The following is a 56928-nucleotide window of genomic DNA, read 5'->3' as shown; positions in this document are numbered from 1 at the left end:
CAGCACGCCGACGACCGTGAGCTGGGGATCGTACGTCCACAGCAGGACCGCGTAGAGGATCACTACGATCCCGTCCACACCGAATGCGGTGAGGTCCCGGGCCAGTGTCTCGGCCACCGCGTCGTTGGACTGCAGCCGCTGGACGAGGTCGGCCGGGCTGCGCTGGGCGAAAAAGGTCACGGGGAGCCGCAGCAGGTGCCTGAAGAACCGGGCACTGCTCAGCGTCGACGAGATGATGCGGCCGCGCAGCAGGTTCGCCTGCTGCAGCCCGGTCAGCACGGCTGTCAGCGCGACCATGGCGGCCATCGACGCGAAGAGGACGCCCAGCAGGGAGGTCTGACGGCCCACCAGGAACATGTCGATGTACGTACGGCTCAGCGCGGGCAGCGCCGCGCCCACCGCGACGAGCAGCAGGCTGGCGAGCAGTGCGGCGAGCATCGTGCCGGTCGTGCCGCGCAGCCTGGCCGGGACGGAGCGCAGAACTCCGGGACGACGGCCGCCCTTGCGGAACCCGGCGCCGGGTTCGAGGACGAGGACCACACCCGTGAAGCTCGTGTCGAAGTCCTCCGTCGAGACGAAGCGGCGGCCCTTGTCGGGGTCGTTGATGTGCACGCCCCGGCGGCCGAAGCGGCGCCCCATGCCGTCGTAGACGACGTAGTGGTTGAACTCCCAGAAGAGGATGGCCGGCGCCTGCACTCCGGCGAGCGCGGCCGGCTCCATCTGCATGCCCTTGGCCTGCAGACCGTAGCTGCGGGCGGCCTTGAGGATGTTGCTGGCACGGGAGCCGTCGCGGGACACGCCGCAGGCGATGCGCAGCTCCTCGAGGGGCACGTGCCTGCCGTAGTGGCCGAGCACCATGGCGAGCGTGGCGGCGCCGCACTCCACCGCCTCCATCTGGAGCACGGTGGGCGTGCGGACGGCCTTCTGCTTCGCGGGCTTCTGCGGCTTCGGCGCGCGCCTCGGATTCGCGTGCGGCGCGCGGGTGCGGCGCCGGGTGGGGGAAGGGGCGCTCACGGCAGCAGCCAATCGATCGGACGCTGGTCGGCGAGGTGGACGGCACCGGTGGCCAGGGTCATGGAGCCGAGCGCGTACGGCGGCCCCTCCGCCGACGACCACGCGTAACCCGACTTCGTACGGGACGAACGCTCCAGCTGCACCAGAACCGGCACCGGCCGGCCCTGCTTCGAGAACTGGTCGGCGAGCTGACTGTCACCGAGGAACCCGGTGATCTGCCGGCGCGTCTGCGAGGTCCGGCCGACGGCCTTGACCCGGCCCCGCAGCACTCCGTACTGCTGTGCCGGCACGGACTGCACGGTGAGATCGACGCGGGCGCCGACGGGGACCGTCGAGCCGTTCTCGGCCGGGAGGTACAGCATCACCATCAGGGGAGCGTCGGCGTCGTCGGCCCGCTCGACGACCGCCACATCGGAACCGGTGGTGACGACGGCGCCGATGGTGGCGACGAGAGAGGTCAGGCGTCCCGCGGCGATGGTACGGACGATGGTGTCGCCCTCGTCGTCGCCCTCTCCCTGCGCCGTCTGCTCTGCCTGTCCGGTCTGCTCTGTCTGCTGGGTCCGGGTACGGACCTTCAGCAGCGGCGCACCGGCCGGCAGGCTTTTGCCCTCCTCGGCGAGTACTTCGGTGACCTGGCCCGCGACCGGACTCTGCAGGACATAACTGCCCTGCCCGTGCGTAAGAATGCCGGGCGCCCTGAGAGTGGACGAAACGGAACCGGCTACGGCCCAGAAACACGCGACCGCCATCGCGACAACGGTGACGGCCAGCACGAGCCGGCCCTGCGGCCGGGCGAAACGCACCGGCAAATCTATTTCTTCGGGAGATTGCAGCTTGGAAAGGGCCTTTTGGCGGAACTGCACGTAACTCTTCCCTCGACTGCATATGTCCGTGTCAGGGTATGATGACGCGGTGAGCCCCGGAACCTTGACCGTTCCGGGGCTCACTCATGCCGTCTCAGAGGCTGGTGGCGTAGCCCGTGAGAGCGGCCGAGTTGAGGCCGGCGAACGACTCGACGGCGCTGAGGGCGCCACCCGCGACCTGGGAGACCGGGGCGACAGAGTCGAGGGTGCCGGTGACGTTGCCGACCACAGCGCTGGCAGCGGCGCTGTGCAGACCGCCGGAGACGTTGTCGAGGTCGGCGTCGGAGATCTCAGCGGTCTCGACCTGGGGGGTGAAGTTCATGATGAAGCTTCCCTTCATGTGGATATTTCTCAAAGGCGACGGCCGGTCCCGCCGGAAAACGATCCGGCCGCGTGAGCGGGCGTGCGGACACCCAATGGACGGGCACCCTCGGTGCAACTCCCGCGGTGCGCAGGATCAAAGCACGCCGACGCGCTGCTCAGCCAATCGGACAGCCCCCCGTCAGGGCCTGATCGGTCATGGAATTAAGTTCACGTGCAGGCGCGTCCACGCCTCCGCGTCGACTTCTTCACAAGCTTCACGGGCCGAATTCCCTTTGGGTGGATCCGTGATGCGGCGTCGAATCGGACACTCCCGCCCCAATGGCCTGCCATGCCGCCAAGCCGACCGAGCGGGATGAGGGACGGTCAGCTGCCGTGCATCGGTTGAGTGTTCGGTGTGCAGGTTTGCGGAAGATAGCGTTCCAGCACTGCGCGGGACGAGGTGGCGGCGCCGCGACCCGGGGCCCCGGTCGGCCCCGCGCGCGGCGCGCCTCGGCGGTGGGGGAGCGGACCCGTGAAGGATCGGTTCCGTGAGAGACCGAGGATGGATCCGCTGTGTGGGAGGCACTCCATGACGACCCGACCCGACCCTTCGGAGCTGGAACGCGTCTGGGAGCTCCACACCAGTGGTGAGTTCAGCACGCTCGACGTCGACGCGACGATGGCCACGATGACGGACGCACCTGTGGTCCTCCATGTGCCGACGGCCATGGGCGCCCGCGGCCGGGAAGCCGTGCGCGACTTCTACAGGCGCTGGTTCATCGGACACAACCCCCCGGACTTCACCATCACACCGCTGACCCGCACCACTGGTCCCGGGCGCATCGTCGACGAAATGCTCGTCTCCTTCACCCATGACGTCGAGGTGCCCTGGATCCTGCCGACGGTCCCTCCGACCGGGCGGACCGTCAGCGTCGCCGTGATCGCGGTCGTGTCCTTCGACGGCTCCCTGATCTCGAGCGAACACATCTACTGGGACCAGGCATCGGTCCTTGCCCAGACCGGACTCATCGACCCAGGGACCCTCTCGCGGCTGCCCGTGGTCACCGACCAGCGCGCCACCCTCACCGACGGCGCACTGAACCGGCTGATGGGCGACGGCAACGCGTAGCTCGCCCCCTGGCCCTGGTCAGGGCTCCCCTCGCCGCCGCCTTCGTCAGAGGGCCGTCCCGAACGCCTGCGTCCACCACGGTCCGCCCGACGCGTCGTGGATGCCCACGCCGAGCTCCTTGAAGGAGCAGTTGAGGATGTTGGCGCGGTGGCCGGGGCTGTTCATCCAGGAGTCCATCACCGAGGCCGGAGTCTGCTGGCCCCTCGCGATGTTCTCGCCGTACGTGCTCCAGCGGTAGCCGGCCGCGGTGATGCGGTCGCCGGGGTCCTGGCCGTCCGGGTTGGTGTGGTCGAAGAAGTCGCGGGCCGCCATGTCGGCGGAGTGGTTGCCGGCCGCCGTGGCGAGCTTGTCGTCGGAGCTGACCGGGCCGCAGCCGGCCTTGGCGCGCTCGGCGTTGACCAGGGCGAGCACCTGCTGGGCGGCGCTGCTCGGCGTGGCCGGCGCCGGGTCCGGAGCCTTCGGGGTGGGCTTGGGCTTCGGCTTGGCCCTGGTCGGGCTCGGGGACGGCTTGGCCGTCGTCCTGCTGGGCGTGGGCGAGGGGGAGGGCGATGCGGAGAGCGTCGGGGAGGGGGACGGGCTCTGCGAGGCCGACGGGAGCACGGGGGAGGCCGGAGCGGCTGCCGTGGAGGGTGCCTCCTCGTCCGTGTCGGGACCGGTGAGGAGATGGACCGCACCGCCGCCGGTCACCAGCACGGCCACCGCGGCGGCCACGGCCGCGGTACGGCGGCGGCGCCGGGCCCGCTCCTGGCGGGCCTGGGTCCGGGCGGCGGGGTGAGCGGACGCGGGGGAGTGGGCGGGGATGTCGGCGGGGTCGTGGGCGGAGGCGGAAGAACGGGCGGGGTCGTGGGCGAAGGCCGTGGCCACCATGTCCGGCGCCGAGGTGAACACACCGAGCGACGCCGCCACCGGTACGAGCGCGAGACCCACCAGCAGCCCTTCGGCCGGGACCAGCCCGGACCAGTGGCCCGAGCAGACCGTGCAGTCGCGGGCGTGGCGGGCGATGCGCTTGCGCCAGAGGGCGGAGGGTATGCCGTCCCAGCCCGCGGCTATCGGCTCCAGGAGCACACAGCGCGGGTCGGCGGCCAGGGCGCGGACCACGACGCGGGCCGTCTCCAGCTGCGCCTTCATGCGTTGCACCCGTACGGCGGCGTGCTGCGGCGTCAGCTCCAGCGCGGTGGCGACCTCGGCCCGGGAGAGCTCCCCCGCGGCCTCCAGCCACCACAGGGACAGCAGCGCCCTGTCGTCCTCGTCCAGCCAGCGGGTGGCCTCGGCGGTCTCGCGGCGCTGGCCGGAGAGGCCGAGGCGGGTGATCGTCAGATCGACGAAGTCCGCGCCGGGGTCGACGACTTCGTACACGTCCTCCAGATCGCCGCCGACGGATATCGCCCCCGAGCGGCGCTCCCGCCAGTGGCCGCGTATCTGGTTCATGGTGATCGCGACCAGCCAGCTGCGGAAGCTGTCCGGGCTGCGCAGCCCGGACAGGTTGCCGAGGACGCGGAGCATCGTCTCCTGCACCACGTCGTCCACGTCCGCGTGGCCGTTCAAGGCCCGGCCGACGATGTTGTAGACCAGCGGAAGGTACGTGGCGACGAGACGGTCCTGCGCGTGCTGGTCGCCGGCCTGCGCGGCCATGATCATCCCGGCTTCGCGTTCACTGATCACGCTCTGTCCACTCTCTCTCGGTGCTGAGGCTGTCTCCTCCGACACTGGGGAGACGCTCGGCCCGCGCACCGATAACAGAAACCGGATGAGAAATCGGATAACTGTGCGCCGGAGCCTCAGGCAGCGGCAGTTCGGGCCGCCAGGCGCGCAGCACCGCCGCGGACGGGAAGAACAGCTCGGCGGGCAGTTCGTCCGTCAGGTGCCAGGCCCAGCGCACGATCTTGTCCGGCTCGGTGACGTCGGGCTCGCCCTCCACGCCCATGACCAGGCCCGCGGCCGAGATCCGTGGCATGCCCCGCTCGCTGTCCAGCACCACGGCAACGACACGTACGTCGTCGGCCGCGACCTGCAGCCCCGTCTCCTCGGCCAGCTCACGCGCCCCCGCCTGCTCGAAGCTCTCACCGGGGTCCACCTTGCCGCCGGGGAGCTCCCAGCGGCCGGAGTGGGCGAGGCCGAGGAGGATCCGGCCGCCCGGGTCGACGACGATCATGCCGATACCGGTCATCCCGTTGGGCGTGGGGAACGCCCGCGCGGGGTGTTCGCCCGGGGTGTGGCTCAGCGTGTGGCTCGGGGAGTGGGTCACCGTCGGCCTTCCGTGCGGTCGCGCCGCACCCGGCCGGGCGCGGCGGGCCCGATCGTACGGCGGTTGTACGGGTGGCCGCTGTGATGCACCCGGCATAGCGTGCTGTCGGGGACCCGACCGCGGAGGTACGACCATGAAGACGTCCCAGCCCGTCATCGGCGGACCCTGCTGGGCCGAGCTCGGCACCGGCGACATGGCGGCAGCCCAGGTCTTCTACGAGACGGTTTTCGGCTGGCGCATGGTGACCGACCCGCGGGCCGAGGCCGGCGGCTACACCATGGCGCGCCTCGGCGACGCGGCCGTCGCCGCGCTCACCCCCCTCTACCAGCCCGAGCAACCCACGGCCTGGACCATCTCCTTCGCCACGAAGGACACGGACGCCACCGCGACGGCGGTCACCGACGCGGGCGGCACGCTGCTCACCGGGCCGATGGACGTCTTCGAAGAAGGCCGGTTCGCCGTGGTCGCGGACCCCGAGGGCGCGGTCTTCTCGCTCTGGCAGGGCCGCAACTTCGCCGGTGCCGAACTGCTCAACGCGCCGGGTGCGCTGGGCTGGGTCGAACTGCTGACGCGTGATCCGGCCGAGGCGAAACGGTTCTACCGGGCGGTGTTCGGCTGGACCGTGAACGTGTCGGAGCACTACACGCAGTGGGGCGTCGACGGCAACGACTTCGGCGGCCTGCTGAAGATGGCCGACGAGCGCTTCCCGCCCGAAGTGCCCGCCCACTGGCTGCCGTACTTCCAGGTGACGGACGTCGACGCGGCCGCGCACACGGCGACCTCTGCGGGCGGCGGCGTACTGCTGGAGCCGGTCGAGATGGAGGACGGGCTGCGGTTCGCGGTGCTGCACGATCCGCAGGGCGCGCCGTTCGGGGTGCACAGGCTGCCGCAGACCGCGAAGGGCTGACCCGGCGGGCTGAACAGGGCGGGGCCGTCCGGGAGAGCCGACCCGGCGGCGGGCGCGGTCAGCGGAGCACGGTCGTGGGCCGGGCCGGCCCACCATCCCGGGGCCGCCATTCGCGGGGGTAGCCCACGGACACCTCGTGGAACGGCACCCCGTCGTGCCGGGTCGTCCGGGGAATGTGCAGATGCCCGTACACCATCGCCCGCGCCCGGTACCGGATGTGCCAGTCCGCGGTGTGCTCCGTTCCGCACCACAGCGCGAACTCCGGATACCGCAGCACGCGCGTCGGCTCGCGCACCAGCGGATAGTGGTTGACCAGCACCGTCGACAGCTCCGCCGGCACGGCGGCCAGCCGCGACTCCGTCAGCTCCAGCCGCGCCCGGCACCAGGCGTCGAGGCTCGGATACGGGTCGGGGTGCAGCAGGTGCTCGTCGGTGCAGACAACATGCGCGCGATGCGCCTGTGCCAGGGCCTCCTCCCGGGTGGCGGTGCCCTCCGGGCGGAAGGTGTAGTCGTACAGCAGGAACAGCGGCGCGACCGCGACTGATCGCCCGTCCTCGCCGGTCCAGACCGGATACGGATCCTCGGGCGTCACCACGCCGAGCTGCCTGCACAGCTGCACGAGCAGCTCGTAGCGCTCCACGCCGCGCGCCTGGACCTGGTCGGCGGAGACGGTCCACAGCTCGTGGTTCCCCGGCGCCCAGACGACCGTGGCGAACCGGTCGCGCAGCAGCCTCAGCGCCCATTCCACGTCCTGCACGAGGTCGCCGACATCTCCGGCGACCAGCAGCCAGTCGTCGTCGGAGCCGGGGCGCAGGGAGTCGACGTGCTTGCGGTTCTCGGGGTGGTTGACGTGCAGATCGCTGATGGCGAGCAGAGACATCGAACCCCCGTGAGTGGACAGCCTGCCGGACTCCTTCCACCGATCATCCCATCGCGGGGCTGCAACTGTCCGGCTCCGCCACCCCGTTGACCGGTCCGGCCTGTGCCGGGTGCCGCGTGCCGGGCGGAGCTGACGCCTGCGGCGAGCCTTTCCCCACCCCGCCCCTTCCCGACGGGGGTTCCGCCCCGGACCCCGTTCCGGGGCTCCGCCCCGTACCCCTCCTCCTACGCCCTGCGGGCGTGGGGACAGGCGGCTGGGTTTCGGGGCTGCGTCTCGGGTGCTTGCCCCTGTGCCCTGCAGGGCACCGTGAGGCCGGGATTCGGGGCTGTGCCCCGGGCTCCGGCCCCTGCGCCCTTCGAGCGGGGGGCGCCGGGACCGCTGCACGGACACGGTTCTGCCGCAGTCGCCGGATCGGCTCCAATGAAGCCCGTCCGGCGACTGAGGACGGACACGCCGGCCCACCGGACGGAAACCGGGGGCTCGGGGGCAAGGCCCCCGCTCACGCTCCCTGCGCGCTCCGGAGGTCGTAACTGGCCCACGCCGGCGCCGTTCCCGTGATCTGGCAGACCATCAGGTAGAGCGGGATCGGCGGGGTGTACGGGCTGGCGTCGTCGGGCCAGTGGATCAGGCGTGGCGCCGCGGTCGGCACGTATGCCCCGCGGGAGTAGTAGGCGGGAAGCGGCCAGGTCAGCTCGACGTCGGAGCCGGACGGCACGATCCACCACCACCAGTCCGTGTCCGCGTAGACACAGCCCGTGTGCGGCAGGCGCATCAGCATCCGCCGCCCGTGCCGTGCGGGCACCCCCACCGCGTCGTAACCCAGCGTGGCCGACAGGCCGGGCGGCACGTCCAGCCGCAGTGGCCCACCGCCCTGGTCCCGCCTGCGGGAGAGCAGGCCGGCCATCGTCCTCAGCACGAACGCCCCGCGTCGAGCGCCAGCTCGGCCCAGACGATACGGCCGGGACCCGGCCGGGCGTCGTGTGCTCCCCAGGCGCTGCTCACCGCGTCCACGATCAGCAGCCCGCGGCCGCGCTCGTCCTCGGAGATCCGGCACAGGCGCGGCTCGCCGGGCGGACAGCCCTGGTCCTGCACCGCTATGCGCAACTGGTCCTCCGCGTCGCGCAGTTCGCACAGGACGCGTTCGCTCGCGGTGTGCACGACGGCGTTCGTGAACAGTTCGGACGCGACCAGCGCGACCGTGTCGAGGGGGTCCCCGCCGATGCCCCATCGCTGCATCCGCTCCCGTATCAGCCGCCGGGCCCGTGCCACGGAGTCGGTGCGGCCTGGCAGCTCGAAGCCGAAGCGGCGAATCGCCGGAACCGCGGACACCGGAGCGTACGGATCGACGAGCTGGGGGCTGAGCGCGTTACCAGGAGCCACGACCAATCCTTCACGGTGGGGAAGCAGTGCCGAACATGCCTCTCCCCGGGCAGAGCGCGGCAGCCTCGTGAACTGGTTCACCGAGTCACTCTCCACCCGACGGCAACACTTGGCAAGAGGCACTCTGAAAATTGCAGAGTGTCGAGTTCTGGGGGAGAGTGGCATGGCACACTCGTCGTGACATCGAGAACAGCGCGCTGGGGAGGTCTGTAGTGAGCGAGCCGCGGTCCGCCCCCACAGTGGGACAGGTGGTTCTCGGCAAGCGACTGCAGGATCTGCGGGAGCGCGCCGGCCTCAAGCGCGAGGAGGCCGCCAAGGTTCTCCGAGTCGCCCCCGCCACCATCCGCCGGATGGAAATGGCCGAGGTAGCGCTGAAGATCCCCTACGTGCAGCTGCTGCTCAGGGCGTACGGCATCCCCGACGACGAGGCCGACGGCTTCGTGCAGCTCGCCGAGGAAGCCAACAGGCCGGGCTGGTGGCAGCGCTTCCATGACGTCCTGCCCGGCTGGTTCAGCATGTACGTCAGCCTGGAGGGTGCCGCCAGCCTCATCCGGGCCTACGAGCCCCACTTCGTCCCCGGACTGCTGCAGACCGAGGACTACGCGCGCGCCGTCATGCGCAGCGGTGCCCTCGGCGGCACGAGCGCCGATGACATCGAGCGGCACGTTGCCCTCCGCATGGAGAGACAGGCCCTGCTCACCAGAGCCGAGGCCCCCAGATTCTGGGTGATCGTCGACGAGACGGTGCTCCGCCGGCCGGCGGGCGGCCCGCAGGTGATGCGAGCACAGATCGACCGCCTGCTCGAAGCCACCGCGCTGCCGAACGTCACCCTTCAGGTCGCGGAGTTCGCGACAGGGCCGCACCCCGGCACGTACGGGCCGTTCGTCCTCTTCCGGTTCGCGGTGCCCGAGCTGCCCGACATGGTCTACAGCGAGTACCTGACCGGCGCGGTCTATCTCGACGCGCGTCCCGAGGTGGCCTCGCATCTGGAGGTCATGGACCGCATGGCGGCCCAGGCCGCCACCGCACAACGCACGAAGGACATCCTCCGGGGCGTCCGCAAGGAGCTGTGAATGGATCGCATATACAACGGCATGCCTGCCCGGGAGCTCGGCTCGGAGGGATGGCACAAGCCGTGGAGCGGCGGCAACGGCGGCAACTGCATCGAGGCCATGAAGCTGGCCGACGGCAGGGTCGCGGTGCGCCAGTCCGCCGACCCTGAAGGCCCCGCCCTCATCTACACCCACGGCGAGATCGCCGCTTTCATCCAAGGAGCCAAGGCCGGTCAGGCAGACTTCCTTCTGACGTGACCTGACCTGACCCGGGCTCAACATCCCGTGCAGTACGTGCTGTTCCGTTCGTCCTCTTGTCGCACCCACCCGTCGCAGACCCTTGGAGACGCCAGATGACCGGGCAAGACCCCGCCGCCGTACGGATCGACACCAGCAAGCCGCACCCGGCCCGGATGTACGACTGGTTCCTCGGCGGCAAGGACAACTACCCGGTCGACGAGGAGTTGGCCCAGCAACTCCTTGCCCTCGAACCACGCGGGCGCGACATGGCCAGGGTCAACCGGGCCTACATGCACCGTGCCACGCGCTGGCTCGGCAGGAACGGCGTGCGCCAGTACCTCGACATCGGCACCGGCATCCCCACCGAGCCCAATCTCCACCAGATAGCCCAGCAGGCCGCTCCCGAGTCCCGCGTCGTCTACTGCGACAACGACCCGATCGTGCTCGCCCACGCCGAGGCGTTGCTGCGCAGCACCCCCGAAGGCGCCACCGAGTACATCCAGGCCGACGCCCGCGAGCCCGAGGCGATCCTGGAGGCGGCCGGCAAGGTCCTCGACTTCTCGCAGCCCATCGCCCTGTCGATGCTCGCGCTGCTGCACTTCGTCGACGACGAGCACGGGGCGTACGAGCTGGTGGACCGGCTGGTCCAGCAGCTCGCACCCGGCAGCTACCTCGTGCTGTCCCACACGACGGGCGACTTCGACCCCGAGAAGGCGGCGCAGGCCCGTGCGATGTACAAGGCCCGCGGGCTGACCCTGCGCACCCGCTCCCGCGAGGAGTTCACGCGCTTCTTCGACGGTCTCGAGCTCGTCGAGCCCGGTGTCTCGCTGACCGCCGACTGGCACCCGGAGCTCGGTGAGGTCGTCGACGTCATGGGCGACGACCCCATTCCGGGCTACGCGGGCGTCGCGCACGTCAGCTGACGCCCCCTCCGGCAGGCAGCAGGGTGACGAGGAAGCTCGTCGCCCTGCTGATGTTTCCGGCCGCGTCGATCGTCCGGTGCTCGACCGTGTGGGTGCCGTGGTCGGGCGTGGCGTCGTCCCACGGCACGGCGCGCGGGGTGCCGAGCTTGCCGTAGACGAGATCGTCGATGACGGTGCCGCTCGGGGTGAAACGGAACGGTGCGTCCGCGTCGGTCGGCCAGCCGTAGTACGTGTACCAGCCGTCACCGTCCACCCGGAACTGCGAGACGACCGTGCCGGGTCGGTCGTCGCGCGCGGTCAGCCGCATCGTGAACGGCCCGTCGTAGACATACTCGGGCGGCCGGCCGGGCCGGTGCACCGTCCGCAGCGGCTCGGACAGCTCGTACGATCCGGCCGCCGGGGTCGCGTCCACGGTCCAGAGCAGCTCGGCGGGCGACCCGGCGATCCTGGCCGTGAGCCTGTGCGCCCCCGGGCCCAACCTCAGCGCGCCGAGGTCCAGATCGCGGTCGTTGCCGGGGTTCGCGACCGGCCGGCCGTCGAGGGACCAGCGGACGGCGTACGTCCGGTCACCGGGATGCGTCGTGTCGGCGTACACGACGGACGTGGACCCGACAGGTGTGCCGGTGGCCGTGCGGCCGGTGAACGCGGGCGGGACCGGGGTGTGGGTGGTCCGTACGGACGTGTCGACCGTCCAGCTCACGGTGCGCGTCAGCGCGTCCGATGCGCGGATCGCGGGGTCGCGGACGAACGGGGTCGGGTCGCTGACCGTCGCGGTGAGGGTGTGCGTGCCCCGGCCGATGCCGAAGCGGCGCAGATCGAGCGTACGGGCGCCGTCGGCGTGCCGCAGCGGGCGGCCGTCGAGCCGCCAGACGACATCGAGTTCGCCGCCGACCGGGTGCAGGGTGTCCACCCACACCGTCCGGTCGGCACCGATCGGGGCGTTGGCCGGGGTGTGCTCCTGGACCAGGTTCACCTTCGCCGAGATCGCGCGGACCATCACCTCCCGCTCCACCTGGTCGAAGCCATAGCCCAGGGTCTTCATGATCGAGTGCTTGCTGGGGCGCCAGACACCCTTGGTGCTGTACATCCCGCCCTCGTGGCGGCCGATGACCCCGCCGGACTCGCTCTTCTCGCCCAGCCAGCGCCACCACTTCGCCCGCTGGTCGCGCATCTCCTGCTCGGTGAGGAGGGTGTGGTGCACGGAGGCGGGCTCGCCCCCGGTGTAAGCACCGCCAGGGACGCCGCGGCCGTAGTAGTCGTACTCGTCCTGGAGCTTGCCGAGTGAGTGGCCTATCTCGTGCGGGGTGATGAGGGAGGAGAGGGCGTTGCCGCCGGACGCGGTGGCGTACGTACCGCCCGCGCCGCCGTAGGTGTCGCTGTTCGCGAGCGCCACGATCTGGCGGTTGGCGCTCGTCGTACCGGTGACCAGATCCGCGAGCGCGGTCGCGGCGCCGCTGTCGACGGTGAGCAGGCGCTGCACACTGGCCGGATTGCAACCGCCCCAGAAGCCCATGTTCAGCGGGGTGTCCCGGCGAGGCGCGTCCAGCGACGGATCACAGTCGACGCCCGATTCGGGGGACGGCACCTCGACCGCCCAGACGTTGATGTACGAGCGGTACGAGGCGAACGGCTCGGTGCTCCACAGCACATTGAGGTGCTTGTCGACGTCCGAGCGGAACTCGTCCATGCCGGCGGCGGTGTAGCCGTCGCCGAGGACGACGAGATTGAAGCGCTTGTCGGCCGGGCCCGTGGTCTGAACGGGGACGACGGTGGCGCTCTCGGTCACCGGCTCGGCGGCCGACGCCGATGCGGAGGGCGGCGCGCCGACGCCGAGGAGACCGGAGAGGAGCAGGGCGCCCGCGGTGGCGAGCGCCACGGCTCTGGGAAAGCGTATGCCGGAGGTGTCCATGGGGCGCGAGCGTAGGACCGCGTTCAACGGGCCGTAAAGACAGCAGAGTTGGCCATGAGTCCGGTCGGCAGCCCCTCAACGCCGCGAAACGGCGGTGCCGTTCAGGTCGTCCGGCGCGGGGCGCGGACCGGCCAGGACAGTTTTCTGGGCCACGGATCCGCGCGGATGGTCGCCCAGGGCGAGACTGAGCGCCGCGTCGAGGCCCAGCTGTGCCCCCTCGTTGAACGCGGTCTCGTAGGCGCGGTCGCCGATGAGTCCTCTGGCCCGCTGCTCGCACAGGTCGCGTGCTGCCCGCAGTTCGGGGGAACCGAACTGCGACGGTCCGGATACCTGCCAGATCTGGCGGCTGACCGCCAGGAGCCGGGCGGCGTGGTCCGCGCTGCCGGCCGCCAGTGCCGCCTGTGCGAGCGTGTCGATGCACATCGCCATGCCCAGCGTGTCACCCAGCTGGTGCTTCACCGTGAGGGAGGCCCTGGCATGGGCGATTGCCGACTCGACATCGCCGCGGGCGAGATCGACCGAGCTGCGGATGCTGTCGCCCCAGGCCCGGGTCCACACCTCGCCGTGGGCTTCGCTCAGCGTCCGCTGCTCCTCCAGGGCGGCGACGGCCGCCTCGAGTTCGCCGCGCAGCAGCAGGACGAAGCCGTGGCCGATCAGGGACATCGCCAGGCCACTGTCACCGTGTGCCACGTCCCGCTGTCGGCGCACCCCGTCGGCAGTGTGGAAGGCCGCTCGGTCGAGGTCACCGCGCAGGGCCGCGGCCGTACCGAGCAGTTGCCCCGCGAAGGCCAGGGCGACCGGGTTGTCCTCCTGCGCGGCAAGCACTTGGCACTCGGTGGCCAGACGGGCGACGGTGTCGACGTCGCCCTGCCCCATCGCGACGTGACCGCAGGCCCAGAGGGCCTTGAGCCGGACCGGGCCCGGTTCACGGCACAGCCCGAGCATGCGGTCGAGGTAGTGCCGCCCCTCCACGAGGAACCCGCAGGCCGTCCAGAACCACCACAGCGTCGCGGCCAGCTCCAGTCCAGTGCGGTGCTCCCCGGGCCGGGCGAGGCAGAACTCCAGCGCCGAGCGGATGTTGGCGATCCTCCACACGGTGCGCCAGATCGGCACAGTGGTCCCGGTGGCGCACCCGCAGGCGCTCCTGCTCGCCGCGCCGCTCCAGGCATTCGGCACCGTACTCGCGCATGGTGTCCAGAAGCCGCAGACGCACGCCGCAGGAATCCTCCTCACGCAGCAGAATCGATTTGTCCACGAGGTTCCAGAGCAGCTCCGCGACGGCATCCCGAGGGACCTCCTGGTCGCAGCAGACGGACTCCACCGCTTCGAGGTCGAAGCTGCCCGAGAACACCGACAGACGCGCCCACAGCAGGCGTTCCTGGGGGGAGCACAGCTGGTGGCTCCACTCCACGGCGGTGCGCAGAGTCTGGTGCCGGGGCAGTGCCGTGCGCCGACCGCGGGTGAGCAGTGCGAAACGATCGTCGAGGCGCTCCAGGATCTGCTCCACGGACATCGCTCTCAGCCGTACGGCCGCCAGTTCGAGCGCCAGCGGTATGCCGTCGAGGAGGGCACAGAGCCGGGTGACCACCTCGCGGTTGTTCGGGCCGACGGTGAATCTCTGGTCCACCGCGCGGGCCCGCTCGACGAAGAGATCGACCCCGTCGTACGGTGCGTCGGCCGGTGCGGGAGGACCGGGCCGCGGTACTGAAAGGGGCGGCAGCACGTAGATCTGCTCCCCCGCGACGCCGAGCGACTCCCTGCTCGTGGCAAGCACACGTACCCGTGGCGCACTGCGCAGAAGCGCCTCGGCGAGCAGGGCACAGGTATCGATCACATGCTCGCAGGTGTCCAGTACCAGCAGGAACCGCTTCGCGACGAGGTGTTCGCACAGGAGTTGCGTGGGAGAGCACAGGCTCTGGTCGTGCAGGTCCAAAGCCTGTGCCACCGCGTGGGCCACCATGTCCGGATCGTGCACCGAGGACAGCTCGACCAGTTGGACGCCATCGGGAAACTCGGCCTGGACCTCGCCCGCCAGGCGCACTGCCAGCCGGGTCTTGCCGACACCGCCCACTCCGGTCACGGTCACCAACCGGGACGCCCTGAGCAGCCGGGCGGCTTCGGCAAGCTCGTTGTGCCGTCCGACGAAACTGGTGACCTCGGCCGGTACTCCGCCCGACCGCCATCGCGCGGGCGCCGAGGCGCCGCGGTCCGCTTCTCGGCCGGATGGCCGCGCCTGCCCGTCCGCGGCGGGGGCGCTCCCCTGCTCCCGCCGTACGAGACCGGTCACCTCGCCGGTCCGCTCGCGGGTCGGTTCTGCCTTGGCCGAGTCCACCGCCCCTACGAGCGCCAACGGCCCTGCCGCACGAGGCCCGGTCGCCGGCAGCAGGTCTCGGACGGGTCCGGTTGTCAGCACCAGCCCGTCGTCCTCGCGCAGCATCGCCTCGTGCAGGCTCCTGAGCGCCTCGCCGGGCTCGATGCCGAGCTGATCCCGCAGCAGTGCAGCGGTCTCCCGGAACACTTCCAGGGCCTCGGCGCGGCGTTCACTGCCGTACAGCGCGCGCATGAGCTGGCCACGGAGCCCCTCCCGATACGGGTGCGACCGCACCAGGACCGCCAGCTCCGTGGCCAACTCCCCGTATCTGCACAGTTTCAGCTCGACCTCGGCGCACTCCTCGTACGCCTGGACGCGCCGCCCATCGAGATGGTCGGCCTCGGCGGCGACCGGCGCGCCATCCCGGACGCCGTCGAAGGCAGGCCCGCGCCACAGCGAGAGCGCTCGCCGGAACAGTCCGCTCGCCCGTTCCAGGTCGTCGGACCAGCAGGCGAGCCGAGCCTGCTCGGCCAGGTCGGTGAAGCGCAGCGCGTCCAGCTCTCCGCTGTGGGCGGTGAGCGTGTAACCGAGCGCGTTGTGTACCAACCGCTTCTCGTCACCGAGTTCACGCCGCAGCCGGTGCACGTACACCTGCATCGTCTTGCGCGCGCTGCGGGGCGGCCGACCGTCCCACAGCGCATCCACGATGTCCGGGACCGGCACGGGCCTGCCGGCCCGGCTCAGCAGCACGGCCAGCAGCCGGCGCAGCATGGGTGCCGCCAAGGCCAGCTCTCGGCCGTTGCGATGGACGGTCAGCGGCCCGAGGACAGCGAACTCGATCAAGTATCCCCCCGTCTCGTTCACGCAGCCTCTCCCCCCAAGAGCCCCGGAGACGGCTCGCGCAGCGTGCCCGAGCTGTGATGTACCGGTCAAGAGTTCGCGGCGATTCGGTGCAACCGTCGTGCGCAACCACGGCGCTACCGCCGTGCAGTCGGCCTGGCCGAAGGTGATGGCACGGCCGGGTGGGCGGACAGCGCCTGCCCATTCGACAACTCAAGTGGGGGACCCATGAACCGATCCGTCATCGCCGGCGCACTCGCGCTCGCCTCCGCCGCGACCTGTCTGGTGCTCGCTCCCGCGGCGTCCGCCGCCACGCAGGCCTGCGTGACCACGACCCTGACCACCGGGCTTCTCAAGGAAGGCACCACCGCCCTCAAGTCGGCCACCAGCTCGTGCGGCGACCTCAACCTCACCTACTCGGACGACAAGTCGTCAGCAGGCTGGGACTTCTACGCCGGCCGCCTCCGCCGCTCCGACGGCAGCTGGTTCACGTGCGCGCGGGGATACGCGAATGAGGATCCCTACATCCCCGTCTACGACGGATCCCACAGCATCAACGACTCCAAGTACTGGCTGTGCACCGATGTCAACGACAACACCCGGTTCGGGGTGGCGAGCTATTGGGACGGCGGCGACGTCGTCAAGATCACCCACTGACACCGGCCCTGCACTCGCCGGGGGTGCCGTCGCGGGTTGGCGGCACCCCCGCCACCTCGAGGACAGGAGTGACCCGATGATCCGTCCGGCGAGCCCGCGCCGGCTCGTGGCGCGCACCGCCGCGGCGGCGGCCACCTTTCTGCTCGCCGTCGCCTGCTCGACCGGTCCAGGCCCGTCGGGCAGCACGTCGCCCGCGCCCGACACCCCCGCCCGCGTCACCTACGCCCCGCCGGACGACCCCGTACGCATGCTCTTCCCCACGACAGGTGCCGAAACCCGCTGGACCCAGGGACTGGACGTCTTCGGGCAACAGGTGGCCCGCACCGTCGCGGCCTCCTGCGCGCGCGACAGCGGCATCGGCCTGCCCGACCAGGCCCCGCCCGCGTTCATCCCCTTCTCCGGTGTTCCCGACCTGGAGTTCCTTGCCCAGCACGGTTTCGGCTACAGTGCCGAGGTCCCCGACCCCGCGTCGAGCCCTGCCCCGAGCCGTTCCGGCAGTCCCGCAGAAGTACGCCGTTGCCTGGACGAAGGCGCCTCGGCCGCCCGCCTGACGCGCGATGCCTACGCCCCATTCCAGAGACTGTGGTTCCGGGAACTCGCCTCGCTGCGCCGCGATCCCGCCACGATCCGTGCCTTCGGCGCCCTGCCCGGCTGTCTCGCCGAACACGGTTTCCAAGTCCGTGACGAGGACAGTTTCCTCGGCCTCGTCGACTCCCGCCTGCTTTCTGCTGATTCCGCCGACTTCTCGCACGTCAACCGCGAACTCGGCCGTGCTTACGCGTCCTGCATGCGCCCGGTCGAGGCCGTTCGTGAACCGGCTCGCCTGCGCCTGCGCACGCGCTTCCTCACCGACCATGCCGACCAGGTCCGCGAGCTGCGAAAGAATCTGTTCCCGTCACTCCACCGTGCCGAGCAACGGTACGGCGTCCGCCTCATCTTCCCCGCGCCCTGACCGTGCGGACGGAGAAGGGTCCGATCCCCACTACTGACCACACGCGATACCCGGCTACTGACCACACGCGTACCCGGCCGCGGCGGTGGGCCCCGGGCGGGCCCGGGGCCTGGGAGCACCTGGCGGCGGTGTACAGCTGCAGCCGCCGCTCCTCCTGGCCGGTCGGTCCGCGACCGGCGCGATCGGCCCCGACACGGACCGCTACGAACGGACCGACTGTGCGGGGCCGGTGCCGACCTGCTCGTCGAGACGGCCCGCCGCAGGGCTGCGCGCACGCAGGGCGCAGCCGGCGAGCACCATGCCCGCCGCGACCCCGTAGGCCGTGGCGCTGACGGTGAACGGGTCGGCGCCCGCATGGATGGTGAGGTACTTCGCGGCTCCCGCCACGGCCACCCCCAGCCACTCCCAGCGGCCGTCCAGGGCCACGAGCGCGATCAGCAGCAGCGCGTACCACGAGTAGGGAGGCGTCAGCAGCAGGAACGCGGTACCGGTCACGAGCAGCGCGCCGCTCCAGGGCTGCTCGGGATCCCCGCGCAGCAGGACGTACCCGACGACGCACAGCACTCCGGCGGCCATCGCCCAGGGCGCCCAGTCGTCGGGCAGCATCAGCCGCAACAGGGCGTACCGGCTGCGCGATGCGGCATCGCCGTACCCCTCCTCCTCGACATAGCCCGTCAGATAGCCGAACACCGAACGCTCGGAGGCCAGCGCGTACGGGACATACGTCAGCACCACCACGGTGGCGGCCGGAAGCAGCACCGCGGCCGCGTCGCGGAATCTGCGGACGCCGGACAGCGCGCCCGGGAGCAGGATCGCGGGCAGCAGTTTGGTCGCCGTGGCGGCGCCGAGCAGGGCACCGCCCGCCGCCTTGTGGCGCACGACGACGGCGAGACCGGCCACTCCCAGCAGCACGCCGAGGACATCGGCGTGGGCGTTGTTCACCGCCTCCAGCGGGACCGCCGGGCACCACGCCCAGTAGGCGGCCTTCCGGGGATCGTGACCGCGGCGGCGCAGCACCAGCAGCAGCGCGCCGGTCACCCCCACCGACAGCAGCGCGCCGCCGGTCTGGAGCGGCTTGTGCCGGGCGCCGTCCGGGGAGAGCGCGTCCACCAGCAGGAAGTAGCCCTCCGAGACCGGTGGGTAGATGGTGGGGACGGTGGGCCGGTTCAGCCGGGTGCAGTGCGCCTCGGCCCCGGGGCCGGGGATGGTCGCCCGGTCCCGGCCCGCGCATTCCGCGCCCGTGGGGAAGAGCCAGCGGTCGCGCAGCGGCGCGAGCGCGGGATCGGCGGGCACATGGTCGTACGGCGAGACACCTGCGGCCTGCACCCGCCCGTCCCAGGCGTACCGGTACATGTCGGTGCTGGTGCGCGGGGGAGCGAGGAGCCCCGTTGCCGCGACGACGACGGAGCCGCCGATCACCAGACCCACGGCGTGGCGGACCGGCACCTTCCGCAGGCTCCACACCGCCGCCGCGAACAGCAGCCAGCACGCCCCGGACCACCCGCTCAGGCCGAGCGGGGCCGAGAAGTAGCTGTCCTGCCGGACGGTCCCGACGAGCACGGTGGTGAGGGCGGCGAGCAGGAGGCCGGTGGCGCAGGTGCGCGGAGTGATCACGTGCTCAGCCTGGCAGCCGAGGCGCCCGCCGGACCTGCACCGCCGGGGGATGTCAGAGATCCGTAAGGTGCCGAAAGCGCGCCGGGGAGTGCTTCCGGGGGTGTGATGGAGGCATGAGGTTTCGACCACCGACACGGCGTCCGTCGGCACTGAGGTGGCCCGCACGGATGCGGTCCGCACTGAAACGGCCGCCCCTGCCGTCGTTCAAGGGCCGGCTGCACGACCCGCGTACGGCGACCGCCGTCGGCCGCTGGCTCGGCGTCGCGATCGCCGTGTGCTTCCTCACCGGGCTGATCAGCCACTTCCTGCAGCGGCCGCCGGACTGGCTGCAGCCGCTGCTGCCGCCCCGCCCTGTCTGGGGCTACCGGCTGACGCAGGGCCTGCACGTGGCGAGCGGAATCGCCGCGATCCCGCTGCTGCTGGCGAAGCTGTGGACCGTGTACCCGCGGCTGTTCATGTGGCCGCCCGCCCGGTCCGTACGGCACGCACTGGAGCGGCTGTCTGTGGCGGTGCTGGTGGCAGCAGGTGTGTTCCAGCTGTTCAGCGGCCTGCTGAACATCGTGCAGTGGTATCCGTGGCCCTTCTCCTTCGTACCGGTGCACTACGCCGTGGCCTGGGTGCTCGTGGGCGCGCTGCTCCTGCACCTCGCGGTCAAGGCCCCCGAGATCAAGGCGCACTGGAGCCGTCGCTCGCCCGGCACGCTGGAGCTGCCGGCCGAGGACCAGCCGGACCGGCGCTCGTTCCTGACGGGCGTCGCGGCGGCCGTCGGCGCGGTCACGGTCGTCACCGTCGGCCAGTCCTTCACTCCGCTCAAGCGTCTCGACCTGCTGGCGCCGCGCAACCCCGACTACGGACCACAGGGCCTGCCGGTCAACCGCACCGCGGCGGCCGCCGGGCTCGCCGCCGGAGTCCCGGCGGCCGACTGGCGGCTGTCGGTGGCCGGGCCGCGCCCGTACCAACTGAGCCTCGACGAGCTACGGGCCATGCCCCAGCACACCGTGACCCTGCCGATCGCCTGCGTCGAGGGCTGGAGCAAGTCGGCCCAGTGGACGGGCGTCCGGATCCGCGACCTCCTGGACCTGGCCGGGGCGCCGCCCGGAGCGTTGCTGCGCGTGGTGTCGCTGGAGCGGCGCGGGGCGTACCGGATCATGGAGATGGGCCGGGGTTACGCACGCGACCCGCTGACGCTCCTCGCGCTGCGGCTCAACGGCGAGATCCTCTCGCTCGACCACGGCTTCCCCGCCCGCATCATCGCCCCGAACCGGCCCGGCGTCCTCCAGACCAAATGGGTCACACGGCTGGAGGTGCTGTGATGCTCCGCTTCGTGGCCGGCGCGGTGGGCGTCGGGCTCATGGGCTTCGGCGCGTGGCTGCTGTTCGGTGCGGGCGCCGTGCGCGACCCGTGGGACGTCGTGGTCTGGCTCGCCGGGGCGGTCGTCCTGCACGACGGCATCATCGCGCCGCTCGTCATCGCGGTGGGCTTCCTGCTGGCGGCCCTGCCCGCGCGCGGCACACTCCGGGCGGGCCTCATCGTCTGCGGCGCCCTGACCCTGATCGCCCTGCCGCCCCTGCTGCGCCCGGGCGCTCCGACGAACCCGTCCGCGCTGCCGCTGGACTACCTGCGCAACTGGCTGCTGACGCTCGGCGTCGTGGCCGCACTGACCGCCGGGGCGCTGCTGCTGCCGCGGGCGGCGCGCACGGTGTCGGGGTGGCCGGAGCGCAGGCGGGCACGCCGTGAGGAGAAGGCCCGCGCAGCGGAGGCGGAGAAGGCCGACGCCGAGAAGACTTAGCTTGTCGGTCAACGTTCGGCCCGCTGAAGGGCCCCATCGCCTGCCCTCGTCCGGCGCCGAGAGTCATCCCCGGGCCGCATCCACATGGCGCGCGCAGGCGTCGTGCGGGGCGGGCCCGAAGCGGGCGCTCCAACCCGGCGGTACGGCGCACCAGGCGGGCCACAGGGACAGCTGCCCGTGGGCGTTCTCCAGCACGAGGTGGGTGTTCTTGCCGTCGGGGCCCGGATCGAACGGACCGGCTTCACAGCTCATGCGTCGAGCTCCTTCAGGCGCGCTGCCAGGATGGCGGCGATGTCGTCGAGGTGGCGGTCCTGCAACAGCTGCGGATGGGTGCAGTCCAGGTCGTGGTTGACGATCGGACCGCTGACGTGCGGGTGCCATGCCTTCCATGTGAGCCAGTCCTCCGCCCGCGGCGAGGCTGCCGTGAAGAAGAGCAGGTCGCCCTCGTAGCGGCGGTGCTGGTGCTCACGCACCATGCGCGCGTGGGCGGGCACGATTTCGAAGATCCTTGACAGGGTCCGGTCGGCGAGCCCGGCGAGCGGGCTGCCCGCCCGGCGCAGCGTGGCCAGCACGTCGTCGCGGGTGCGCTCGTCGGTGCGGTCGAAGCCGGCCATGCGCAGCACCGCGGTGAGTGCGTCGCCTTCCTCGGGGGCGGGCCGCTCCCGCCATTGCTCGGCCGGGAACGCGTCGAACAGAGCGAGCAGTTCGACCTTCTCCCCAGCCTCCTGGAGCATGCAGGCCACGGTGTGGGCGACGATACCGCCGAGAGACCAGCCGAGCAGCCGGTACGGACCACGAGCCCGCACCGTGCGGAGGCGCTCGACGTAGTCGGCCGCCAGCCCCCGCAGAGTGCGTAGCAGCGGCTCGTCGCGGACCAGGCCGCGCGCCTGGATGCCGTACAGGGGCTGGTCCGGACCGAGGCGGGCGGACAGGCCCGCGTAGCACCAGGAGATGCCACCGCTGGGGTGGAACGCGAACAGAGGGGGCCGCTCGCCGTCGGTGCGCAGCGGAAGGAGGACGCCGAGGGCGTCCTCGGCCGTGCTCCCTCTGCCTCCGGCGCCGCGTGGCGGCCCCGCGGCCTCGAGACGGGCGGCGAGAGCTGCGGGGGTCGGCGCCTCGAACAGCGAGCCGATGGTCAGCTCGGTGCTGAACTCCTCCCGCATCCGCGCCACCAGCCGCACCGCGGACAGAGACGTCCCGCCCAGGTCGAAGAACGCGTCGTCGGGACCGGCCCGTCCGACCCCGAGCACCTCCGCGAACAGCCGCGTCAACGCATCCTCGAGCGGGCCGGACGGACGTCTGGCGCCCTCACCGCCGGTGAAGACAGGGGCGGGCAGTGCGCGGCGGTCCAGCTTGCCGTTGGGGCTCAATGGGAACGCGTCGAGGCCGACGATCGACGCCGGGACCATGTGTTCCGGCAGCAACCGCGCCAGCTGGGCCCGTACGGCCGCAGGATCGGCGCCACCGGTCACGTACCCGACGAGCCGGTCCTCCCGCACCACGGCGCACGCGCTGTCCACGCCGGGCTGCCCCATCAGCGCGGCCTCGATCTCGCCCAGCTCGATGCGCTGCCCGCGCAGCTTCACCTGGTGGTCGGTGCGGCCGAGGTACTCGACCTCGCCCTGATCCGTCCAGCGCGCCAGGTCGCCCGTGCGGTACATCCGGCCGCCCGGCGGCCCGAAGGGATCGGCGACGAACCGGGACGCCGTCAGCACAGGGCGGTTCAGATAGCTGTCGGCCAACTGCCGACCCACCAGGTACAGCTCACCCGGGACGCCCGGCGGGCACGGCTGGAGCGCCGCGTCCAGCACGTACAGGCGGGTGTTCCACACCGGGCCGCCGATCGGCACCGGGCCGCTGCCGTCCGGGGCGCACACGTGGTACGTGACATCGACGGCGGCCTCCGCCGGCCCGTACAGGTTGTGCAGTTCGACATCGGGCAGCGCCCGTACGAAGGCGTTCACCGTCTCGGGGGGCAACGCCTCACCGCCGCAGAAGACCCGGCGCAGCCCCGAGCAGGCGGCCGTGTCGGCCTCGGCCAGGAAGACCTGGAGCATTGACGGCACGAAGTGGCAGATGGTGACGGACTGTTCGCGGATCAGGCGGGCGAGTTCGACCGGGTCCTTGTGGACCCCCGGCTCGGCGACGACGAGCGCCGCGCCCTCGCGCAGCGGCCAGAAGAACTCCCATACGGACACGTCGAACGACGACGGAGTCTTCTGGAGCACCCGGTCGTCGGTGGTCAGCGGGTAGGTGTGCTGCATCCAGCGCAGCCGGTTGTCGATCGCCCCGTGCGAGACGACGACGCCCTTGGGGCGGCCCGTGGAGCCGGAGGTGTAGATGACGTACGCGGGGTGGGCGGGCGTGAGCGGACGTGCCGGGCCGGCCGGTGGGTAGGGGGAGATGTCGATTTCGTCGAGGACGACCATTGGGGCCCCGGCGTCCTCGGGAAGGCGTCCCGCACGGTCGACCACGGCGCACACCGGCGCCGCGTCCTGGATCATGGACGCCAGTCGCTGCGCCGGATAGTCCGGGTCGAGCGGCAGATACGCGGCACCCGACTTGAGCGCGGCGAGCACGGTGGCGACCAGCTCCACCGAGCGGGGCATCGAGACCGCGACCACCGCTCCCGGCCGGGCGCCGAGGGTCTGCAGGTGCCGGGCCAGCCGGTTGGCGTGGGCGTTCAGCTCCGCGTACGTCAAGGAGCTGTCCCCGTACACCAGCGCGGTCGCGTCCGGGGTGCGCATGGCGCGCGCCTCGATGGGGCCGATGAGCGTGGTCGCGGGCAGCGCGCGTTCGGTCTGGTTGAACTCGTGCAGGACAAGGGTGTGTTCGGCGGGCGTCGCGATGGTGTGAACGGCGAGCGGCTGCTGCGGGTCGGTGCCGGTGAGACGGTCCAGCAGGTGCAGGAAGCGCTCCTGGTGGGCGGTGAGTTCGGCGTCCTCGTACAGGGAGGGGTTGCCGTCGTGGTCGATGCGCAGGCCGCGGCCGTCGGCGCGGTCGTAGACGTTGACCCTCAGGTCGTCGACAGGGCCTGCGGCGAGGTTGTGCGCCCGCGCGGGCGCACCCGCGAAGTCGACCCCGTAGTCGAAGGGCATGATGTTGACGACCGGGCCGATCAGGGCGCGGTTCTCGCCGAGCACTCCCAGGTCGCGGCGGATGTCCTCGTAGCGGTAGCGCTGGTGGCGTCGCACGTCGCGGATGCCGAGCACGACCTGGTGCACCAGTTCGGCGAAGGTCGCGTCGGGGGAGACGGCCAGCCTGAGCGGGAGCACGTTCATCACCATGCCCGGCACGCGCAGCGCGGCCGACCCCATGCGGCCCATCATGGGAAGGCCGAGCACGACGTCCGACCTCGCGGTGGCGCGGGAAGTGTAGAGGGCGTGCGCGGCGATCAGGACGTCCGGCCATGTCGCGCGGAGCGTGGCGCCCAGTTCGCGCAGACGCTCGCTGGCCTCGGGAGGCAGATGAGCCGTGCGGCGACGGAACGTGCGCGAGGGCAGCGCGCCGCGGCCCGCGAGCCGGGGCGCCTCGGGCCGGTCGGCGAACGCCTGCGTCCAATGGGCGCGGTCGGCCGCGAAAGCGTCGGACGAGCGGTAGGCGGCATCCTCGGCGACGAGGTCGGCGAGGATGCCGAAAGTGCGCGGGGCGGGTTCCTCGCCGCGGGCGAGCGCCGTGTAGACCTCGGCCGTGCGCCGTACGAGGAGCGAGTAGCCGAAGCCGTCGATGACGAGGTGGTGGATACGTTGGTACCACAGCCATCGCTGCGCGCCGACCCGGAACAAGGCGTGCCTGAAGAGTGGTCCGGTCGCCAGATCGCAGGGCTTGGCGAGGTCGGCGCGCATCCACCTCTCGGCCTTCCGCTCGGCGCCGTCGTCGCCGTGCAGATCGAGCACGGTCAGCGGCAGCTCGACGGTGGCGCATATGTGCTGGCGCGGACCGTCCCGGCCGTTCTCGACGCGTACCCGCAGGGCGTCGGCCTCGGCGGTGACGCGACGCAGGGCCGCGGCGAAGAGGTCCGGGTCGAGCGGCCCGTCGATGTCCAGGCACTCCGCGGTGTTCTGTGCGGGGCTGAGCGGATCGAGGGCCTGCGCGTACCACATGCCCGACTGGGCCGCCGTCAGCGGCAGCACGGTGGCCGGGGCGCTGGTGCCGATGGTCGTGGAGGCGGTCATGATGCCCCCAGCAGCGGTGCCCAGGCCTTGATGGCCGGCTGCTCGGCGAGGTCTGTGAAGCCCGCTTCGACGCCGTGCTCGCGACGCCATCGTTCGAGCAGGGCCATGATGCGGACCGAGTCGAGTCCGTAGTCCACGAGGTTCTCGTCGAAGGGGATGTCCGCCGGGTCCTCGCCGAGACAGTCGGCGATATCGCTGCGGAGCTGCTCCAGAGTGAGGGCCACGGTGCTCAGAACTCCTTGAAGAGCGCGTCGGTGGTGGTCACCAACGCGCATCGGCCGGCGGCCCAGCGCAGGGCCATGTCGTGGTCGTCGCGGGAGAAGTCGGCGACGGCATCGGCGACGACGAACGCCTGAATGTCGCGCATCCACGCATCGCAGGCGGTCACCAGCACGCCGATGTGCGCGTACACACCGATGACGACCAGCTGGTCGCGGCACGTCTCACGGAGCAGCTGCGCCAGCCGGGTGCGCACGAACGCGCTGTACTTCCACTTGGTCAGGACCCTGTCGCCGGGCTGTGGAGCGACCTCGTCCGGCACGGCGAGCGCATCGGCGTCGTCGGCAACACCGGGGCCCCAGAAGTCGAGCTGGAGCCCGCGCTGCTGGGGCGTCTGGCCGCCGCGCTGCGTCGAGTACACGACCGGTACGCCGAGGCTGCGGGCGCGCTCCAGCAGCCGGCCCGTATTGCCCAGCATCCCCGTCAGCGGCTGCTCGCCGGACGGGAACGCACCGAGGAAGTGGTTCTGCAGGTCGTGGACGAGCAGCACGGCGCGCGCGGGGTCCGCGGTCCAGGCGACGCGGTTCTCCGGCAGCTCGTCCGCTGCCGGCAGCGGATAGGAGGCGATGGCGGGAAGTGCCATGGGACAGAGCCCTTCAGTGCTGCTCGGTGGCGGCCGCGGCGGACCGCAGCCCCTTCTTGCTGACCTTGCCGACCCCCGTCTGCGGGAAGGCGTCGACGAACTCGACGAGATCGGGGACCTTGTAGTCGGCGATGCCGCGGTCACGGACGAACCGCTTGATGGCGGCCGGCTTCAGCCACTCCGCACCCTCGCGGAGGATGACGTAGGCGAGGGAACGTTCCCCGAGGTACGCGTCGGGCACCGCAACGACGGAGACGTCGTGCACGGACGGATGGGCGAGGATGATGTTCTCGACCTCCTCCGGGGCGACCTTCTCACCGCCCCGGTTGATCTGGTCCTTGGCCCTGCCTTCGACGACGAGGTGGCCCGTCGGGGTGCGGCGCACGATGTCGCCGGTGCGGTAGAAGCCGTCCGGTGTGAAGGCGCTCGCGTTGTGGCCGGGGGCGCGCCAGTAGCCGCGGATCGTGTAGGGGCCGCGGGTCAGCAGGTGCCCGAACGCGCCATCGGGCACGTCGTGCCCGGTGTCGTCGACGATGCGGATCTCGTCGTCCGGGGAGATCGGGCGGCCCTGCGTGGTGACCACGGTCTCGAAGTCGTCGTCCAGCCGTGTGTAGTTGACGAGCCCCTCGGCCATGCCGAAGACCTGCATCAGTCGGCAGCCGAGGGCGGGTTCCAGACGGCGCGCCGCCTCCGCGCTGTACTTGGCGCCGCCGACGAGCACCAGGTCCAGACTCGCCAGGTCGTGATCCGCCTTCGGACCGGCCTCGGTCCACAGGAGGGCGAGCGGCGGCACAAGCCCCGTCATCGTGATCCGCTCCTGCTCGATGAGCGGCAGGGCCGTCGCCGGGTCGGGGCCGGGGGACAGCACGACGGTGCCCCCGGCGTACAGCGCGCCCAACCAACCCGGCGAACTCATCGGGAAGTTGTGTGCGGCCGGCAGGACGACGAGGAAGCGGGTGTCCGCGTCGACGCCGCAGATCTCATTGGAGCCCCACAGCGAGTAGATGTAGTCGTCGTGGGTGCGGGGGATGAGTTTCGGCACTCCCGTCGTACCGCCCGACAGCTGGAGGAACGCCAGCTCGTGCGGCTCCGGCCCGGCGGGCATGACGACCGGCTCGCAGGGCACGTCGGACAGTGCGGTGTGCTCGCCCGGATCGCCGACGACGAAGACATGCCGCAGGCTCGGCGTGCGCTCCATGACCCGCGTCGCGAGCTCACGGTGGTCGAAGCCCGCGTGACGGTCGGGGACCACGTAGGCGACGGCCTCGGCGAAGGAGCAGAAGTGGCCGATCTCCGTCTCCCGGTGCGCGGGCAGCGCGTACACGGGCAGCGCACCGATGCGGAACAGCGCGAAGACGACTTCGATGAACTCACCGATGTTGGGGAGGTGCAGGACGACCCGGTCGCCCTTGCCGATCCCGCGTGCCGCGAATCCGGCGGCGAGCCGGTCGGCCCGCTCGTCCAGTTCCCGGTAGGTCCAGGTGCGGCGCTCGGGCGCCGGGTCGACGAGGGCGATCCGGTCGGGGTGGGCGGCGGCTCGCTCGCGCAGTACGCCCCCGAAGGTCTCGCCGCGCCAGTAGCCCGCCGCACGGTAGCGCTCGGCGAATTCCGGGGGCCAGGTGGGCGCGTCGATCCCCGGGGTGGTGGCGGACACGGTCACAGCGAGGCCCCCACAGCGTCGAGAAACGTACGGAACTTGGCGCCGGTCTCCGCGGTCTCGGCCTCCGGCGACGAGGCGGCCACCACCCCGGCGCCCGCGAACAGCCGCAGCGAGCGCCCTTCGGCCTCGGCGCAGCGGATCGTCACGACCCACTCGCCGTCCCCGTCCGCGTCCTGCCAGCCGACCATGCCCGTGTAGGGGCCGCGGTCGAAGGGCTCCGACTCGGCGATGACGGCGCGGGCCACGTCGGTCGGGGTGCCGCACACCGCCGGCGTGGGGTGCAGGGCAGAGGCCAGCTCCAGGGCGGTGACGCCCGGGTCGGTGAGCTCGCCCGTGACCGTGGTCGACAGATGCCACATCGCCGCCGTACGCGCCAGTGTGGGCCGCTCGGGCACCTCCAGGCGGGTGCAGAACGGCGCGAGCGCCTCGCGTACGGCGTCGACGACGACTGCGTGCTCGTGCAGGTCCTTGGGCGACTCCAGGAGCGCCGCCGCGCGTCGGACGTCCTCGGCCAGGTCGGTGCTGCGCGGCGCGGACCCGCCCAGGGGGTTCCCGGTCAGGCGGCCGCCCCTGCGGGCGACGAGCAGTTCGGGGCTGGCTCCGATGAGCGTGCGGCCGGGGCCGCTGGGGACGGCGAAGGTGTACCCGGCAGGGTCGCGGCGCGCCAGGCGGCTCAGCATGGCCGGCAGATCCGGCTCCTCGGGCGAGGTCAGCTCCAGCGTGCGGGCAAGGACGACCTTGGTGAACTCCCCGGACCGCATCCGCTTCACCGCGTCGGCGACGGCCTGCCCGTACTGCTCGGGCGCCGGAACCTCCCGCACCTGCCAGACGGTGCCCCCCTCCGGTAGCAGCGCGGGCAGGACGATGAGCGGGTCCTCACGCAACGGCGGCGCCCACCGGACGGACTGGGGGGAGACCAGCGAGTGCGGCGCGTCCGGGGCGAAGGGCACGGAGCCCACGACGACCGGTGCCTGGGCACCCGCACGCCGACGTGCGTTCAGTACGTTGCGTACCCGCCATGTCAACGGCCGCGTGTCGTGGGGTATGTCGGCGGCGGTTCCCCTCCCCAGCAGGGTGCGGTGGGGCGAGGCGAGGAACCGGTCGGTGCCCGGGCGGTAGGCGTCGAGCAGGGCGGTTGCCGCGCCGGGCGATACCAGAGGCGTGGCTGCGGGTTCGCGCAGAGAGGCAGACATGGATGTCTCCAGCGGGGGAGGGCACGATACGTGGTCGGCGGAGCCGCTGTGGGGCGGGCGGGTTCAGGCCCGCAGGGTGGCGCCGCCGTCGACGTACAGGTCGTGCATGGTGATGTGACGGGCGCGGTCGGACACGAGGAAGGCGACCGCTTCGGCGACGTCGGAGGGGTCGGCGATCCGGCCGAGCGGGATGCCGGTGCGGTGCGTCGCGAGGTCTCCCTCGACGACGCGGCGCGCGGCGGCTGCCGGGTCCTGGTCGTCGAAGGCGGTCCACATGGCGCGCTGCATGTCGGTCAGAGTCGAGCCGGGCGAGACCGTGTTGCAGCGGACGCCCCGTGAAGCCACCTCCAGGCCCAGGCATTTGGTGAACATCACAGCGGCGGCCTTGGAGGCGGCGTAGGCGGACAGGCCCGCCCGGGGAATGCCGGCCGCGTTCGAGGCGACGGTGACGATGCTGCCGCGGCCGCGCTCGGCCATGCGGCGGGCGGCTGACCGCGAGACATGGAAAACGCCGCTGGTGTTGACGGCGAACGTGGCCGCCCAGTCCTCGTCCGTCAGGTCCACGACCTGGGAACCCCGCAGGATTCCGGCGACGTTGACCGCGATGTCCATCGCACCGAGTGCGCGCTCGGCCTCGGCCTCGGCCACGAGTGCCTCGACGGCCGCGGCGTCCGTGACATCGAGCGGGCGGGCGGTGACCTGGTCGCCGTACTTTCCGGCGAGCGCCTCCACGCCCCTGGGGTCCAGGTCGGTGGCGAGTACGCGGGCGCCGCGCTCGACGAGCGCCGTCACCACCGCCTTGCCGATGCCCCGGCCCGCGCCCGTCACGAGGGCGAGCCGTTCGGAGAGTTCACGGTCGGCACTCACTTGACCATCGCCTTCCGGATGTCGTCGAGCACCGAGACCGCCGTCTCCACACCGCCCAGGCTCGTCCACTTGGAGCCGTCCATCACGGTCGCGGGCTTGTCCCGTACGGCGTTTCAGCTGCTGGCAGGCGCGTTCTCGGCCGGCTCTGTCGAGGAGTGCGGCGTCCGAGCCGGTCGAAGACAGGGTGCCGACGAACAGCCGGTCGGCTCGATCTCCTCGATGTTCTCCTCGCTGATCGGCGTCGAGTGGCCGTCGCCCCTCTCGGTCTGGATGCCGGGCCGCTCGGAACCGATGCCCTTCAGAATATCGCTGATGAACACGCCCTGCCGCATGACGGCCGTGCCGTTCGCCGAGTAGCGGGCCACGGACACGCTCGCGCGGCCTGGGAGCCGAGGTCCTTCTTCACTGGCACACGCTGATCGACGCGAACCTGACCGGCATGTGGCTCACGTCGAGGCGCGTCGGCCCTGTCATGCGGGAACGAGGAGCCGGGGCTATCGTGAACGTGTCGTCGACAGCGTGTCCGTGGCACCTCGCACACGCCACCCACCGCGCGCCCAGCGCATCCGGGTCAACGCCTTGATCGTCGGTGCGATCGATACGCCCCGCACGTCCTCGCGGCGATCACCGACGACGTCTCGTCCATCACCGCGCCCTGCTGCCCGTCGACGGGGGCAGACGATCCACACCAGGGGCGGCGCGCTCGCAACCGGCGCTCGCAACCGGCGAGAGACGAAGGATCGCACCGATGACGACGATTGTCCGAGCAGACCTCACGAACCTCGACCACTTCGCCAACGGGTTCCCGCACGACCTGTTCGCCCGGCTCCGCCGCGAAGCACCGGTCGGCTGGCACGAGCCCACCGAGCACACCCCGAGGGGAAGCGGGTTCTGGTCGGTGCACACCTACGCCGAATCGCGGACGATCCTGCTCGACCCCGCCGTGTTCTCGAGCGCCCAGGGGACAGTCCTTTTCGATCACCCGTGGGCCGGCTACATGATGAACATGATGGACGATCCGCGCCATGCCCGGCTGCGCCGCCTTGTCTCCGGCGGCTTCACGCCAAGGATGGTGAACCGGCTCGAGGACGAACTCCGGCGGCGGACCAAGACGTTGATCGACACCGCCGTCGAGATGGGGCAATGCGACCTCGTCGAGTCGGTCACCTGCGAGCTCCCCTTGCAGGCGATCTGCATGCTCATGGGGATCCCGCAGCAGGATCGCCACATCCTCTCCGAGTGGGTCCACCACGTGTTCGACGTCAAGGCCGACTCGGCTGTCGACGGATCGGCTGCTGCGGCGACGGAGAGCCTCCTGCAGTACGGCCGAGAGATCGTCGCCGAGCGGCGGCGCAACCCGCAGGACGACCTGCTCTCGGTCATCACCCACGCCCACCTCCCCGACGAGGATCCGGCGCACCTCATGGAGCCGGAGATCGACGCGTTCTTCCAGCTCCTGTTCGGCGCCGGGGCGGATGCGACGCGCAGCGCGGCATCGTGGGCGCTCGTCGCGATGTCCGCCGACCCGACGATCCCGGATGCGGTCGCCGACAATCCGAGTGTGCTCACCACACTGCCCGACGAAGCCGTCCGCATGATGAGCCCCGTCGCCCACAACGTCCGCACCGCCACGCAGGATTACGAACTGGCGGGACACCGGATCTCCGCCGGGGACCGGGTCGTGTACTGGCTCGCCTCGGCAAACCGTGACGAGGCGATGTTCTGCGACCCGCAGCGTCTCGATGTTCGTCGCGAGCCCAATCCGCACCTCGGGTTCGCACAGGGGCCGCACTTCTGCCTCGGCGCCGGCCTCGCCCGTCTCGAGCTCCGGGTGATCCTCGGCGAGTTCGCCGCCCGCGTCGAGCGGGTCGAGCTCACCGGTGACGTCGAATGGACGCGCAGCAACAAGTACAACGGCATCAACAGGATCCCGGCAGCGCTCGCGCCGCGGCGAACGCGGCCCGCTCCGCGAGGTGGCCGCTCCACGGGCGTCCGGGGTGTGGGTCGTGCCGGAGGCTGTCCCGCACGTGATCGCCCGCAGTAGCGTCCGGAACGACATCACGAGTTCAGCCGTACCCGGCCTCCTCGGCCATCGTCCAGCCGTTCTTCCGCTTCAGCGGAGCGATCAGCCCGCGCAGATACGCCGGCGCGGACCCACGCGGTTCGCGACGGGCGAACCGGTGCACGAACCGCCATGCAGGCCGGCCGGACCAGCGACTCACCGAGCCGCATCAACATCCCCACCCGTACCCGGCCCAGCGAACAGCCCGCCACAACTCACACCCAACGCAGCTGCAGTATCAGGTGGGCGAGAACCTGAGCGCGGCCTCCGCCCTGGCCAGCGTCTCCGCGTGGCCGAAGAGGCCGGGCAGGCCGCCCGAGTGCAGGAGGACCGTGCGCTCTCCGGGCATGATGTCTCCGTCCTCGACCGCCCGGGTCAGGCCGGCCATCGCGCGCCCGGTATAGATCGGGTCGAGCACGATGCCTTCGGTACGGGCCGCCAGCGTCAGGGCGGCCATGACCGGCTCGGTCAACGCGGCGTAACCGTCGCCGACCTGGTCGAGCCTCAGCCTCAAGAGCTCCGGCGGGCAGGACGTGCCGGAGGGGCCGGAGGTCAGTGCGGACACGGTACGGGCGGGATCGCCGACGGCTCCGCAGTGGACGCCGAGTACGCGCGCGGGACCCAGCACGTCGACGAGGCCGGCCATGGTGCCGCCCGAGCCGAGCGCGACGACGACCGTGGCCAGGTCCGGGGCCTGGGCAAGCAGTTCGCGGCCGCACTCGACGTAGCCACGGGCGCCGAGTGCGCTCGAACCACCGAAGGGGAGCAGCGCGGGTACGGCGCCCTCATACCGCAGCCGCTGGGTCACCTGCTCGGCCACGGAGGCGAGGGCCTCACCGCGGGCGTCACCCGCCCATACGACCCTGGCGCCGAAGAGACCGTCGAGCGCGAGGTTGCCGGAGGCCGACGATCCGGGTGTGCCGGCGAGCACCAGCACGACGTCCAGCCCCAGCCGGGCTCCGGCGGCCGCGGTCAGCCGCGCGTGATTGCTCTGCGGTGCGCCCGTGGTCACCAGGACCGTGGCGCCGTCGGCCAGCGCAGCGCCGCAGAGCCACTCAAGCTTGCGGATCTTGTTCCCTCCGCCGCCCAGGCCGGTGAGGTCGTCGCGTTTGAGCCACAGGTCGTCCGGGCCGAGGCCGAGCGCACGGGACAGTCGCGGCATGGGCTCGAGCGGGGTCGGCCAGGTGCCGAGCGTGGCCCGGCGCGGGGTTCGGCTGTCGTCGGTCACGGTGTCAGCGCTGCTTTCCTGAACGAAGGCGAATTGGTTGCTCGTTTGCCGCCCCTGCCTGGCGGCAGCCTCGACGGCGCGCCCTCAGCGGCGTTCGAGCGAGCCCCGGACGAAGGCGGCCTGTCCGGCGTGCTGGAGATCGTCGGAGATGACGCTCACGAGCCGGACGCCCAGCGTCACGGGCGGCGACCACGAGTCGTCCACGACGCGGTTCAGCGCCGTGCCCTTCAGGCCTCGGACGAACGCGACGGTCTCCTCATGGACGGCGTCGAAGTAGCCGAGCAGCAGCTCGGAGGAGTCGACCCGGACCGCCGCGACCTGCTTGCGCGAGTGACCGTAGCCGGTCGCTCCCTCGGCGAACGGAAGCCCGAAGCGGCCCACCCAGTCCTGCGAGACCCAGACCTGCTCCCGCCCGGCCGCGTCGGCCACGTGGTCGTCCTGGATACGCGTCAAGTGCCACACCAGCCAGGCGATGGAGTTCGCACCGGGGTCGAGCCGGACGTGGAGATCGTCCACCGAGAGCCCCTCGACCGCCTCGTGCACCACCTCCTGGATACGTCCGAATGCGTCGGCAAGCACATCTGCGGCGTTCATAGGGCGAGTGAACCGCGCACGTCCGCCGCGCGGGGGTCCGACACGGCGAGGACTCGCTTCCCCGAGCCCGGACGGTCCCCCGGTTGCGCCGTCGATCAGCTACGCCGTGGACGCCAGATGCTTCACAAAGCCCAGCAGGCTCGTCATGCCCGGAACGTGACAGCCGCCCCCGACAACGGCGCCGGGTCGCGCGACAGGCACACGAACGTGCGCCCGTCGGCCGTCCACGGCAGGGCGCTCGGCCAGCCCGTCGCCGCCGCGTGGTCGACCAGGGCGGGCAGGCCCACCCGGGCCCACGGGAAGGGGGAGCCCAGGGTTCCGTTGCCGTCGACCACCCGGACGTCCACGCGTTCGTCGACGTCGACCGGAGCCGCTTCGGCGATCAGCAGGCCGTCCGGGGCGACGAGTTCGGTGACCCGCGACAGCAGGGCGCGCGGGTCGCCGCCGATGCCGATGTTGCCGTCGATCAGCAGGGCCGTACCCCAACTGCCCTCCCTCGGCAGCGGATCGAACACCGAGCGGCACAGCGCGCTTCCGCCGGAGCGCACCGCGCGGGCGACCGCCGCCGGGCTGACGTCGACGCCGAGGGTCGGCCGGCCCAGCTCCGCCAGCCCGGCCACCAGCCGGCCCGGGCCGCACCCGATGTCCAGGACCGGCCCCCGGCAGCGGTCCAGCACGGTGAGGTCGGCCGCGTCAGGGGCCGCGCACCAGCGCTCGACCTCCAGCGGCAGCAGCCAGCCGTCGGGGCGGCGCAGGAACAGCGGGCCGCGCCCGGTGCGCAGGGCGTCGGTGTACGGATCGGCCTCGGCCCGCCACGCGGCGGTGGTCGCTCCCGCTCCCGCCGGTACCGTCGTCGTCATCGCGCCCCCGCCCGCGCCAGCCGCGCCACCTCCGCCGCGAACCGGCTGCCCGGCGTGGTGGCCGCGACCAGCCGGGCGTCGTCCGGCGTGTCGACGTCCCGGAGCCGTGGCAGGTCACGCACCGTCAGCCCCGCCTCGACCAGCCGCCGCCGCTGCACCGCGCCGGTCTCGGGCACGGACATGGGCACCCCCTGCAGCAGTGCCGGATCGGGCTCCGCCAGCCCCAGGGCCCAGAAGCCCCCGTCTGCGGCGGGCCCGAAGGCGGCCCCGCCCGCGGCGAGTTCCAGCCCGCGCGCGAGGAGCGTCGGCGTCACCTGGGGGGTGTCCATCCCGATCAGCAGAGCCGGCCCCGCGCACGCCGCGAACGCAGCGGCCAGCCTTTCGTCGAGACCGCCCGCCGCCTGCGGCACGACCTCGATCCCGGGCGGCAACCAGCCCCCGGCCACCCCCTCCAACACCAGCACCCGCCGCGCCGCCGCCGTGCGCCGAACGGCCTCCAGCGTGTCGACCAGAGCCGCCTCGGCCAGCGCGGCGGCCTCCTCGGCCGTGTACCAGGGGGTCAGCCGGGTCTTGACCCGCCCCGGCACGGGTTCCTTCGCGATGACGAGCAGGGTGGTCATGGAGCCTTCCCTCGGCGTGTGCGTGTGCTGTTCCGGCCGGGTGGGGTGCGTGGGGCCGGAGTGGGCGCCCCCAGGCCGCTGCGATCAGGCCGCCGCGATGTGGCCGGTACCGCCTGGTGGGGCCGGGTGTCCGTCCTCGATCGCCGGGCGGGCTCCCATGGATGCGCGCTCACTCACGCAGCACCGCCCGCATGTCGTGCACCGCCTGCCATGTGCCCCGCCAAGTGCCGGTCACCTTGGACTTGCCGGATCGCGGGAGATACGGCACGTCCACCTCCGTGACGCTCCAGCCCGCGTCCGCCGCGCGCACCACCATCTGGAGGGGGTAGCCGCTGCGGCGGTCGGTGAGGTCGAGGCCGAGGAGGTCCTTGCGGCGGGCCGCGCGCAAGGGGCCCAGGTCATGGAGGCGGAGCCCGGTGCGCCGGCGCAGCATCCCGGCCAGGGCCAGATTGCCGGCGCGGGCGTGCAGCGGCCAGGCACCGCGCGCCCTCGGGCGCCGTCGGCCGAGGACCAGGTCCGCCTCGCCGTCCGCGATCCGGCGCACGAAGTCCGGCAGCAGCCCGGGATCGAGGGATGCGTCGCAGTCGCAGAAGCACACGTACTCCGCATCGGCGGCCAGCAGCCCCGCATGGCACGCCGCGCCGAAGCCGCGGCGCGGCTCGTGTACGACCGTCGCACCGAGCGAGCGCGCGAGTTCGGCGGATTCGTCCGTCGAGCCGTTGTCGACGACCACCGCACGCCAGCCCGCGGGGACGCGCGCGAGCACCCACGGCAGCGCCTCCGCCTCGTCCAGGCAGGGCAGCACCACATCCACGGGAACGCTCACGCGACCGCACCCCGCAGCCCCGCCGAGGCGAACTCCCTCATGCCATCCGCGAAGCCGACCACCGGCTCCCACCCCAGCTCGGCCCTCAGCCGACCCGAGTCGGCGGTGATGTGGCGGACGTCGCCGAGACGGAACTCCCCGGTCACCACCGGCGCAGGACCGCCGTGCGCGGCGGCCAGCTCCGTCGCCATCTCGCCGACGGTGTGCGGGGTGCCGCTGCCGGTGTTGTACGCCGTGAAGGAGCCCGGTTCCCGGCCGGGCACCGCCTCCAGGGCCACCACGTTGGCGCTCGCCACGTCCCGTACGTGGACGAAGTCCCGCCGCTGGCGGCCGTCCTCGAAGACCCGGGGCGCCTCGCCGCGCGCCAGCGCCGAGCGGAAGAAGGACGCCACCCCCGCGTACGGCGTGTCGCGCGGCATCCCGGGCCCGTACACGTTGTGGTAGCGCAGCGCCACGGTCCGGCCGCCCGTCGACCGCGCCCACGCCGCCGCCAGATGCTCCTGGGCGAGTTTGGTCGTGGCGTACACGTTGCGCGGGTCGACGGGGGCGTCCTCGTCCACCAGCCCGGGCGTCAGTTCGCGGCCGCAGACGGGACACCCGGGCTCGAACCGGCCCGCCTCCAGCGCCGCGACCGGACGCGGGCCGGGGCGGACCCGTCCGTGCACCGGGCAGTCGTAGCGGCCCTCGCCGTACACGACCATCGACCCGGCCAGCACCAGATCGCGCACCCCGGCCCGCGCCATCGCCGTGAGCAGCACCGCCGTGCCGAGGTCGTTCACGGCGACGTACTCCGGCGCGTCGGCGAAGTCCTTGCCGAGGCCGACCATCGCCGCCTGGTGGCAGACCGCGTCGACGCGGTGGAGCGCCCGCGCCACCACCGCGGGGTCCCTGACATCTCCGTGCATCGATCCGGCATCGCCCGATCCGGTGCCGGAGGGGCGCCGGACGTCGAGGACGACCGGTTCGTGGCCGCGCGCGGCGAGGGCGGCGACGACCTGCGTCCCGATGAAGCCCGCGCCTCCAGTGACGAGTACTCGCATGTCACCGACGCTACGCGGAGGATCACGTTCCACCCGTGTTGCGTGCCGCGCCGTCACAGGTCCGTAAGGACTACCCGCGGGTCAGCCGCACCGTCACGATCTGGAACGGACGCAGCGTCAGCGCAACGCTGTCGCGCTCCACAACGAGCGGCGGCCCGTCCGGCAGGGGGCGCTCCAGCAGATCGGTCAGCACTGCTCCGACCGTGTGGAATCCCGTGCGCAGAGTCGTCGTCGCCCGGCCGCCCAGCGACTCGTAGAGTCGTACGACCACGTCGCCGGAACCGTCGTCCGCGAGCTTCACCGCCTCGACGAGCACCGCCGAAGACCCGTCCGTCGACACCACGGGCGGCACCTCCGCACCCGCGGGCCCGACCCGCAGCGGCAGATTCAGCGCGTACCCCTCCGCCACCGCGTCCTCGATCGTCGCGCCCGGCAGCAGGGAGTAGGTGAAGCGGTGCAGCCCCTGGTCGGCCTCCGGGTCGGGCACCCGGGGCGCGCGCACCAGGCTGAGCCGCACCGTCGTGGTCGTGCCGCCGTCCTCCTCGCGCGTGGTGCGCGAGACGTCGTGGCCGTACGTCGAGTCGTTGATCACCGCGACGCCGTAACCGGGCTCGCCGACATGCACCCAGCGGTGGCCGTACACCTCGAACCGGGCCGCCTCCCAGCTGGTGTTGGTGTGCGTCGGCCGGTGGACGTGGCCGAACTGGATCTCGGCGGCGGACCGGTCGGCGTGCACATCGAGCGGGAAGCCGGCCTTGAGGATCTTCTCCGCCTCGTGCCAGTCGATCTCGGTGTCGATGTCGATACGACGGCTGCCGGCCCGGACGGTGACGGTCTGCACGATCCGCGACCGGTCGCCCTTGCCGAAGCTCCGCTCCACGCGCAGCGCGCCCAGCAGATGTCCGTCCTCGGCGATCCTGATCGTGGCGCCCTCCAGCAGGTCGGTCCAGCGGTGGCGGTAGTGCTTGTCGATGTCCCAGGCGTCCCAGTAGTTGGGCAGGTCGCTGTGCAGCCGCAGCAGATTGCCCTTGCCGCCGGGCGCGAGGACCTCACGGCCGTGGACCAGGTCGCGTACGGACGTGAACGTGCCGTCGTCCGCCATCTCGACCCGTACGAGACCGTTGTCGAGGGCCCGGTTGGTGACCGTGACCGGCCGCTGCACCGGGACGCGGGGCGTGACGCGCGCACAGCCGGAGGCCGGCACCTCCACGAACACGGCGGCCGAGCCGTCCGACAGCCGCGGCAGCCCCGGGTCGAGGATGCCGGCCAGCGTCGCCGGGACGCGCACGACCTCCGCCCGGTCCCGCGGCCCCGCGTTGTACACCCACGGCTCGACCGGCCCCGCCCCGCCCACCGCCTCCAGTGCCTGCGCGGTCAGCGCCTCCAGCTCCGTCGCGACGCGCGCGTACTCCGCCTCCGCCTCCCGGTGCACCCACGCGATCGACGAGCCCGGCAGGATGTCGTGGAACTGGTGCAGCAGCACCGTCTTCCACAGCTCGTCCAGCTCCTGGTACGGATACGCGTACCCGGGAACGTGCAGCGCCGCGGCCGTCGCCCACAACTCGGTCTCCCGCAGGCGGTGTTCACTGCGGCGATTGCCCTGCTTGGTGCGGGCCTGCGAGGTGTACGTCGCGCGGTGCAGCTCCAGATAGAGCTCGCCCGACCACACGGGCGCGTCCGGGTACTCCGCGCGGGCCGCCGCGAAGAAGGCGTTCGGATGCTCGATCACGACCTTCGCCGAGCCCTCCAGGTCGGCCAGCCGCCGTGCCCGCTCGAGCATCTCCCGCGTCGGCCCGCCGCCGCCGTCACCGTGCCCGAAGGGCGCCAGCGAGCGCGTACCGCCGCCCTTGTCCTGGTAGTTGCGCACCGCGTGCGCCATCTCCCGCCCGGAGAAGACCACGTTGTACGTGTCCACCGGCGGGAAGTGCGTGAAGACCCGCGAGCCGTCGATGCCCTCCCACCAGAAGGTGTGGTGGGGCAGCTTGTTGGTCTGGTTCCAGGACAGCTTCTGGGTCAGGAACCACTTCATCCCGGCGAGCTTCGCGAGCTGCGGGTAGGCGGCCGTGTATCCGAAGGAGTCCGGCAGCCACACCCCCTCCGTCTCGATCCCGAACGCGTCGAGGAAGAAACGCTTGCCGTGGACGAGCTGGCGGGCGAGCGCCTCACCGCCGGGCAGATTGCCGTCGGCCTCCACCCACATGCCGCCGACCGGCGCCCACTGTCCGCTCTGCACGGCCTCCTGGATACGGGCCCACACCTGCGGGTGGGTGTCGCGCACCCATGCGTACTGCTGCGCCTGCGAGCAGGCGAAGACGAACTCCGGGTACTCCTTCGCCAGCGCCGTGACGTTGGCGAACGTCCGGGCCGTCTTGCGTTTGGTCTCACGGATGGGCCACAGCCAGGCGGTGTCGATGTGCGCGTGCCCGACCGCCGAGACGGTGTGCGCGCTGGCGTGCGCGGGCCGCGCCAGGGCGTCCGCCAGGACGTCGCGCGCGGCTTTCGCGGTCCCCGGGATGTCGTCCAGGTCCAGCGCGTTCACCGCCCGCTCCAGCGTGTGCATGATCTCGTGGCGGCGCGGTTCGCCCTCGTCCAGCTCCAGCATCAGCTCGCGCAGCACCTGAAGGTCCAGCGACAACTGCCAGACCTCCTCGTCGAGTACGGCGAGATCGGCGCGCGCGAACGTGTAGAGCGGCTTGCTGCCTGCCGTGCGCTTGTCGCCCATGGGCGTCGGGCGGCGGAAGTGGTCGGCGAGGATGTCCGGGTTGGAGGCGGCCTCGACGAGGAACGCCACCTGTTCGCCTCCGGCGGCGGGGAAGGCGACGGGGACGTACTGGTTCTGCGGATTGACCGCCTTTACCGGGGTGCCGTCCGGCAGATGGACCAGCGCCTCGGCCTGGTTGCCCGGCCAGCTGCTGACGAATCCGAGATCGAACCAGGCCTCCACCCTGCGTCCCGCCCAGTCGGCCGGCACCTCACCGCGTACGCGGAACCAGGTCGTGCCCCACGGCGGCCCCCACGGCGTGCCCATCGCGAACGGCTCGTACTCCGCTGCCCGCGCCTCGGCGAAGGGCACCGGCTCGTCCGGCACCTGCCAGGCCTCCACGGTCAGCGGCACGGCGGCGGAGTGGATCAGCGGCCGGACCCGCTGCTCCAGAACGCGTTCGACCCGCTGCTCGATCCTTCGGCGTTCGTCGTGCATGTGACAGACACCTACTTCCGGTTGAGATAGGCGAGGCCGGGATGCTCGCTCGTGTAGCTGTCGAGCAGACGGCGGGCGACCGTGACGGAGTCGACCAGGGGGTGCAGCGCGAGGGCCTTGACCGCGGTGGCGCGCGAGCCGCTGTCCGCCGCGGCGAGGACTTCGCGCTCGACGGCCTTGACCGAGCTGACGAGTCCGGTCGCGTGGTACGGCAGCGGGTCGACCGCACAGGGGTGGGCGCCGTTGGCGTCGACGAGGCACGGCACCTCGATCACGGCGTCCTCGTCCAGCACCGAAAGGGTCGTACGGTTGCGGACGTTGAGGATGAGGGTGGCGCGCTCGTCCCTGGCGATGGCGCGCATGAGTGCGAGCGCGACCTTCTCGTAGCCGCCGGACTCGAGGTCGTCCGCCGCGCGCTCGCCCGCACCGGACGCCTCGCGGCCCAGCGCCATGTACGTCGCCTCGCGCTCGGCCCGGGTCGCGTCCCAGGACGTGAGCGAAGGGCCGGCGTAGAAGGCGGCCTGCTGGTCGCGCAGGAACGCACCGCGGGTCCGGGCCGCGGCCCTGTACGCCTGAACGGTCTCGCGGTTGAAGTAGTAGTAGTGCAGGTACTCGTTGGGGATCGCGCCGAGCGTGCGCAGCCACTCGGCGCCGAAGAGCCTGCCCTCCTCGAACGAACCGAGGGCGTCCGGATCGGCGAGCAGGCGCGGCAGCTCGTCGCGCCCGGCGACCCGGAGCCCGCGCAGCCAGCCGAGGTGGTTGAGGCCGACATAGTCGATCCACGCCTCGGCGGGGTCGGCACCCAGGGCGCGGGCGACGCGGCGGCCGAGCCCGACGGGGGAGTCGCAGATGCCGATGACCCGGTCGCCGAGCACCCGGGACATGGCCTCGGTGACCAGCCCCGCCGGATTGGTGAAGTTGATGACCCAGGCGTCGGGCGCGAGCGCAGCGATCCGGCGGGCGATGTCCATGGCCACGGGCACGGTCCGCAGCCCGTACGCGATGCCGCCCGCGCCGACCGTCTCCTGGCCCAGCACGCCCTCGGCGAGGGCGATGCGCTCGTCCGCCGCCCGGCCGTCGAGGCCGCCCACCCGGATCGCGGAGAAGACGAAGTCTGCGCCGCGCACGGCGTCGTCGAGGTCGGTGGTGACGGTGACGGCGGGTGCGTCCCGGATTCCCGCGGCCTGCTCGGCGAGCACCCCTGCGATGGCGCCGAGCCGGGCGGGGTCGAGGTCGTGGAGGGTGACGTGGGTGACCCGGCCCTCGGCATGGTCGCCGAGGAGCGCGGCGTACACGAGCGGCACCCGGAAGCCGCCGCCGCCGAGAATCGTCAGCCTCATGACGCGACCGTCCTCATGCCTACGCCTCCGATACCTGGTGCCATGCCGAGTGTGCCGTGCCGTGTGTGCCGTGTGTGCCGTGCGTGCCGTGTGTGCCGTGCGTGCCGTGCCGTGGTGTGGTGTGTCACCACGCTGTCACTTCTGGGACGTACCCGCGAGAACCAGGAGCTCCCCGACAGCGCCAGGTTGAGCAGGTTCTTCAGCTCCTGCCGTTGGATCCTGTGGGTTTCTGTAAGATCCTGTCGCCATTCGCAGGACGACTGCCTGCCGACCGGCCGAAGGGGACGCCTCGATGACCTTCACCACCCCCGTACGACCCTGGGATTCTCCCGAGCTGACCAGCTGGCGGCGCTTGCCGATGAACGCCGTCGACCGCCGGGCCGGGAGCATCCTTCTCGACGGCACCTGGCGCTTCCAGCTGCTGCCGACGCCCGGCGCGGCCCTCGCCGAGGCCTGGGACGAGGCTCCCGTACCCGGCTGCTGGACGATGCACGACCCGCGCGATCTGTCGCACTACACCAACGTCCGGATGCCGTTCCCGCACCGCCCGCCGCACGTCCCCGACGCCAACCCCACGGGCGTGTACGAGCGCGAGTTCGAGGTCCCCGCCTACTGGGCCGGGCGCAGGACGGTCGTGCACGTCGGCGCCGCCGAGAGCGTCCTCGTCGCCGAGATCGACGGCACGGCGGTCGGTGTCGGCAAGGACTCCCACCTGGCGAGCGAGTTCGACATCACCGACGCCGTCCGGCCCGGGGAGCGGCACACCCTGCGACTCACCGTCGTGAAGTGGTCCGACGCCTCGCATATCGAGGATCAGGACCAGTGGTGGCACGGCGGTATCACCCGCTCCGTACGGCTCCACTCGACCGACGCCCTGTACCTCGACGACGTGGCCGTCCGCGCCGGCCAGGACGGGGAACTGCGGGTCGACTGCCGCGTCCGCGGGCCGCTGACGGACGGCTGCTCCTCCTTCTAGGGCACCGCCCTGCACTCCGTCACCGTCGACTTCTTCCGCATCGTGGCCGTGTGCGGGCATCTCGCCCAGCTCGGCCATCGCCGCGTCGTCCATCCCTCAGATCCCGAGCACGGCGGGCGACGAGGACATCGAACCCAGCCGGACCGTGGACGGACGCGGAACGCCTGTGCGCGGCGGCTAGGATCTCCCTCTCACGGGGGGAGACGGTATGAGCAAGCCGGTCTTGGTGAGCCGCCGCAGATGGCTCCTGCTGAGCGGGCTGGTGGCGGTGGGCGGCGGCATCGGCATCTACGCGGCCGCCGACGAGGGCGTCCCGGCCCGTGAACGCGTCCGGACTGACGTCGAGCCACTGCGGAGCAGGTTCCGCCACATCGGTCATCTGACCGACCCGCACTGGCTCGTGGACAATCCGAACGACTCCGGGCGCGACATCCCGGACCAGGACCCGCAGATCCGGGTGGTCGGATTCGCCCGGCTGCCTGCGGGCACGGCCGGCAAGATCACCGGTGTGCCCGCGTACGGCTTCGCCGCGCGTGACCCGCGCGAGGTGCCGGAGCCGCTGGCGGAGTTCCGGCCCGCCGAAGCCCGGTGGATGTCCAGTGCCCGCTATGACCAGCGCATCACCAAGGCGCTCTACTCGGGTCGGTTCCACCTGGACCCGGTGACGGACAGCCTCTACTTCGACACCTTCAACCCCGCGACCGTGTAGCTGGGAGCCGGGAGCCGGGAGCCGGAGCCGTGTAGCCGGGAGCCGGCCCGGGCAGATCAGCCCAGATCGAACACGTTCCGCAGCCCCAGCCGGTAGCGCGTGCGGTCGTGGCGCTTGAGGTGATCGAGCTCCGGTGCGCGGAACAGGGGCTTGATCGTGCAACGCTCTGTCGGTGAGCCGATGCGATCGAGGAGGGCGTTGACCGCGGCGCGAGCCGATGCGTTGGCGCCCTCCATCGTCGCCAGGTCGATGTCGACGGCGACGTAGTCACCGGAGAGGAAGAGGTTCGGGATCTTCGTCGCGGCGGACGGGCGGTTGTGGAAGGTGCCCACCGGGTGGATGAGCAACTCGTCGTCGTTCGTGGGATGCGGGGTGCCCAGTCCGTCCACGCCCGGATCCAGGAACCAGGAGTGCAGGGCGCTGTCCTTCAGGACCGTACGGCCCGTGTCGTTGAGCGCCGCCTTCAGCTGGGCCCACACCTCGCGGGCCACCTGCTCGCGTGTGCACTGCTTGGCCGTCTTCCCGTAGAGGATCCCCGGCCTGTCCCACTCGGAGATGTCCACGGACACGCAGTCGACCGCCACCCCGTCGCCGTAGTCCTGCGGGAACACGCGGTGCGGCCAGTGCTCCGCCTGCTGAATGGCGGTCAGGGACCAGGGGGAGTCGATGCAGTTGAGATGACCGTGCAGCAGCGGTGCCTTCTCCGTCAGATAGAACTGGATACCCGTCATCCAGTCGGTCTCGAGCCTGTCGCAGCGGGCAAGCTGCGGATCAGCTGCCCGCAGCGCCGCTCCCCAGGTGCGCCGGGCGTGCTCGACCGGTAGCGCCGAGACGTAGTGGTCGGCGGTGACCGTGCGGCGGGCCCCGTCGGGATCCTCCATGACCGCCCCGGTGATCCGGCCAGAGCCGTACGCCAGCTCGCGCAGTGTCCAGCCGACCTTGAACTCCACGCCCAGCGAGCGCAGATGCCCGACCCAGGGATCGATCCAGGCCTCATTGGTCGGGGCGTTGAGAATCCGGTCCAGCGGACCGTCCGCGCCCCGCCCCAGGGCGTTGAAGACGAACGCCTCCAGCAGTGTGGCGACCGTACGCGTACTGGCCTCCTCGGCCTTGGTCGCCACGATGTTGCGGGTCAGCCCGATCGCGAGGATGCGCTGGTAGTCGTACGACATCTCCTCGGCGCGGATGAAGTCCCACCAGGGCGTGCGCTCCCAGGCTCCGTCGCGCCGCTCGTCGCAGCTGGTGAGGAAGACCATTCCGCGGTTCACGAAGTACGCCGTCTCGTGCAGCGGGATGCCCAGAGCCGTGTCGAAGAACGCGGTGAGGGCCCGGCGGATCTCGTCGAGGGTGAGTTCGGCCGGGCGGTGGCCGGGCCAGGGGAGCGGAATGCGCAGATCCTCGCGCCCGGTGCGGGCGAAGGACATCTCGGGCGGCGCGACGAGGTTGTCCCAGACGCCGTTGGCGTTGCCCGGGAAGGGGATGCGCCGCATCGTGTCCGGCAGGTTGTGGTAGATGCCCGGGATGAAACGGAAGCCGTGCTCGGCGGGCAGGGGGCGGCGCCCGCCCTTCCCCGTGCCCGGTACGTCCATGCTGCGGGCCTTGCCACCCAGCGCTCTGCGCTCGTACACCGTCACGCGTAAGCCACGCTCGGCGAGTTCATGAGCCGCGGTGAGTCCTGCGACGCCGCCGCCCAGGACGGCGACCGAGGGCGGGGATGAGGCGGGTGCCGCGGCCGCCGTCCCGCTTCCGGTGGTGAGCGCCGCGGCGGATCCGGCCACCGCGGCTCCCGCGATGAAGGTGCGCCGTGTGGTTCCCGACCGATCCGACCGATCCATGCCCAGCCCCCTACTCAACGGTAACTGTCAGGTCCGGCGCAGGAGCATACGGTCGGCCCCGGTGACCCGGAAGCCGTGTGCGGGCCCATTCACCCAGCGCGACACACCCCGCGACACAATGGGGCCATGCCCCGACGTACCGCCCGCCCCCAGCAGCCCACCGTCACCGCCGAGTCGCCCTGCCCCTGCGGGCTGCCCGCCTCGTACGGCTCCTGCTGCGCCCGGTTCCACACCGGACAGGCCGCGGCCCCGACCGCCGAGCTGCTGATGCGGTCCCGCTACAGCGCTTTCGTCGTCCGCGACGAGGCGTATCTGCTGCGCACCTGGCACCCCGCCACCCGGCCGCCGTCCGTCGACTTCGACCCCGGCATGCGTTGGAGGGGCCTGGAGATCCTGGAGACCACCGACGGCAGCATGTTCCACACCACCGGCACCGTCACCTTCGTCGCCCGCTACACCCACGGGGGTGAGCCCGGCGCCCTGCACGAGCGCAGCCGCTTCGAACGCAACGAGGGCGCCTGGGTGTATGTGGACGGTACGTTCGAGGAGTGAGCGGGGGATCGCAACGGCGGCGCTGAGCCACGGCGGGCGGGGTCAGACGCTCGTCGTCGACCCCGGGCGCACGATCATGAGCACGGTGACCGTGGCCCACAGCAGGTTGAACATTCCGGTGTACATCGCGAGCCGCTTGGTGTCGGCGATCCCCGCCGGTCCTTCCAGGAGCGCGCTCTGCCGCGGCAGTACAAGCGCGGCGAGCACGGCGGCGGCGACGGCCGTGAGCACCATCGAGACGATCAGCCAGGTGTCGCCGAGGACGTGGAGGCTGTTGGCGGTCGCGATCCCGAAGACGGGGACGACGACGCCGACGACGGCGTACACCTTGCAGACACGATGGAGGTTCCGGAGCACGGCGCGGGCTCGCTCATCGTGCGGCTCGGCGAGGACATGGCGGGCGGCCGCCGGGAACATGCTGGCGGCCACGGTGACAGGACCGATGGCGATGATCGCGGCCAGGACGTGAACGATGAGGAGGATCTTGGTCACGAGGTGACGCTAGCGACGTACGGCAGGGCCGGGACAGTGGCGGTATTGCCAGGTTCCAACGGATTCTCGCCAGGACCCCCGCCAGAACCTCGCCACGGCCTCGCCAGGACTTGGCCAGGATCGAAACTGGCCTTACCAGGCTCTCGCCGGGCCGGCCGGCCGGGCCGGGCCGGTCCGCGCCGCGTCCAGCCGCTCCGCCACCGTTCACAGCCTTTGGCGCGATTCCGGCGACAGCGTACGTTGTGGCCATGCACACGGTGGCCGTACTCGCCCTCGACGGCGTCATCCCCTTTGATCTCTCCACCCCCATCGACACCTTGGGGCGTGCGCGGCTGCCCGACGGCAGGGCCGCCTACCGGGTCAGGGTCTGCTCGCCGGCCGACGAGATCGACGCCGGCGCCTTCACCCTGCGCGCGCCCTGGGGCCTCGACGCGCTCGACGACGCGGACACGATCATCCTGCCGGGCTGCGCCCACCCCACGGAGCCCGTGCCGTCCGAGGTGATCGATGCGCTGCGACGGGCGGCCGCGGGCGGTACCCGGATCGCCTCGATCTGCGTGGGCTCCTTCGTACTCGCCGCCACCGGGCTGCTCGACGGCCTTCGGGCCACCACTCACTGGCTGGGCGCGGAAGCCCTCGCGCGCATGTACCCGAAGATCGAGGTGGACCCGGACGTGCTTTACGTCGACAACGGCCAGTTCCTCACCTCGGCGGGGTCGGCCGCCGGACTCGACCTGTGCCTGCACATGATCCGCCGGGACTACGGTTCCGCGGTCGCCGCCGACGCGGCCCGCCTCTCGGTCATGCCGCTCGAACGCGAGGGCGGCCAGGCCCAGTTCATCGTCCACGAGCAGCCCCCGGCTCCGGCCGGCGCGACCCTGGAGCCGCTGCTGCGCTGGATGGAGGAGAACGCCCGTCGCGAGCTCACCCTCGCCGACATCGCCGACCACGCCGGAATGAGCCCCCGCACGCTCAACCGCCGCTTCCGCGAGCAGACCGGCACGAGCCCGCTCCAGTGGCTCCACCGCGCGCGCATCCGCCAGGCCCAGCACCTCCTGGAAACGACCGCTCACGCGGTCGACCGCATCGCCACGCAGGTCGGCTTCGGGTCTCCGACGTCCTTCCGTGACCGCTTCAAACGCCAGGTGGGCACCAGCCCCCACGCCTACCGCCGCGCCTTCCGCGGCGCCGAGGGAGGCTAGGGGAAGCCCGATTCAACGCGGCGAACGACGGTCAGTACCCCCTGCCGTGCCGCAGCACAAGACCGGGGTTGTACGCAGCCAGGACCTTGTTCGCCCTGGCCAGCGCAGCGAGCGCGTGTTCACGGTCGGCCTGGTCCTCGGAACAGAACGGGGCGCGGAAGAGGCGGGCCTCACGGGCTGCGCATTCGGCGTCGAGCTCCGCCTGGAGGATGCCGAGCGGCATGCAGGACCCGATCAGGGCCGCAACCCGATCGGGGATCGGGACGGGGACGAGATTCGACGCGGTCACGTGTGGTCCTTCGCTGCTGCTTGCTCCGGGGTCGCCGGGCGTGAGTGTTGTTGTCCTCTATACGTACCGGATGGGCTTCACGGTTCGCCTGCCGGGATGTCTCTGTGCTGCAACCGTTCGGAAATGCCCGTTGATTTCTCCTTACGCCGGAGTAAGTTGCCTCCGCAGTAAGCCCCAAGTCCGCGAACGGGAGCGACCATGGGCGTGCGCAAGGACCTGAAGAGGGCCAAACACCGCTCCGACCTGGCGCAACGCGCCGCGGTCGAGCTGATCAGGGACCAGGAGGGGGCCGTACGCGAGGTGCGGGCCGCCCCACTCGTCAGGTCCCCGGTCTCCGGGTCCACCGCCGACATACCCTACGTCAACGCCGACGAGGCGCCCGGCGCCGTCGTCCTCAGGCGCAAGGAGGCGGGCAGCTGGCGGCCCGTCACGGCGGCCGCCTTCGCCCAGGAGGTCACCGCTGTCGCGAAAGGCCTGATCGCGTCAGGCCTGGAGCCCGGCGGACGGGTCGCGCTGATGTCCCGCACCCGCTACGAATGGACCGTTCTCGACTTCGCCGTCTGGGCCGCGGGCGGCCAGTCCGTGCCCGTGTACGCCACCTCGTCCGCCGAGCAGATCGCCTGGATCCTGCGCGACTCCGGCGCCCGCTTCATCGTCGTGGAGAACGACGACAACGCGGCGACCGTCGCCGAAGCCTCCCAGCAGCTCCCCGAACCGCCCCGCGAGTGGCGTATCGACAGCGGCGCGCTGCGCGACCTCACCGCGCTCGGCCGCGACGTACCCGACGACGAGGTCGCCAAGCGGCGCGCCGCGCTCACCTCCGACACCATCGCCACCCTCTGCTACACCTCGGGCACCACCGGGCGGCCCAAGGGCTGCGTACTCACCCACGGCAATCTGCACGCCGAGGCGGCCAACACCGTCGAGCTGCTCCACCCCGTCTTCAAGGAGGTCACCGGCCAGACCGCGGCCACCCTCCTCTTCCTTCCGCTCGCGCACATCCTCGGGCGCACCCTCCAGATCGCCTGCCTCCTCGCGCGCATCGAGCTCGGCCACTGCCCGAGCATCAAGCCCGACGAACTCCGCCCCGAACTCCAGCGGTTCAGGCCGACCTTCGTCGTCGGAGTGCCGTATCTCTTCGAGAAGATCCACGACACCGGCCGCGCCACCGCCGAGAAGATCGGCCGCGGCTCGTCCTTCGACCGGGCCGACCGGATCGGCGTACGGTTCGGCGAGGCGTACCTCGACAAGTTTCTCGGCCGCGGCAAGGGACCGGGGCTCGGCCTGTATCTCGGCTGGGCGCTGTACGACCTGCTCGTCTTCCGGCGCGTCCGCAAGGAGCTCGGCGGCAGGCTGCGGTACGCCATCAGCGGCGGCTCCCCGCTCGACCGCCGCCTGAGCCTCTTCTTCTACGCCGCCGGGATCATCATCTTCGAGGGGTACGGCCTCACCGAGACCACCGCGGCCGCCACCATCACCCCACCGCTCAGCCCCCGCCCCGGCACCGTCGGCCTGCCCGTCCCCGGCACCGCCGTACGGATCGCCGACGACGGCGAGGTGCTGATCAAGGGTGGCATCGTCTTCGGCTCGTACTGGAACAACCCCGCTGCCACCGGTGACGTGCTCCACGACGACTGGTTCGCCACCGGCGACCTGGGCTCCCTGGACGAGGACGGCTATCTGACGATCACCGGGCGGAAGAAGGACATCCTCGTCACCTCCGGCGGCAAGAACGTCTCGCCCGCAGTGCTCGAGGACCGGCTGCGCAGCCGCCCGCCCGTCGGGCAGTGCATCGTCGTCGGGGACAACCGCCCCTTCGTCGCCGCGCTCGTCACCCTCGACCCGGACGCCGTCCGGCACTGGCTCGCCGTCCGCAAGCGACCCGCGGACACGCCGCTCGACGAGCTGTGCGGCGACCCGGAGATGACCGCCGACGTACGCAAGGCCGTCGACTACGCCAACAAGGCCGTCTCACGGGCGGAGTCGATCCGTGAATTCCGCATCGTCGCGGGAGAGTTCACCGAGGAGAACGGGCTGCTGACCCCGTCACTGAAGATCAAACGGCATGCGGTGGTGGCCGCGTACGCCGCGGAGATCGAGGCACTTTACCGCTGAGCCCGCGGGTGGCCCCGCTGAGGCACGCGTCCGCCGGGAGTCAGCTCGCCTTCAGGTCGATCGTCGATACGGAATACGGGTCATCGGCCTTCAATGCGGCGATTTTCCCCTCAATGAGCGTGACGTACACGTGCCGGCTGTCCCGGCTGACGGCCACACTTGCGGGCGTCCCACCCAGGGGAATCGGCGTCCCGACAGTCGCGTTCGTCGCCGTGTCCACGATGGACAGTGTTCCGGCGTAAGCATTGGAGACATAGATGCGACGGCCGTCGGGGCTGATCCCCATGCCGAGGTGGAGGTCGGAATCCAGCGAGATGGGCGCTCCGGCCTCCTTGCCGGTGGCCGCGTCGATGACATGGACGCGACTGCTCTGGCTGTTCTTCTGGCGTACGACGAGATAGAGACGGCGGCCGTCCGGACTGATCAGCATCTCCTGGGCGTCGATGCCGAGCGTCACCGGGTTGCCGATGGCCTTGCCTGTTGAGGTGTCGATCGTGGAGAAGGCACGCGTCTTGCCCGTGACGAGGTAGAGGCGGCGGCCGTCCGGGGCGATCGCGGCGACGGCCACGTCGGCACCGAACGGGATCCGGCCCCCCGTGACCTTGTTCGTCGAGGTGTCGATCAGCGAGAGATCATCCGACGCGCTGTTGAACACCACGAGCCGACGGCCGTCGGAGGTGACGGTCAAGCCGGTGGGATGGGCCCCGACGGCGATCGGGACGCCGACCGTCGCCTTCTCCTGCGTGCTGATGACCGACACGCTGTTCGTGCGCTCGCTGAGGGCATACACGTAGCTGCCGTCCCGGCCCACCGCGATCTCACCGATGCCCTCGCCGGCGGGGATCGGTTCGCCGATGTGCTTCTTCGTCGCCGTATCGATGACCACGACGTGGGCCGGTGCCGCATCGAGGAGAGAACGAGGGGCGTTCGACCACTCCTGGGTCGTGTTGACGTAGAGGCGGCGGCCGTCAGGGCTGACCGCGGCGAAGAACGCGTTCACCTTGAGGACGGGGGTGCGGATGCGCTGGTCGACGACCACCACCCCCGCGGCGGCCAGCAAGGGCGCCAGAGCCAGCCAGGCGACCAGAACGGTGCGGCGCGGGCGCGGTGGACGGGTCGTCGACCCCCACTGGGCCAGGACGGCCGCAGCGGTGACGAGCAGCAGCAACGCGCCCGCGTGGACCAGGGTGTCGCTGACGGGCCGTTCGAACTCCCGAAGCCATACGTAGGTGGCCAGGGCGAGGGCGCAGCTGCCACAGGCCCATCCGGCCAGCAGGGCGTGGCCGAAGCGGCGCGGGCGGAGCAACGCGGCCCACACCGGGACGCTCGCCGTGAGCACGGTTGCCGCCATATAAGCCCAGGCCAGATAGCCGTCCTCCGGCCTGTTGTAGTCCCAGCGCCGTTGTGCGGCCTCCTGCAGCGGTCCGGACAGCGCCCAGGCGGCGATTGCCGCCCCCGCGGCTCCGGCCAGGGCCGCGGCCCAAGTGAGCAGGTTGGCGGGCAGGCGGGGTTCACAGCGGACCGCCTTCGCCCTGATCAGGACGGAGACCGCGACCAAGGCCCCGATCACCAGGACCGCGAGCCCCGAGAATTCGAGCCAGTAGGCCAGGCGCTGACTCTCGGAGGCCGTGGTCACGTACCCGGGGAAGTCGGCGAGCCACCAGACGGACGCCACGGCGGCGCCGATCAGGACGCCGGGACCGATCAGCTCGCGCGTACGGCGATGCAGCGTGCACACTCCGGCGGTGAGCGCGACCAGCGCCATGATCCAGACGTCCAGGACGTCCACGGGCCGCCAGCCGTTGAACGCGACCAGGAAACTGCCGCCCGACCCCATGAGCGCCGCCGCAAGGATCGCCAACAGCCCGGGCAGACGTGCGAGTTCAAGACGGAACACTCCGCGCCGCGCCCGTGCCCGGCGGAACACCTCGCCACGCCGCGCCCTGGAGCTCTCGCGCCGCCGCGTCCGACGGCCCGGGTCCCGTGCAGGCCGCGGAGCCGGAGAAGGGGGTTCGGACACCGTAGGGGGAGGCGTGGGCGTGGGTCTCGGCTCGGACGGTGGAGGGGGCGCGGGCGCAGGAACGGGTTCGGGGACCGTAGGGGGAGGTGCGGGCGCAGGAACGGCCTCGGGGACCGTAGGGGGAGGCGCAGGATCAGGAACGGGCTCGACCGGTGGAGGAGGCGCCGGCTGCTCCGGCGCCTGGCCCAGATCGTCGTACAGCCGTGCAGCGGCGGCCGAGACCAGTCTGCTGTCGTCCTCTGTCAGACGCCCGACTTCCCCGGCGACCCGCGTCCGTACCATCTCGTTGCCCACCCGGTGCAGATGGGCGAGGCCGTCCAGGGCGGCCAGCCGGTCCTTGGCCAACGGACTCTCGATCGCGTGTCGCACATGGGCCGGCAGCGACCAGTTGACGTTCCGGGCGATGACGATCCGGCCCTCGACGTTGTCCTGCTTCTTCGGGCGCTGGCGCGGGGTCTCGTCGACGACCCGGTCGTACACGTAGCTGTACAGCTCGTCGATGGTGATGTCTCCGTCGCCGTCGAGATCGGCGCTGCCGTCCCGCAGGCCGGCCACCAGATGGCGGGTGAACACCGACTGGGGGGCCTCCCCGTGCGGCTGGTTGCCCTCGAACGAGTACTGGGTGGAATCGGACGCCGTCAGCACCGTTCGGCCGCGGCCCCGGAACCGTTCCAGCGTGTGCACATCGGCATCGCCCTTGGCGAGGCCGCCGGCCGGGAACGCACCGCTGTAGCAGCAGTCGAGGATCAGCACCTTCTGTCGGGAGACGCAGCCGGACATGGCCTGGTCGATCTGTTCGGCGGGCAGGGACGTGAACAGCAGGCTGTCACGGCGGGTGTTGGCCGTCGCCAGGTAGAGCCGGCCGTCGTCGTCCTTCAGGCCGTGGCCGGTGAAGTACAGCAGGGTGAGGTCGTCGTGCCGCCGGTCGCGGTAGAGGCCGCCGATGGCCTCGCCGACCCGGTGGTGCGGTTCGTTGATCAGCGTGGTGACGTCGAAGCCCGCGATGCCCGGGTCCTGGAGCACCGCGGCCAGCGCTTCCGCGTCGTGCGCGGGTGCCGTCAGCCGCCGGAGTCCCGCGTCCTGGTAGTCGTATGTGGCGATCAGCAGCGCCAGGCGGCGGCCCATGACTACTGGCCCGAGTGCCGACGTACGTACGCGTCGATCAGCTGCTGCCGTTCCGCGTCGGAGGCGTGCTCCAGCTCGATCGTGTCGCCGTCGACGGTGAGCGACACACGGTGCCGTGCGGACTGCCGGGTCAGCCAGTCGCGCAGCGTCTCGACGAGCGCGGTGAACACCCCGCCGGACGCGCTCAGCGCGACAATGATCGCCCCCAGCGTGACCGGATCGGTGCCCTTCGCACCCTCAGGAGCCGCACCCGCAGGTACGGGACGAACCGACTCGACGTCCAGTTCGGCGATCTCTGCTCGTAACCGGCGCAGCGGTCGCTCGGCCGCCTCCGGATCCAGCTCAGGGTCGGGCGTGATGTCGAGCAGCACCTCGATGACGGCAGGTGCGTGGTCGCTGTCACGGCCACCGTGATTCGAGCCCTGGACCCGCATCCGTCCCCCCAGACGTTTCCTTTGCGATGACGTGTCCCACAGTGTGGCGGCTCGCGGTCACTGAGTGCAGGCGTTTGTGCACAGTCGTGTGGCCGCCGGCAGCTTCCGGCCCGCGCCGCGACCGCTCAGCCGCCCGGCCCCGACAGCACCTCGGAGAGGTCGTACCGCACAGGCTCCTCCAACTGGGCGTAGGTACAGCTCTCGGGGGTGCGGTCGGGGCGCCACCGCCGGAACTGGGCCGTGTGCCGGAAGCGGTCGCCCTCCATGTGGTCGTACGCGACCTCCACGACCCGCTCCGGGCGCAGCGCCACCCACGACAGGTCCTTCTTGCCCGACCAGCGGCTCGGGGCCCCGGGCAGCCGGGCCGACTCGTGGGCCGCCTCCTCGGCCCAGCGCGCCCACGGGTGCTCCGTCACATCCTCCAGACGCAGCGGCTCCAGCTCCGCCACCAGCTCCTCGCGGCGCTTCATCGAGAACGCGGCACAGACGCCGACATGCTGCAGGGCGCCACCGGCGTCGTACAGACCGAGCAGCAGCGAGCCGACGACAGGGCCGCTCTTGTGGAAGCGGTAGCCGGCGACGACGACGTCCGCCGTCCGCTCGTGCTTGATCTTGTACATCAGCCGGGCGTCCGGGCGGTACGGAAGGTCGAGCGGCTTGGCGATCACCCCGTCGAGGCCCGCTCCCTCGTACTGCTCGAACCAGTGCTCGGCGACCGCCGTGTCCGTGGTCGCGGGCGCCAGATGCACCGGGTCGCGGGCGTCCCCGAGCGCATCGGTGAGCATGGCGCGCCGCTCGGCCAGCGGGGTGTCCAGCAGCGCCTCGTCCCGGAGCGCGAGCAGATCGAAGGCGACGAAACTCGCCGGCGTCTTCTCGGCGAGCATCCGCACCCGGGAGTCGGCGGGGTGGATGCGCTCCGTGAGCCGGTCGAAGTCCAGCCGTCCCTCGTACGCGATCACGATCTCGCCGTCCACGACGCACCGCTCCGGCAGATTGGCGCGGAGCGCGACGACCAGCTCGGGGAAGTAGCGTGTGAGCGGCTTGCCCGTGCGGCTGCCGATCACCACCTCGTCGCCGTCCCGGTGGACGATCGCACGGAAGCCGTCCCACTTGGCCTCGTACTGCATCCCGGGCGGGATCTTCGCCACGGACTTGGCGAGCATCGGCTTGACGGGCGGCATCACCGGCAGATCCATAGGGCGATTCTCCGGTATGCGGGGGCTTCCGGCACGGCCTACGCTGACGGGCATGGCCAAAGCCGTGGAGCTGGAGGTGGGGGAGCGGACCGTGCGTGTCTCCAACCCCGACAAGGTGTACTTCCCCGAGCGCGGCTACACCAAGATGGACATGGTCCAGTACTACCTCGCCGTGGGCCCCGGTATCACCCGCGCCCTGCGCGACCGCCCCACCACCCTGGAGCGCTACCCCGAAGGAGTGACCGGCGAGTCCTTCTTCCAGAAGCGCGCCCCGAAATACCTTCCCGACTGGATCCCGACCGCCCACATCACCTTCCCCAGCGGCCGCTCCGCGGACGAGATGTGCCCGACCGAGCCCGCCGCCGTGCTGTGGGCCGCCAACCTCGGAGCGGTCACCTTCCACCCCTGGCCCGTGCGCCGCGACGACACCGACCACCCCGACGAGCTGCGCATCGACCTCGACCCCCAGCCCGGCACGGACTACACCGACGCAGTGCGCGCCGCCCATCAACTGCGCGCGGTCCTGGACGAGCACGGATTGCAGGGCTGGCCCAAGACGTCCGGCGGGCGCGGCATCCATGTCTTCGTGCCGATCGAACCGCGCTGGACCTTCACCCAGGTCCGGCGCGCCGCGATCGCCTGCGGCCGGGAGCTCGAGCGGCGCATGCCGGACCGGGTGACCATCAAGTGGTGGAAGGAGGAGCGCGGCGAGCGGATCTTCGTCGACTACAACCAGACCGCCCGCGACCGCACCATCGCCTCCGCCTACTCGGTCCGCCCCCGTCCCCACGCCCCGGTCTCGGCCCCGCTGCGCTGGGACGAGATCGACGACGCCGTGCCGGAGGACTTCGACATCACGACGATGCCGGCACGGTACGCAGAGGTGGGCGACGTCCACGCCGACATGGACGACCACCGCTTCAGCCTGGAGAGGCTGCTCGAACTCGCCCGCCGGGACGAGGCCGAGCACGGCCTCGGCGATCTGCCCTACCCGCCGGAGTACCCGAAGATGCCGGGGGAGCCGAAGCGGGTGCAGCCGAGCAGGGCCAAGCGCGAGGACTGACCCCGTCCACGGGTGGGGTTCACCGTTGTCGGTGGTAAACCGGACAGGCACTGCGGGTGGTGCGGCCCGCGCACCACCCGCAGCGCAAACGCTGGAGCCTGTCCCGACTGCTTCGGCTTCCCCACTACCCCTGGTAGTTCTTGTTGGGGATGTACTTCCCCAGGGAACCGTCCGGCTTCACCTCCCAGACTCCCTTGATGTACTCCGGACGGATCCCACCCGGGAAGGCGATCTCGTCCTCGTGGGAGTAGGGGCTGTTTTCGAAGGTTTGGTTGATGTCGATCCCACCGGGCGCATCGATGTCGTAGACGTACTTGGCGCCCCACTTGGTGGCGAATTCCTCGTTGTACGTGGTGCCGACGAAGGCGGACGGCTCACTGTCGTTGACGTAGCTGTCCAGGTCCGTGTTGTACTCGTTCCGCGGCGCGAAGCCCTCCTCGAAGATGACGCTCGGCGGACGGTCGTCATTGCGGAAGAGAGGCTCACGTGTGTCACGCCATGTCAGGCTGCCCTGACCCTCGATGCTTTCCTGGATGCTCTCCACATCCACGTCGGGGTCAATCGCCACCTCCGGGTGAGGATTGGGCCTCGGACCAATGTTCTTGTCGTGGTCCTTGTCGCTGTCGTGGTCTTTGTCATGGTCTTCATCGGTGTCATGGTCTTTGTCATTGTCTTTGTCGTCCTGCCGCGTCGGATCTGAACAGGCGCCGGAGCCGAGAGCGGCTCGCGCGGCATCTTCGGCCTCTTGATAGGTGTCGTAGCCGGGGACCGCAGCACTGGCGGTGCCCATGACGGCGGCGGCAGCGGCGGCGAGACCGGACTGCATGGACTGCATGCCTGCTCCGGGAGCGCCGCCGGCCCCATCGCCGGGGCCGGCGGCCAGGGTGACCCGACCGCTGGAGCCGCGCACCGACATGGAGATGCCGGCGCCCATGCCACCGACGCCGGTGGTGTCGCAGTCCTTCTCGGGGTCCTCGGGCTGCTCGGGGTCCCTGGGCCCCGGGTCCTCAGGCTCCTCCTGGCCGCCGGAGCTGCTGCCACCGGTCGATCCTCCGGAGGAGCCACCGCTGCTGCCACCGGTCGATCCTCCGGAGGAGCCACCGCTGCTGCCACCGGTCAGGCCGCCGGAACTCGGGCCACCGATGACACCACCGATCAGACCACCGATCAGACCGCCATCAGTGCCGCCGGAGGAGCCACCGGAGCTGGATCCTCCCGAGCTGGAGCCACCGGAGTTGGAGCCGCCTGACGTCCCGCCGGAGGAACCACCGTTGTTGCCGCCCGATGAACCGCCGGAGGAGCCGCCGTTGTTGCCGCCGGTTGATCCGCCGGAGCTGGACCCTCCGGAGCTGGAGCCACCGGAGTCGGAGCCTCCTGATGTGCCTC

The 56928-nt window shown here is 71.5% G+C and carries 51 protein-coding genes and 2 pseudogenes (1 of these 53 running past the window's edge); 17 read left to right on the top strand and 36 right to left on the bottom strand.

Annotated features, from left to right (window positions below; all coding sequences use genetic code 11):
* The 3 genes from ACWCXB_RS08985 to ACWCXB_RS08975 all read right to left on the bottom strand — a co-directional run.
* Positions 1 to 894, bottom strand: partial view of an NHLP family bacteriocin export ABC transporter peptidase/permease/ATPase subunit gene (locus tag ACWCXB_RS08985; protein ID WP_450720589.1) — the 5' portion only. It extends 1224 nt beyond the left edge of the window; 894 of the gene's 2118 nt are visible here — the first part of the coding sequence; it begins with the start codon at positions 892 to 894; the stop codon falls past the left edge of the window.
* 116 nt (positions 895 to 1010) lie between these two features.
* Complete coding sequence (locus tag ACWCXB_RS08980; RefSeq protein ID WP_450720556.1) at positions 1011 to 1877, bottom strand: HlyD family efflux transporter periplasmic adaptor subunit; 867 nt, start codon at positions 1875 to 1877, stop codon at positions 1011 to 1013.
* A gap of 94 nt (positions 1878 to 1971) precedes the next feature.
* The gene (locus tag ACWCXB_RS08975; protein ID WP_450720554.1) at positions 1972 to 2199 is read right to left on the bottom strand and encodes a type A2 lantipeptide; all 228 of its coding nucleotides are present in this window, start codon (positions 2197 to 2199) and stop codon (positions 1972 to 1974) included.
* Between the two features lie 570 nt (positions 2200 to 2769).
* On the opposite strand from ACWCXB_RS08975, the gene ACWCXB_RS08970 reads away from it, so the two are divergent.
* The gene (locus ACWCXB_RS08970) at positions 2770 to 3309 is read left to right on the top strand and encodes a nuclear transport factor 2 family protein (protein ID WP_450720552.1); all 540 of its coding nucleotides are present in this window, start codon (positions 2770 to 2772) and stop codon (positions 3307 to 3309) included.
* A 45-nt stretch (positions 3310 to 3354) separates the two neighbouring features.
* Here ACWCXB_RS08970 and ACWCXB_RS08965 read toward each other — a convergent pair whose 3' ends face one another.
* Positions 3355 to 4971, bottom strand: coding sequence for a sigma-70 family RNA polymerase sigma factor (locus ACWCXB_RS08965; protein ID WP_450720550.1), 1617 nt, complete (start codon positions 4969 to 4971; stop codon positions 3355 to 3357).
* The gene (locus tag ACWCXB_RS08960) at positions 4961 to 5554 is read right to left on the bottom strand and encodes a nucleotide triphosphate diphosphatase NUDT15 (protein ID WP_450720548.1); all 594 of its coding nucleotides are present in this window, start codon (positions 5552 to 5554) and stop codon (positions 4961 to 4963) included. The genes ACWCXB_RS08965 and ACWCXB_RS08960 overlap by 11 nt, the downstream gene beginning before the upstream one ends.
* Before the next feature lie 133 nt (positions 5555 to 5687).
* Between ACWCXB_RS08960 and ACWCXB_RS08955 the strand changes: the two genes are divergently transcribed.
* Positions 5688 to 6461, top strand: coding sequence for a VOC family protein (locus tag ACWCXB_RS08955; RefSeq protein ID WP_450720546.1), 774 nt, complete (start codon positions 5688 to 5690; stop codon positions 6459 to 6461).
* Positions 6462 to 6519: 58 nt separating this feature from the next.
* Here the strand turns inward: ACWCXB_RS08955 and ACWCXB_RS08950 are convergent, their stop codons facing one another.
* The 3 genes from ACWCXB_RS08950 to ACWCXB_RS08940 all read right to left on the bottom strand — a co-directional run bounded on the left by ACWCXB_RS08950 (position 6520) and on the right by ACWCXB_RS08940 (position 8721).
* Positions 6520 to 7341 carry a metallophosphoesterase family protein gene (locus ACWCXB_RS08950; protein ID WP_450720544.1) on the bottom strand — a complete coding sequence of 274 codons (822 nt, stop codon included), beginning with the start codon at positions 7339 to 7341 and terminating at the stop codon, positions 6520 to 6522.
* A 499-nt stretch (positions 7342 to 7840) separates the two neighbouring features.
* Entirely contained in the window at positions 7841 to 8245 is a 405-nt protein-coding gene (locus ACWCXB_RS08945) for a hypothetical protein (RefSeq protein WP_450720587.1), read from the bottom strand.
* Positions 8246 to 8250: 5 nt separating this feature from the next.
* Complete coding sequence (locus ACWCXB_RS08940) at positions 8251 to 8721, bottom strand: ATP-binding protein (RefSeq protein WP_450720542.1); 471 nt, start codon at positions 8719 to 8721, stop codon at positions 8251 to 8253.
* Positions 8722 to 8933: 212 nt separating this feature from the next.
* On the opposite strand from ACWCXB_RS08940, the gene ACWCXB_RS08935 reads away from it, so the two are divergent.
* From ACWCXB_RS08935 to ACWCXB_RS08925, 3 genes are all read left to right on the top strand, one after another.
* Complete coding sequence (locus ACWCXB_RS08935; protein ID WP_450720540.1) at positions 8934 to 9794, top strand: helix-turn-helix domain-containing protein; 861 nt, start codon at positions 8934 to 8936, stop codon at positions 9792 to 9794.
* Positions 9795 to 10031 (top strand): DUF397 domain-containing protein, encoded by a 237-nt coding sequence (locus tag ACWCXB_RS08930; protein WP_384237117.1) that lies wholly within the window; start codon positions 9795 to 9797, stop codon positions 10029 to 10031. It abuts the gene before it with no gap.
* 95 nt (positions 10032 to 10126) lie between these two features.
* A complete protein-coding gene (locus ACWCXB_RS08925) occupies positions 10127 to 10936 on the top strand; it encodes an SAM-dependent methyltransferase (protein ID WP_450720538.1) in 810 nt (269 codons plus the stop codon).
* Here the strand turns inward: ACWCXB_RS08925 and ACWCXB_RS08920 are convergent.
* The 3 genes from ACWCXB_RS08920 to ACWCXB_RS08910 form a co-directional block, all read right to left on the bottom strand.
* Positions 10929 to 12845 carry a M64 family metallopeptidase gene (locus ACWCXB_RS08920; RefSeq protein ID WP_450720536.1) on the bottom strand — a complete coding sequence of 639 codons (1917 nt, stop codon included), beginning with the start codon at positions 12843 to 12845 and terminating at the stop codon, positions 10929 to 10931. The genes ACWCXB_RS08925 and ACWCXB_RS08920 overlap by 8 nt on opposite strands.
* A gap of 75 nt (positions 12846 to 12920) precedes the next feature.
* Entirely contained in the window at positions 12921 to 13790 is an 870-nt protein-coding gene (locus tag ACWCXB_RS08915; RefSeq protein WP_450720534.1) for a hypothetical protein, read from the bottom strand.
* Positions 13771 to 16020, bottom strand: coding sequence for an AfsR/SARP family transcriptional regulator (locus ACWCXB_RS08910; RefSeq protein WP_450720532.1), 2250 nt, complete (start codon positions 16018 to 16020; stop codon positions 13771 to 13773). Before ACWCXB_RS08910 ends, ACWCXB_RS08915 begins: the two co-directional genes overlap by 20 nt.
* A gap of 204 nt (positions 16021 to 16224) precedes the next feature.
* Between ACWCXB_RS08910 and ACWCXB_RS08905 the strand changes: the two genes are divergently transcribed.
* Together ACWCXB_RS08905 and ACWCXB_RS08900 are read left to right on the top strand one after the other, a co-directional pair.
* Positions 16225 to 16653, top strand: a complete 429-nt coding sequence (locus ACWCXB_RS08905) for a hypothetical protein (protein ID WP_450720530.1) — start codon at positions 16225 to 16227, stop codon at positions 16651 to 16653.
* Between the two features lie 76 nt (positions 16654 to 16729).
* Positions 16730 to 17605, top strand: a complete 876-nt coding sequence (locus tag ACWCXB_RS08900; protein ID WP_450720528.1) for a hypothetical protein — start codon at positions 16730 to 16732, stop codon at positions 17603 to 17605.
* Between the two features lie 201 nt (positions 17606 to 17806).
* On the opposite strand, the gene ACWCXB_RS08895 is transcribed toward ACWCXB_RS08900, so the two are convergent.
* A complete protein-coding gene (locus ACWCXB_RS08895; protein WP_450720526.1) occupies positions 17807 to 19219 on the bottom strand; it encodes a glycosyltransferase 87 family protein in 1413 nt (470 codons plus the stop codon).
* A 167-nt stretch (positions 19220 to 19386) separates the two neighbouring features.
* Here ACWCXB_RS08895 and ACWCXB_RS08890 point away from each other — a divergent pair, with 167 nt between their 5' ends.
* Entirely contained in the window at positions 19387 to 20532 is a 1146-nt protein-coding gene (locus ACWCXB_RS08890; RefSeq protein WP_450720524.1) for a molybdopterin-dependent oxidoreductase, read from the top strand.
* Positions 20532 to 21008 carry a hypothetical protein gene (locus ACWCXB_RS08885; protein WP_450720522.1) on the top strand — a complete coding sequence of 159 codons (477 nt, stop codon included), beginning with the start codon at positions 20532 to 20534 and terminating at the stop codon, positions 21006 to 21008. The genes ACWCXB_RS08890 and ACWCXB_RS08885 overlap by 1 nt, the downstream gene beginning before the upstream one ends.
* A 63-nt stretch (positions 21009 to 21071) precedes the next feature.
* Here ACWCXB_RS08885 and ACWCXB_RS08880 read toward each other — a convergent pair whose 3' ends face one another.
* The 8 genes from ACWCXB_RS08880 to ACWCXB_RS08845 form a co-directional block, all read right to left on the bottom strand.
* Positions 21072 to 21260, bottom strand: a complete 189-nt coding sequence (locus ACWCXB_RS08880) for an MbtH family NRPS accessory protein (RefSeq protein WP_450720520.1) — start codon at positions 21258 to 21260, stop codon at positions 21072 to 21074.
* Complete coding sequence (locus tag ACWCXB_RS08875; RefSeq protein ID WP_450720518.1) at positions 21257 to 25183, bottom strand: amino acid adenylation domain-containing protein; 3927 nt, start codon at positions 25181 to 25183, stop codon at positions 21257 to 21259. The genes ACWCXB_RS08880 and ACWCXB_RS08875 overlap by 4 nt, the downstream gene beginning before the upstream one ends.
* Positions 25180 to 25407, bottom strand: a complete 228-nt coding sequence (locus ACWCXB_RS08870) for a phosphopantetheine-binding protein (RefSeq protein ID WP_450720516.1) — start codon at positions 25405 to 25407, stop codon at positions 25180 to 25182. Before ACWCXB_RS08870 ends, ACWCXB_RS08875 begins: the two co-directional genes overlap by 4 nt.
* A 5-nt stretch (positions 25408 to 25412) precedes the next feature.
* Positions 25413 to 26045, bottom strand: coding sequence for an isochorismatase family protein (locus ACWCXB_RS08865; protein ID WP_450720514.1), 633 nt, complete (start codon positions 26043 to 26045; stop codon positions 25413 to 25415).
* 13 nt (positions 26046 to 26058) lie between these two features.
* Complete coding sequence (locus ACWCXB_RS08860; protein ID WP_450720512.1) at positions 26059 to 27705, bottom strand: (2,3-dihydroxybenzoyl)adenylate synthase; 1647 nt, start codon at positions 27703 to 27705, stop codon at positions 26059 to 26061.
* Positions 27702 to 28898: an isochorismate synthase gene (locus ACWCXB_RS08855; RefSeq protein WP_450720510.1), complete on the bottom strand. Its 1197-nt coding sequence runs from the start codon at positions 28896 to 28898 to the stop codon at positions 27702 to 27704. The genes ACWCXB_RS08860 and ACWCXB_RS08855 overlap by 4 nt, the downstream gene beginning before the upstream one ends.
* A gap of 63 nt (positions 28899 to 28961) precedes the next feature.
* On the bottom strand, positions 28962 to 29765 hold the full coding sequence (locus ACWCXB_RS08850) for a 2,3-dihydro-2,3-dihydroxybenzoate dehydrogenase (RefSeq protein ID WP_450720508.1): 804 nt from the start codon (positions 29763 to 29765) through the stop codon (positions 28962 to 28964).
* Positions 29766 to 29878: 113 nt separating this feature from the next.
* Positions 29879 to 30136 (bottom strand): hypothetical protein, encoded by a 258-nt coding sequence (locus tag ACWCXB_RS08845; protein ID WP_450720506.1) that lies wholly within the window; start codon positions 30134 to 30136, stop codon positions 29879 to 29881.
* A 68-nt stretch (positions 30137 to 30204) separates the two neighbouring features.
* Between ACWCXB_RS08845 and ACWCXB_RS08840 the strand changes: the two genes are divergently transcribed.
* Positions 30205 to 30348: a hypothetical protein gene (locus ACWCXB_RS08840; protein ID WP_450720504.1), complete on the top strand. Its 144-nt coding sequence runs from the start codon at positions 30205 to 30207 to the stop codon at positions 30346 to 30348.
* Between the two features lie 165 nt (positions 30349 to 30513).
* Entirely contained in the window at positions 30514 to 31809 is a 1296-nt protein-coding gene (locus ACWCXB_RS08835) for a cytochrome P450 (protein ID WP_450720502.1), read from the top strand.
* 28 nt (positions 31810 to 31837) lie between these two features.
* Here the strand turns inward: ACWCXB_RS08835 and ACWCXB_RS08830 are convergent.
* The 9 genes and pseudogenes from ACWCXB_RS08830 to ACWCXB_RS08790 form a co-directional block, all read right to left on the bottom strand.
* Positions 31838 to 31987: pseudogene (locus ACWCXB_RS08830) on the bottom strand (IS701 family transposase); the annotation flags it as partial.
* A 78-nt stretch (positions 31988 to 32065) separates the two neighbouring features.
* Complete coding sequence (locus tag ACWCXB_RS08825) at positions 32066 to 33055, bottom strand: D-cysteine desulfhydrase family protein (protein ID WP_450720500.1); 990 nt, start codon at positions 33053 to 33055, stop codon at positions 32066 to 32068.
* An 84-nt stretch (positions 33056 to 33139) separates the two neighbouring features.
* Positions 33140 to 33649 carry a mycothiol transferase gene (locus ACWCXB_RS08820; RefSeq protein ID WP_450720498.1) on the bottom strand — a complete coding sequence of 170 codons (510 nt, stop codon included), beginning with the start codon at positions 33647 to 33649 and terminating at the stop codon, positions 33140 to 33142.
* Between the two features lie 143 nt (positions 33650 to 33792).
* On the bottom strand, positions 33793 to 34509 hold the full coding sequence (locus tag ACWCXB_RS08815) for a methyltransferase domain-containing protein (RefSeq protein WP_450720496.1): 717 nt from the start codon (positions 34507 to 34509) through the stop codon (positions 33793 to 33795).
* The gene (locus tag ACWCXB_RS08810) at positions 34506 to 35129 is read right to left on the bottom strand and encodes a TIGR04282 family arsenosugar biosynthesis glycosyltransferase (protein ID WP_450720494.1); all 624 of its coding nucleotides are present in this window, start codon (positions 35127 to 35129) and stop codon (positions 34506 to 34508) included. Before ACWCXB_RS08810 ends, ACWCXB_RS08815 begins: the two co-directional genes overlap by 4 nt.
* 169 nt (positions 35130 to 35298) lie before the next feature.
* Positions 35299 to 35955, bottom strand: a complete 657-nt coding sequence (locus ACWCXB_RS08805) for a glycosyltransferase family 2 protein (RefSeq protein ID WP_450720492.1) — start codon at positions 35953 to 35955, stop codon at positions 35299 to 35301.
* The gene (locus ACWCXB_RS08800) at positions 35952 to 36995 is read right to left on the bottom strand and encodes an NAD-dependent epimerase/dehydratase family protein (protein WP_450720490.1); all 1044 of its coding nucleotides are present in this window, start codon (positions 36993 to 36995) and stop codon (positions 35952 to 35954) included. Before ACWCXB_RS08800 ends, ACWCXB_RS08805 begins: the two co-directional genes overlap by 4 nt.
* Positions 36996 to 37065: 70 nt before the next feature.
* Entirely contained in the window at positions 37066 to 40194 is a 3129-nt protein-coding gene (locus ACWCXB_RS08795) for an alpha-mannosidase (protein WP_450720488.1), read from the bottom strand.
* Positions 40195 to 40205: 11 nt separating this feature from the next.
* Positions 40206 to 41534: a 6-phospho-beta-glucosidase gene (locus ACWCXB_RS08790; RefSeq protein ID WP_450720486.1), complete on the bottom strand. Its 1329-nt coding sequence runs from the start codon at positions 41532 to 41534 to the stop codon at positions 40206 to 40208.
* A gap of 292 nt (positions 41535 to 41826) precedes the next feature.
* Between ACWCXB_RS08790 and ACWCXB_RS08785 the strand changes: the two are divergent.
* A pseudogene (locus ACWCXB_RS08785) lies at positions 41827 to 42495 on the top strand (sugar-binding domain-containing protein); the annotation flags it as partial.
* A 223-nt stretch (positions 42496 to 42718) separates the two neighbouring features.
* On the top strand, positions 42719 to 43219 hold the full coding sequence (locus ACWCXB_RS08780) for a hypothetical protein (protein WP_450720484.1): 501 nt from the start codon (positions 42719 to 42721) through the stop codon (positions 43217 to 43219).
* A gap of 56 nt (positions 43220 to 43275) precedes the next feature.
* Here the strand turns inward: ACWCXB_RS08780 and ACWCXB_RS08775 are convergent, their stop codons facing one another.
* The gene (locus ACWCXB_RS08775) at positions 43276 to 45054 is read right to left on the bottom strand and encodes a hydroxysqualene dehydroxylase (RefSeq protein ID WP_450720482.1); all 1779 of its coding nucleotides are present in this window, start codon (positions 45052 to 45054) and stop codon (positions 43276 to 43278) included.
* A 126-nt stretch (positions 45055 to 45180) separates the two neighbouring features.
* Between ACWCXB_RS08775 and ACWCXB_RS08770 the strand changes: the two genes are divergently transcribed.
* Entirely contained in the window at positions 45181 to 45606 is a 426-nt protein-coding gene (locus ACWCXB_RS08770) for a YchJ family protein (protein ID WP_450720480.1), read from the top strand.
* A gap of 42 nt (positions 45607 to 45648) precedes the next feature.
* Here ACWCXB_RS08770 and ACWCXB_RS08765 read toward each other — a convergent pair whose 3' ends face one another.
* Positions 45649 to 46098: a hypothetical protein gene (locus tag ACWCXB_RS08765; protein ID WP_450720478.1), complete on the bottom strand. Its 450-nt coding sequence runs from the start codon at positions 46096 to 46098 to the stop codon at positions 45649 to 45651.
* A gap of 248 nt (positions 46099 to 46346) precedes the next feature.
* On the opposite strand from ACWCXB_RS08765, the gene ACWCXB_RS08760 reads away from it, so the two are divergent.
* Positions 46347 to 47300, top strand: a complete 954-nt coding sequence (locus ACWCXB_RS08760; protein ID WP_450720476.1) for a GlxA family transcriptional regulator — start codon at positions 46347 to 46349, stop codon at positions 47298 to 47300.
* A 31-nt stretch (positions 47301 to 47331) separates the two neighbouring features.
* On the opposite strand, the gene ACWCXB_RS08755 is transcribed toward ACWCXB_RS08760, so the two are convergent.
* Complete coding sequence (locus tag ACWCXB_RS08755) at positions 47332 to 47589, bottom strand: hypothetical protein (protein WP_450720474.1); 258 nt, start codon at positions 47587 to 47589, stop codon at positions 47332 to 47334.
* A gap of 198 nt (positions 47590 to 47787) precedes the next feature.
* On the opposite strand from ACWCXB_RS08755, the gene ACWCXB_RS08750 reads away from it, so the two are divergent.
* Entirely contained in the window at positions 47788 to 49704 is a 1917-nt protein-coding gene (locus tag ACWCXB_RS08750; protein WP_450720472.1) for an AMP-dependent synthetase/ligase, read from the top strand.
* Between the two features lie 40 nt (positions 49705 to 49744).
* On the opposite strand, the gene ACWCXB_RS08745 is transcribed toward ACWCXB_RS08750, so the two are convergent.
* From ACWCXB_RS08745 to ACWCXB_RS08735, 3 genes are all read right to left on the bottom strand, one after another.
* Complete coding sequence (locus tag ACWCXB_RS08745) at positions 49745 to 52849, bottom strand: caspase, EACC1-associated type (protein ID WP_450720470.1); 3105 nt, start codon at positions 52847 to 52849, stop codon at positions 49745 to 49747.
* Positions 52850 to 52851: 2 nt separating this feature from the next.
* The gene (locus tag ACWCXB_RS08740; RefSeq protein ID WP_450720468.1) at positions 52852 to 53283 is read right to left on the bottom strand and encodes an effector-associated constant component EACC1; all 432 of its coding nucleotides are present in this window, start codon (positions 53281 to 53283) and stop codon (positions 52852 to 52854) included.
* A 125-nt stretch (positions 53284 to 53408) separates the two neighbouring features.
* Positions 53409 to 54479: an ATP-dependent DNA ligase gene (locus ACWCXB_RS08735; protein ID WP_450720466.1), complete on the bottom strand. Its 1071-nt coding sequence runs from the start codon at positions 54477 to 54479 to the stop codon at positions 53409 to 53411.
* Positions 54480 to 54531: 52 nt separating this feature from the next.
* On the opposite strand from ACWCXB_RS08735, the gene ligD reads away from it, so the two are divergent.
* Positions 54532 to 55542 (top strand): non-homologous end-joining DNA ligase, encoded by a 1011-nt coding sequence (gene ligD, locus ACWCXB_RS08730; RefSeq protein WP_450720464.1) that lies wholly within the window; start codon positions 54532 to 54534, stop codon positions 55540 to 55542.
* Positions 55543 to 55666: 124 nt separating this feature from the next.
* Here the strand turns inward: ligD and ACWCXB_RS08725 are convergent.
* On the bottom strand, positions 55667 to 56928 hold a 1262-nt coding region (locus ACWCXB_RS08725), incomplete at its 5' end, for a scabin-related ADP-ribosyltransferase (RefSeq protein WP_450720462.1).

Source organism: Streptomyces sp. NPDC001514, assembly GCF_053597075.1.
Note: the sequence above shows the minus strand (reverse complement) of the source record. Positions and strands in the feature narration are given on the sequence as shown.

Coding starts and splice junctions, on each gene's coding strand:
- ACWCXB_RS08975 (WP_450720554.1), bottom strand. CDS start 2,199: ATGAACTTCACCCCCCAGGTCGAGACCGCTGAGATCTCCGACGCCGAC.
- ACWCXB_RS08970 (WP_450720552.1), top strand. CDS start 2,770: ATGACGACCCGACCCGACCCTTCGGAGCTGGAACGCGTCTGGGAGCTC.
- ACWCXB_RS08955 (WP_450720546.1), top strand. CDS start 5,688: ATGAAGACGTCCCAGCCCGTCATCGGCGGACCCTGCTGGGCCGAGCTC.
- ACWCXB_RS08950 (WP_450720544.1), bottom strand. CDS start 7,341: ATGTCTCTGCTCGCCATCAGCGATCTGCACGTCAACCACCCCGAGAAC.
- ACWCXB_RS08945 (WP_450720587.1), bottom strand. CDS start 8,245: ATGGCCGGCCTGCTCTCCCGCAGGCGGGACCAGGGCGGTGGGCCACTG.
- ACWCXB_RS08930 (WP_384237117.1), top strand. CDS start 9,795: ATGGATCGCATATACAACGGCATGCCTGCCCGGGAGCTCGGCTCGGAG.
- ACWCXB_RS08925 (WP_450720538.1), top strand. CDS start 10,127: ATGACCGGGCAAGACCCCGCCGCCGTACGGATCGACACCAGCAAGCCG.
- ACWCXB_RS08920 (WP_450720536.1), bottom strand. CDS start 12,845: ATGGACACCTCCGGCATACGCTTTCCCAGAGCCGTGGCGCTCGCCACC.
- ACWCXB_RS08915 (WP_450720534.1), bottom strand. CDS start 13,790: ATGCTCGGGCTGTGCCGTGAACCGGGCCCGGTCCGGCTCAAGGCCCTC.
- ACWCXB_RS08905 (WP_450720530.1), top strand. CDS start 16,225: ATGAACCGATCCGTCATCGCCGGCGCACTCGCGCTCGCCTCCGCCGCG.
- ACWCXB_RS08900 (WP_450720528.1), top strand. CDS start 16,730: ATGATCCGTCCGGCGAGCCCGCGCCGGCTCGTGGCGCGCACCGCCGCG.
- ACWCXB_RS08890 (WP_450720524.1), top strand. CDS start 19,387: ATGCGGTCCGCACTGAAACGGCCGCCCCTGCCGTCGTTCAAGGGCCGG.
- ACWCXB_RS08885 (WP_450720522.1), top strand. CDS start 20,532: ATGCTCCGCTTCGTGGCCGGCGCGGTGGGCGTCGGGCTCATGGGCTTC.
- ACWCXB_RS08880 (WP_450720520.1), bottom strand. CDS start 21,260: ATGAGCTGTGAAGCCGGTCCGTTCGATCCGGGCCCCGACGGCAAGAAC.
- ACWCXB_RS08875 (WP_450720518.1), bottom strand. CDS start 25,183: ATGACCGCCTCCACGACCATCGGCACCAGCGCCCCGGCCACCGTGCTG.
- ACWCXB_RS08865 (WP_450720514.1), bottom strand. CDS start 26,045: ATGGCACTTCCCGCCATCGCCTCCTATCCGCTGCCGGCAGCGGACGAG.
- ACWCXB_RS08855 (WP_450720510.1), bottom strand. CDS start 28,898: ATGTCTGCCTCTCTGCGCGAACCCGCAGCCACGCCTCTGGTATCGCCC.
- ACWCXB_RS08840 (WP_450720504.1), top strand. CDS start 30,205: ATGTGGCTCACGTCGAGGCGCGTCGGCCCTGTCATGCGGGAACGAGGA.
- ACWCXB_RS08835 (WP_450720502.1), top strand. CDS start 30,514: ATGACGACGATTGTCCGAGCAGACCTCACGAACCTCGACCACTTCGCC.
- ACWCXB_RS08820 (WP_450720498.1), bottom strand. CDS start 33,649: ATGAACGCCGCAGATGTGCTTGCCGACGCATTCGGACGTATCCAGGAG.
- ACWCXB_RS08815 (WP_450720496.1), bottom strand. CDS start 34,509: ATGACGACGACGGTACCGGCGGGAGCGGGAGCGACCACCGCCGCGTGG.
- ACWCXB_RS08810 (WP_450720494.1), bottom strand. CDS start 35,129: ATGACCACCCTGCTCGTCATCGCGAAGGAACCCGTGCCGGGGCGGGTC.
- ACWCXB_RS08800 (WP_450720490.1), bottom strand. CDS start 36,995: ATGCGAGTACTCGTCACTGGAGGCGCGGGCTTCATCGGGACGCAGGTC.
- ACWCXB_RS08795 (WP_450720488.1), bottom strand. CDS start 40,194: ATGCACGACGAACGCCGAAGGATCGAGCAGCGGGTCGAACGCGTTCTG.
- ACWCXB_RS08790 (WP_450720486.1), bottom strand. CDS start 41,534: ATGAGGCTGACGATTCTCGGCGGCGGCGGCTTCCGGGTGCCGCTCGTG.
- ACWCXB_RS08780 (WP_450720484.1), top strand. CDS start 42,719: ATGAGCAAGCCGGTCTTGGTGAGCCGCCGCAGATGGCTCCTGCTGAGC.
- ACWCXB_RS08775 (WP_450720482.1), bottom strand. CDS start 45,054: ATGGATCGGTCGGATCGGTCGGGAACCACACGGCGCACCTTCATCGCG.
- ACWCXB_RS08770 (WP_450720480.1), top strand. CDS start 45,181: ATGCCCCGACGTACCGCCCGCCCCCAGCAGCCCACCGTCACCGCCGAG.
- ACWCXB_RS08760 (WP_450720476.1), top strand. CDS start 46,347: ATGCACACGGTGGCCGTACTCGCCCTCGACGGCGTCATCCCCTTTGAT.
- ACWCXB_RS08750 (WP_450720472.1), top strand. CDS start 47,788: ATGGGCGTGCGCAAGGACCTGAAGAGGGCCAAACACCGCTCCGACCTG.
- ACWCXB_RS08745 (WP_450720470.1), bottom strand. CDS start 52,849: ATGGGCCGCCGCCTGGCGCTGCTGATCGCCACATACGACTACCAGGAC.
- ACWCXB_RS08740 (WP_450720468.1), bottom strand. CDS start 53,283: ATGCGGGTCCAGGGCTCGAATCACGGTGGCCGTGACAGCGACCACGCA.
- ACWCXB_RS08735 (WP_450720466.1), bottom strand. CDS start 54,479: ATGGATCTGCCGGTGATGCCGCCCGTCAAGCCGATGCTCGCCAAGTCC.
- ligD (WP_450720464.1), top strand. CDS start 54,532: ATGGCCAAAGCCGTGGAGCTGGAGGTGGGGGAGCGGACCGTGCGTGTC.